The sequence below is a fragment of the Streptomyces gamaensis genome, assembly GCF_042656465.1.
Taxonomy (GTDB): Bacteria; Actinomycetota; Actinomycetes; order Streptomycetales; family Streptomycetaceae; genus Streptomyces; species Streptomyces gamaensis.
Genome location: NZ_JBHSPB010000018.1, coordinates 1 through 56,901, shown reverse-complemented (window position 1 = coordinate 56,901; position 56,901 = coordinate 1). Strand labels below are relative to the sequence as shown.

The following is a 56,901-nucleotide window of genomic DNA, read 5'->3' as shown; positions in this document are numbered from 1 at the left end:
CGGGTACATCGGGATGTGGCTCGCGGTGCGCAGCAACGTCCGGGTCGCCGCGGCCGCGCGCGAGGCGACGCCCGCGGCGGGGGAGAGCACGGCCGATTCCCGGACCGTCTCCCACCGGGCCATGAGGATCGCGTTCCGTACGGGCGGCGTCGTCGGCATGTTCACGGTCGGTCTCGGCCTGCTCGGCGCCTCCTGCGTCGTGCTCGTCTACGCGGCCGACGCGCCCAAGGTGCTGGAGGGCTTCGGTTTCGGCGCCGCGCTGCTCGCGATGTTCATGCGGGTCGGCGGCGGCATCTTCACCAAGGCCGCCGACGTCGGCGCCGACCTCGTCGGCAAGGTCGAGCAGGGCATTCCCGAGGACGATCCGCGCAACGCCGCGACCATCGCGGACAACGTGGGCGACAACGTCGGCGACTGCGCGGGCATGGCCGCCGACCTCTTCGAGTCCTACGCCGTCACGCTCGTCGCCGCGCTGATCCTGGGCAAGGCCGCCTTCGGCGACTCCGGTCTCGCCTTCCCGCTGCTCGTGCCCGCCATCGGTGTGGTCACCGCGATGATCGGCATCTTCGCGGTCGCGCCGCGGCGGGGCGACCGCAGCGGTATGACGGCGATCAACCGCGGCTTCTTCGTCTCGGCGGTGATCTCGCTGGCCCTGGTGGCCGCGGCGGCGTTCACGTATCTGCCCTCCTCCTACGCCGGTTTGAAGGGGCTCGGCGACGCGGAGATCGCCGGCCGCGGCGGCGACCCGCGGGTGCTCGCGCTCGTCGCGGTGGCCATCGGCATCGTCCTCGCGGCGCTCATCCAGCAGCTCACCGGCTATTTCACCGAGACCTCGCGGCGGCCCGTGCGCGATCTGGGCCGGACCTCGCTGACCGGGCCCGCGACCGTCGTGCTCGCCGGGGTCTCCATCGGCCTGGAGTCGGCGGTGTACTCGGCGGTGCTGATCGCGCTGAGCGTCTACGGGGCGTTCCTGCTCGGCGGCACCTCGATCATGCTGGCGCTGTTCGCCGTCGCGCTGGCCGGCACGGGTCTGCTGACGACCGTCGGCGTCATCGTCGCGATGGACACCTTCGGCCCGGTCTCCGACAACGCCCAGGGCATCGCGGAGATGTCCGGCGACGTCGAGGGCGCGGGCGCGCGGGTGCTCACGGAACTCGACGCCGTGGGCAACACCACCAAGGCGATCACCAAGGGCATCGCGATCGCGACGGCGGTGCTGGCCGCGTCGGCGCTGTTCGGCTCGTACCGCGACGCGATCGACACGGCGGTGCGGGACGTGCACGCCAACGCCCGGGCGCTCGGGCTGCAGCTGAACATCTCGCAGCCCAACAACCTCGTCGGGCTCGTGCTCGGCGCCGCGGTCGTCTTCCTCTTCTCGGGGCTGGCCATCAACGCGGTCTCGCGCTCGGCCGGTTCGGTGGTCTACGAGGTGCGCCGGCAGTTCCGCGAGCATCCGGGGATCATGGACCACAGTGAGAAGCCGGAGTACGGGCGGGTCGTCGACATCTGCACCAAGGACGCGCTGCGCGAGCTGGCCACGCCCGGGCTGCTCGCCGTCATGGCGCCCATCGCCGTCGGCTTCGCGCTCGGCGTCGGCGCGCTCGGCTCGTACCTCGCGGGGGCGATCGGCACGGGCACGCTCATGGCCGTCTTCCTGGCCAACTCCGGCGGCGCGTGGGACAACGCCAAGAAGCTCGTCGAGGACGGGCACCACGGCGGCAAGGGCAGCGACGCGCACGCCGCGACCGTCATCGGTGACACGGTGGGCGACCCGTTCAAGGACACGGCGGGCCCCGCGATCAACCCGCTGCTGAAGGTGATGAACCTGGTGGCGCTGCTGATCGCCCCCGCCGTCGTGAAGTTCTCCTACGGGGTGGACGCCAGCAAGGGGCTGCGGTTCGGCGTCGCGGCACTGGCAGTCGTCGTCATCATCGGCGCGGTGTACGTCTCCAAGCGGCGCGCCGTGACCGTCGACGGCGGTGACAGCGGGGTGCCGGCGAAGTCCACGGACGCGGCGGTGGTGTCCTGACGGCGGTGCGCCGGCAGGGCGTGCGGCGGCCCTCGGCAGTACGGGCGGACGGCGTGCGCGGCGCGCGGCCCGCCCGTACGCGCGCGCGTACGCCTGCCCGTACGCGCCGCTGTGTTCCCCGTTCCGGAGGATGCGGGGAATGCCACTCCCCGCTTGGTGCAAATGGCTTCAAAACCGGATCAAGGGGATGCCCGGCTCTCGGCCGCTCCCAGGCGGACGTGTAAGTTCCGGGGCCGAGAGCCATCGAAGGGACCGATCCGGTGAACAAGAAGCTCGTGGCAGCCCTGTCCGGCGGTGCGGCGCTCGTGCTGGCGCTGACCGGCTGCGGGGGCGAAAGCGGCAACAAGAAGCTCGACAACTGGGCCAAGAAGATCTGCGACCAGATGCCGCCCCAGGTCAAGCGGATCCAGGACGCCAACCACCAGATCGCCGGCGTCCAGACCGACGAGGACTCCAAGAAGGTCCAGGAGACCGACTCGGCGGCCTTCCAGACCAACGTGGACGCCTACAAGTCCCTTGCCGCGGTGGTGCAGAACGCGGGCGCGCCCCCCGTCAAGGGCGGCGAGGCCAACCAGAAGGACGCCGTCAAGGCACTTGAGGACCTCTCCGGCTCCTACGCCGAACTCAAGAAGCGCATCGACGCACTCGACGTGAACAACAAGTCCCAGTTCGGCGAGAGCCTCAAGGGCATCGCCGCCGACATCGGCAAGCTGGGCGGCAAGAGCGACGACGCGCTCAAGAAGCTGCAGTCCGGCGACGTCGGCAAGGCGATGGCCAAGCACCCCGGCTGCCAGAAGACCCCGGCCACGCCCTCCGCGAAGTAGCCGCCGCCCGGCGGCCGTTGACCCGGCCCGGTGCCGCACCCGGCACCGGGCCGCGGCGTGTCCGCGCCCCGCCCGGCCCCGCGCCGGGATGCGGCTTTCGGCTTTTGCCGGTGCCGCCCGCGACAATGGCCGGGTGAGTACGCACCTCCCCACCGCCGACCCCACGCGCACCCCGCGCCTGCGCGACGCCCTGCTCGCCGCCGCCTTCACCGCCGACGGCCTGCTCGACCTGCTGGGCGCCCCCGCCTACGCCGCCCTCGCCCGCAGCGAGACCGTCCCCGCGCTGCGCGCCACCCGCGGCGACAGCCCGCTTCAGACCCTGGTGCGGCTGTTCCTGCTGCAGCGTCCCGTCGACCGCGCCCGGGCGGCCGCCGCGCTGCCCGTCGACGACTGCCTCGCCGACGGCTGGCTCGTACGGGACGGGGACCAGGTGCGCGCGAGTGTCGACGTGCGCCCGTACGGCGGCCCCGAGGGGCAGGACTGGTGGATCGTCTCCGACCTGGGCTGCGCCGTCGGCGGGGCCGGCGGCATCGCCGGGGGCGGCGGGCCCGCCGGCGTCGACCGCTCCGAGCTCGTCCTCGGTGTCGGCGGCGCCTCCACGACCCTCGCCGGGATCACCGTCCGTACGCCCGTCGCGAGCGCCCTCGACCTCGGCACGGGCTCCGGCATCCAGGCCCTGCACGCCGCCCAGCACGCGGCCCGCGTCACCGCCACCGACCTCAACCCGCGCGCCCTGCGCATCGCGGGCCTGACTCTCGCGCTGTCCGGCGCGCCCGAGGCCGACCTGCGCGAGGGCTCGCTCTTCGAGCCGGCCGGCCGGGACACCTTCGACCTGATCGTCTCCAACCCGCCGTTCGTGATCTCGCCGGGCGCCCGGCTGACGTACCGGGACGGCGGCATGGGCGGCGACGAGCTGTGCCGCACCCTCGTGCGGCAGTCGGCGGACCGCCTCAACGACGGCGGCTACTGCCAGCTGCTGGCCAACTGGCAGCACGTCGAGGGCGAGGACTGGCGGGAGCGGCTGTCCTCCTGGGTGCCGCGCGGCTGCGACGCGTGGATCGTCCAGCGCGAGGTGCAGGACGTCGCCCAGTACGCCGAGCTGTGGCTGCGCGACGCCGGTGACCACCGCACCTCCCCCGAGGAGTACGCGGCCCGTTACGACGCGTGGCTGGAGGAGTTCGCCGCCCGCCGGACGAAGGCCGTCGGATTTGGCTGGATCACGCTGCGTAAGTCCGGCGCCGAGCGCCCCTCCGTCATCGCCGAGGAGTGGCCGCACCCGGTCGAGCAGCCCCTCGGCGAGGCCGTCCGCGGCCACTTCGAGCGCCAGGACTTCCTGCGCTCGCACGACGACGCGGCCCTCCTCGCGTCCCGCTTCACCCTCGCCGCGGAGGTCGTCCAGGAGCAGGTCGGGCTGCCCGGCGCGGAGGACCCCGAGCACGTGGTGCTGCGGCAGAACCGCGGTATGCGCAGGGCGACGAAGGTCGACACCGTGGGCGCGGGCTTCGCGGGCGTGTGTGACGGGACTCTCACCGCGGGCCGCATCCTCGACGCCATCGCGAGCCTCGTGGGCGAGGACCCGGTGCGCCTGCGCGACCGTACGCCGGAGGCGATCCGGCTGCTCGTCGAGCAGGGCTTCCTGGAGCCGCTCGACAGCTGACGGCCCGGCGGGCCCCGACGCATGACAGGGCCCGAAGGAGGGGTCGGGTTCGCGTCAAGTTCGCGCGTACGTCGTACGGGGGTGCCGCGCGCTCCCGTACGGACGCCGGCCGGCCGCGCCCGGCCCCGGCCCGCGAGCCCCAGGACACCGCGGACACCCCACCGGCGCACAGGGGACACCACGCGAAACCCCTGCATACTGCCGTCACAGGGCCCGTGAGCTGCCGCGCAGCCGCCCCGGAGCGACCTTCACCCCGCCGGTGCGGTGGTCCGGGCGGCAGGCAGGCCGCTTGTCGGGTTACCGTTCGAGTGGCGTTGCGGGCTTTTTCCGTTTGACACGGGGGCGGGATGTACCGTCACACTCCGCAGCGTCACCGCAGCGCCCATACCGAGTGCCGACCGGAAGAAGAGCGAAGTTGTCCCCGACCAGCGAGACCGCACAGGGCGGCCGCCGACTCGTCATCGTCGAGTCGCCTGCCAAGGCGAAGACGATCAAGGGCTACCTCGGCCCCGGATACGTCGTCGAGGCCAGCGTCGGGCACATCCGCGACCTGCCGAACGGGGCCGCCGAGGTCCCGGCCAAGTACAAGGGCGAGTCCTGGGCCCGGCTCGGCGTGAACGTCGAGGCCGACTTCCAGCCCATCTACGTCGTCAACCACGACAAGAAGGACCAGGTCAAGAAGCTCAAGGAGCTGCTGGCCGAGTCCGACGAGCTCTTCCTCGCCACCGATGAGGACCGCGAGGGCGAGGCCATCGCCTGGCATCTGCAGGAGGTCCTCAAGCCCAAGGTCCCCGTCCGCCGCATGGTCTTCCACGAGATCACCAAGGACGCGATCCGTGAGGCCGTCGCCAACCCGCGCGAGCTGAACCAGAAGCTCGTCGACGCCCAGGAGACCCGCCGCATCCTCGACCGCCTCTACGGCTACGAGGTCTCGCCGGTGCTGTGGAAGAAGGTCATGCCGCGGCTCTCGGCCGGCCGTGTGCAGTCCGTCGCCACCCGCCTCGTCGTCGAGCGCGAGCGCGAGCGCATCGCCTTCAGCTCCGCCGAGTACTGGGACCTGACCGGGACCTTCTCCACGGGCAGAAGCAGCGACGCGAGCGACCCCGGTTCCTTCACCGCGCGGCTGTCGAGCGTCGACGGCCGCCGCGTCGCCCAGGGCCGCGACTTCGGCCCGAACGGCCGGCTGAAGGAAGGCGCCCAGGTCCTGCACCTGGACGAGGCCAACGCCCGCGCGCTCGCCGACGCCCTCGCGCAGTCCTCGTTCTCGGTGCGCTCGGTCGAGTCCAAGCCCTACCGGCGCTCCCCGTACGCCCCGTTCCGTACGACCACGCTCCAGCAGGAGGCCTCGCGCAAGCTCGGCATGGGCGCCAAGGCCACGATGCAGGTGGCGCAGAAGCTGTACGAGAACGGCTTCATCACCTATATGCGTACGGACTCCACCACGCTCTCGGAGACGGCGATCGCCGCCGCCCGCGCGCAGGTGACGCAGCTCTACGGCGCGGGCTATCTGCCGGACAAGCCGCGCGTCTACGCGGGCAAGGTCAAGAACGCGCAGGAGGCCCACGAGGCCATCCGGCCTTCGGGTGATCGTTTCCGCACGCCCGCGGAGACCGGCCTGACCGGCGAGCAGTTCCGTCTGTACGAGCTGATCTGGAAGCGCACCGTCGCCTCCCAGATGAAGGACGCGACCGGGGACTCCGTCACGGTCCGCATCGCCGGGCGCGCGAGCGACGGCCGGGACGCCGAGTTCAGCGCCTCCGGCAAGACCATCACCTTCCACGGCTTCCTCAAGGCCTACGTCGAGGGCGCCGACGACCCCAACGCCGAGCTCGACGACCGCGAGCGGCGGCTGCCGCAGGTCGCCGAGGGCGAGGCGCTGACCGCCGAGGAGATCTCCGCCGACGGGCACGCCACCAAGCCCCCGGCCCGCTACACCGAGGCCACACTCGTCAAGGAGCTGGAGGAGCGGGAGATCGGCCGCCCCTCGACCTACGCGTCGATCATCGGCACCATCCTCGACCGCGGCTACGTCTTCAAGAAGGGCACGGCCCTCGTCCCGTCCTTCCTGTCCTTCGCGGTCGTGAACCTGCTGGAGAAGCACTTCGGCCGGCTCGTCGACTACGACTTCACCGCCGCCATGGAGGAGGACCTCGACCGCATCGCGCGCGGCGAGGCCCAGGCCGTGCCGTGGCTGCGCCGCTTCTACTTCGGCGAGGGCGCCGAGGGCCTCGCGGGCGGGGCCGCCGACGCCGGCAACGGCGACGGCGACCACCTGGGCGGTCTGAAGGAGCTCGTCACCGACCTGGGCGCGATCGACGCCCGCGAGGTGTCCTCCTTCCCCGTCGGCAGCGGCATCGTGCTGCGCGTCGGCCGCTACGGGCCCTACGTGGAGCGCGGCGAGAAGGACGCCGAGGACCACCAGCGCGCCGACGTCCCCGAGGACCTCGCCCCCGACGAGCTGACCGTCGAGTACGCCGAGGAGCTGCTGGCCAAGCCGAGCGGCGACTTCGAGCTGGGCCACGACCCGCGGACGGGCCACCTGATCGTCGCCAAGGACGGCCGCTACGGCCCGTACGTCACCGAGGTGCTGCCCGAGGGCACCCCGAAGACCGGCAAGAACGCCGTGAAGGCGCGCACCGCCTCGCTGTTCAAGTCCATGTCGCTCGACACGGTCACGCTGGACGACGCCCTGCGGCTGATGTCGCTGCCGCGCGTCGTCGGCACCGACCCCGAAGGCGTGGAGATCACCGCGCAGAACGGCCGCTACGGCCCGTACCTGAAGAAGGGCACCGACTCGCGCTCGCTGGAGAGCGAGGACCAGATCTTCAGCATCACGCTGGAGGAGGCCCTCGCCATCTACGCGCAGCCCAAGCAGCGCGGGCGCGCCGCCGCCAAGCCGCCGCTGAAGGAGCTCGGCACCGACCCGGTCAGCGGGCGCCCCGTCGTCGTCAAGGACGGCCGCTTCGGCCCGTACGTGACGGACGGCGAGACGAACGCGACCCTGCGCCGCGACGACGACGTCGAGACGGTCACGCCGGAGCGCGGCTACGAGCTGCTGGCGGAGAAGCGCGCCAAGGGCCCGGCGAAGAAGACCGCCAAGAAGGCCACCGCCAAGAAGACGACGGCGAAGAAGACGGCCGCCAAGAAGACCGCGGCCAAGAAGACGGCCGCCAAGAAGACGACGGCCACGAAGACGACGGCGGCGAAGACCGCCGCGAAGAAGGCGACGGCGAAGAAGACGGCTGCGGCGGTCAAGACGAACGACGAGTGAAGGGGGAGGGGCCGGTGTCCTGCCGCGTCACGTACACCGTCGAGGCGAAGGCCACGGCGGACGCCATGACGCCGGAGCGCCGCGCCCTCCTCGAACGCGGGCTGAGCAAGCTGGCCCAGGACCCGTACCACAAGGCCAGCACGCATGTGGGCACGCACGAGGACGACCGCAGGGCGCAGGTGGCACCGGGCCTGCTCGTCGAGTACGTGGTCGCGCACGGCCTGCTCGTCGTCGTCCTGATCGACGTCTTCGACGAAGCGCTGATCATGGACGGCTGAGTCCGGCACCGCCGGGTGTCGGCCGGTCCGGATAGGCTGGCAGGATGACGCGAGCCGAGCAGCCAACAGTGCAAACCCCCGTATCCGGGGCACTGGCCGCGGACTCCCGCGAGCGTGCCGTACGGGCCCTGCTGCGCTGCCCGCCGCTGCGGCGGCTGTGGAGCGCCCAGTTCGCGGGCGGGGTCGGCGACTGCCTCGGCCTGCTCGTCCTCGTCCTGCTCGCGCTGCAGGCCGTCGACGTCGCCGGGGCCTTCGGCGGCGGCTACCGGGGCGCCGCCCTCGCCGTCGCCGCGGTGTTCGCCGCCCGGCTGCTCGCGACGCTGCTCTTCGGCGCCGTCCTGCTCGGCCAGGTCTCCGGGCTGATCGCCCCGGCCGGGCCGCTCGACCGCCGCTGGACCATGATCGGCGCGGACGGGGCGCGGTTCGCGCTGCTGGCCGTCGCCCCGCTGTGGATCGGCTGGACCGAGACCAGGGCCCTTCCGCTGCTGCTGGTCACCGCCTTCGCCGTGGGCGTCGCCGAGCGCGTGTGGACCGTCGCCAAGGACGGGGCCGCCCCCGCGCTGCTGCCCGCGCCGCCCGCCGAGGGCGCCGCCGTCAGACCGCTGCCCGACCACCTCGGCGCCCTGCGCAGGCTGTCGCTGCGCACGAGCTTCGTCTCCCTGCCGCTGGCGGCGGCCGGGCTCGTCGCCGTCACGCTGGTCGGCAATCTGCTGGGTTCCGGTATCGCCTGGTTCCACGAGCACCAGGCGGCCCTCGGCGCGTATCTGGCGGGCGCCCTGTTCGCCGCGTCCGCCACGGTCCTGTACCGCCTCGAACTGCCCGGCGCGAGCTCTCCGCGCGTGCGCTCCCCCCTCGAAGGGCTGCGCCGCCCCCGCACCGGCCAGGGCCCCGACCGGGGCCGCACCGGCGCGATCCCCGTCCTCGTCCTGGCCTGCGCCGCCGCCGCGGCCGCGATCGCCGCGGCCGTCGGCGTCGCCGCGCTGCAGGCGTACGACCTGGGCGGCGGGCCGGTGGCCTTCGGGCTGCTCGTCCTCGCGCTCACCGGCGGCCCCGTCCTCGGCATCCGGGGCGCCCGCAGGGTGCTGCCCGGTTTCTCGCGCCGCCGCCTGCTCAGCCTCGCCCTCGCCGTGACCGGGCTCGCGCTGCTGCTGGCGGGCCTGGTGCCCGACCCGACGACGGTGCTGCTGCTCGTCCTGCTCGCCGGCGGCTGCGCGGGCATCGTCGCGAACACCGGCCACGACCTGCTCGACCAGGAGACCGAGGAGGCCCGCCGGGCCCGGACCACCGAGCACCTGCACGCCGTCGTCCGCGTCACCACCGCACTCGCCGCCGTCGCCGCGGCCTGCCTCGCCGCCGTCATCGGGCCGCACCGGCTGGAGCGCGGCCACTTCGTCTTCGCGCACGGCGGGGCCGCGTTCACGCTGATGCTCGTCGGCGCGCTGCTGCTGCCCGTCGCCGCGATCGTGCTCGGCCGCACCGACGACCGGCACGGCGTACCGTTCCGGCGCGACCTCGCCGACGTGCTGCGCGGCGGCGACCCCGCCCAGGCGCCCTCCCCGACCGGCTTCTTCATCGCCTTCGAGGGCGGCGACGGCGCGGGCAAGTCCACGCAGGTCCAGGCGATCGCCGAGTGGATCCGCGGCAAGGGCCACGAGGTCGTCGTCACCCGCGAGCCCGGCGCGACCGCCATCGGCAAGCGGCTGCGGGCGATCCTGCTCGACGTCGGTTCCGCCGGCCTGTCCGACCGGGCCGAGGCCCTGCTGTACGCCGCCGACCGCGCCGAGCACGTCGCCTCGGTCGTCCGGCCCGCGCTGGAGCGCGGCGCCGTCGTCATCTCCGACCGCTACATCGACTCCTCGGTCGCCTACCAGGGCGCCGGCCGCGACCTGTCGCCCACCGAGATCGCCCGGATCTCGCGCTGGGCCACCGACGGGCTCGTCCCGAACCTGACGGTGCTCCTCGACGTCTCGCCCGAGACCGCGCGCGAGCGCTTCACCGAGGCACCGGACCGGCTGGAGTCCGAGCCGGCCGAGTTCCACCAGCGGGTGCGGACCGGCTTCCTCACCCTGGCCGCCGCCGACCCCGCGCGCTACCTCGTCGTCGACGCCGGGCAGGAGCCCGAGGCCGTCACCACCGCCGTACGGCACCGCCTCGACGCGCTCCTGCCGCTGTCCGCGACCGAGGTCGAGGCCCGCGAGGAGGCCCGCAAGGCCGCCGAGGAGGAGGCCCGCCGCAAGGCCGAGGAAGAGGCCGCCCGCAAGGCGGAGGAGGAACGCCGCGAGCGCGAGCGCCAGGAGCAGCTCGCCCGGCTGCGCGCCGAGGAGGAGGAGCGCAAGCGCCGCGAGGCGGAGGAGGCCCGGGTCCGCGAGGAGGCCCGGCTGGCCGAGGAGGCCCGCGAGCGCGCGGAGGAGGCCCGCCGCCTCGCCGAGGAGGAGCGCAGGCGCCGGGAGGCCGAGGAGCGCACCCGCGCCGCCGAACAGGAGCGGCTGCGCAAGCAGGCCCAGGAGGAGGCGCGACTGCGCGCCGAGGCCGAGGAGCGGCGCCGCGAGAAGCAGCGCAAGGCGGAGGAGGCCCTGCTCGCCGCGGAGCGGGCGCGGCTCGCGGAGGAGGAGGCGGCGGCTGCCAGTGCCGCTGCTTCCGGCGTGGCTGCCGGTTCCGAGGCGCCGACGGTCGAGCGGCCCTCGCTCGTGAAGAAGCCCGCGTCCGGGCCGGCCGCCGGTTCCCCCTCTACGGAAGAGGCCGACGAGGCGGACACGGTCGTCTCTCCGGTCGTGCACCGGCCCGACCCGCGCGTCGACCCGGTCGGCGCCGGCGACGAGACGGCGGTGCTGCCGCCGGTGCCGGTTCTGCGGCCGGAGGCGCAGCGCATCACGTGGGGGATGGAGAGCGGGAAGGGCGCTTCCGGCGCTGCGGGCACTCCGGGTGCGCGGGCCGGGTCCGGCGCGGATGCCGACGAGACGGCGGTCCTGCCGCAGACCGGCGACCGGTCGGCACAGGCCGTGCCGCCGGGCGATTCCGACGAGACGGCCGTGCTGCCGCCCGTACGGTCCGGGCGGCCCGCGCCCGTCGACCGCCCGGAGAACCCGGCGGACCGGGTGCCGGACTGGCTGTTCCGGCCCGAGGACCAGGGCCGCGCCCGGCCGGCCTCCGGCGACCCGGACAGCGAGCGCACCCGCGAACTGCCGCGCACGGGCGACGAGCCCACCGTCGTGAGCCATCGCCAGCGCCGCCGCCCCGGCTGGGCGGAGCGCGACGACGCCCCGACGCTCGCCGACGAACTCCTCGGCTCCCACGACGCGGCCCGTGACGAGCCGCGCCCGGACGAGTCCGCCAAGGGCCGGAGGCGGGAGCGTTCCCGGGAGGGCCGGGACCAGACGGAGGAGCGCGGCCGGCGGCGCGGCCGTCGCTGAGTGCCGGGAGGTACGGGCCGTACGGCCGTGGGGGGCGCTCACAAGAGGGCGCGGCGACGCGGGCGCGCCCCGCAGCGGGCACCGCGCTCCGGCAGGGCTCCGCGCCGGCCGGCTCTGTCGGTGCCGTGCTCCACAATGGGTGACCGTCAGGACAACGCGCTCGGAGGACAGCCATGGCGGTGTGGGACGACCTGGTCGGCCAGGACCGGGTGACGCAGCAGCTCGCCGCTGCCGCGCGGGACGCGGATGCCCTGGTCACGGCCGAGGCCGCTGGCGGGGCGTCCGCCGGGGCGGCGGCCGGTCCCGGTGGTTCGATGACGCACGCGTGGCTGTTCACCGGCCCGCCCGGCTCCGGCCGGGCCACCGCCGCCCGCGCGTTCGCCGCCGCCCTGCAGTGCACGAGCCCCGACCGCGCCGGGAGCGCCGGCCCGGGCTGCGGTTTCTGCGACGGCTGCCACACCACCCTCGTCGGCACGCACGCGGACGTCGAGGTCGTCCGCACCGACCAGCTGTCCATCGGTGTCAAGGAGACCCGCGACCTCGTCCGCCGCGCCCAGCTCTCCCCGGCCGGCGGCCGCTGGCAGGTGATCGTCCTGGAGGACGCCGACCGGCTCACCGAGGGCGCCGGCAACGTCCTCCTCAAGGCCGTCGAGGAGCCCGCCCCGCGCACCGTGTGGCTGCTGTGCGCGCCCTCCCTGGAGGACGTGCTGCCGACCATCCGCTCCCGCTGCCGGCTGCTGACCCTGCGCACGCCGTCCGTCGCCGCCGTCGCCCAGATGCTCGCGGCCCGTGACGGCGTCGAGCCCGAGCTCGCCGCCCGCTCCGCCCGCGCCACCCAGGGGCACATCGGCCGGGCCCGCCGCCTCGCCACCGACGAGCGCGCCCGGGACCGTCGCGCGGCCGTCCTGAAGCTGCCGCTCCGCGTCGACGACGTGGGCGGCTGCCTCAAGGCCGCCCAGGAGCTGATCGACGCGGCGGCCGAGGACGCCAAACAGGTCGCCGAGGAGATCGACGCGAAGGAGACCGAGGAACTGCGCGCCGCCCTCGGCGCCTCCGGGAGCGGCAGCCGGCTCCCGCGCGGCACGGCGGGCGCGATGAAGGAGTTGCAGGACCGGCAGAAGCGCCGCAGCACGCGGACGCAGCGGGACAGTCTCGACCTCGCGCTCGTCGAGCTGACCGGCTTCTACCGCGACGTGCTCGCGATACAGCTCGGCTCCCGCGTCGAACTCGCCAACACCGACGCGCGCGACGCACTGCAGCGCATCGCCTCCGCCTCGCGCCCGGAGCGCACGCTGCGCCGCATCGAGGCGATCATCGAGTGCCGGCGCGCCCTCGACCGGAACGTGGCCCCGCTGCTCGCGGTCGAGGCGATGACGATGGCCCTGCGGACGGGCTGAGCCGGGGCCTGCCGGGGGTTCGTCGGGGCGTGACCGGTGGCCGCGCGGGTACGACCGCGATGCGCGCGGGTGCGGGCTGTCCCGCCCGTAGCGGAACGTCCGCCACCTGGGCTTGACCCGACCGGCGCCGGGCGCGACCGGGCGATGCGCGCGGGTGCGGGCCGTCCCGCCCGTACCGGGACGTCCGCCGCCCGGCTCGACCCGACCGGCGCCGGGGCGTGACCGCCCCCCGACCGGCGCGCAGTCGGCCGCGTCCGCGGTTACGCGCTTTCCCCCGTACTCACTCGTACGGGATCATCACGGGCCCGGACCACCGAAGGCCCGGTATCTGTCCGGATACGCTCCGTTTGGCCGTCGTCATCCAGCGCGCAGAGGGGCCCACCCGATGGACACCAGCCGCCTGCTCCGTACCACCGGAACCACTGTCGCGACCGCGGCGCTGCTGATCTCGGGCTCCGTCTTCGCCGGCGCGGCACCGAGGAGCACCGCCGCGGGGAGAGCGGGCGCCGGGGACGCGGACGGCGGGCCGGCGAGCCGGCTCTGGGCAGGCCTCGGGGGCGGGTCGCAGAGCACGTACGCCCCTTCCGCTGCCGGCAGCGGCCTGGAGCTGAAGCCGCTGCCGCCCGGCATGCCGTCCGAACTGCGCCCGTACTACGCCCAGAAGCTCACCTGGCGGCCCTGCCCGGCAGCCGGCTACGAGTGCGCCACTCTCACGGCGCCCCTCGACTACGGCAGCCCGCGCGCCGGCCGGGACATCCACCTCGCCGTCTCCCGCAAGCGCGCCACCGGCCCCGCCCGGCAGCACCTCGGCTCGCTCATGGTCAACCCGGGCGGGCCCGGCGGTTCGGCCATCGGCTATCTGCAGAAGTACGCGGGCACCGGCTATCCGGCCGCCGTCCGCGCCCGCTACGACATCGTCGCCATGGACCCGCGCGGCGTGGCCGGCAGCGAGCCCGTCACCTGCCTGTCGGACCCGGAGATGGATGCCTACACCCGGGTCGACCAGACCCCCGACGACCCCGCCGAGGTCGCCGAACTCGTCGACGCCTACCGGAAGTTCGCCGACGGCTGCGCGAGCCGGTCCGGCCGGGTCCTGGGCCATGTCTCCACCGTCGAGGCCGCCCGCGACATGGACATCCTGCGCGCGGCCCTCGGCGACGGGAAGCTCTCCTACGTGGGCGCCTCCTACGGCACGTTCCTCGGCGCGACCTACGCGGGGCTCTTCCCCGGCCGCGTCGGCCGGCTCGTCCTCGACGGCGCCCTCGACCCGACCCTCGACTCCCGGCAGATCAACCGGGACCAGACGGCCGGTTTCCAGACCGCCTTCACCTCGTTCGCGCAGGACTGCGCCCGGCACCGCGACTGCCCGCTGGGCGGCAGCGCCGCCGACGCCGGATCCCGTCTGACGGAGTTCTTCCGGCAGGCCGACGGCCACCCGGTGCCCACCGGCACCCCCCGCTCCCTCACCGAGAGCCTCGCCACCACGGGTGTGATCTCCGCCATGTACGACCACGCCGCCTGGGGGCTGCTCCGCCTCGCCCTGGGGCGCGCGCTGCGCGGCGACGGCGGCCTGCTGCTGAGGCTCTCCGACGCCTACTACGAGCGCGACGACCACGGCAGGTACGCCAACCTCATGTACGCGAACGCCGCCGTGAACTGCCTCGACCTCCCCGCCGCCTTCCACAGCCCACACGAGGTCCGCCGCGCCCTGACGGAGTTCCGCAACGCCTCCCCGGTCTTCGGTACGGGCCTCGCCTGGTCCGCGTTGACCTGCGGATACTGGCCCGTCCCGGCCACCGGCCGCCCGCACCGCATCCCCGCCCCCGGCGCCGCCCCCATCCTCGTCGTCGGCACCACCCGCGACCCCGCCACCCCCTACCGCTGGGCCCGCTCCCTGGCCTCCCAGCTCTCCTCCGGCCGCCTGCTGACCTACGACGGCGACGGCCACACCGCCTACACCCGCGGCAGCGCCTGCGTCGACGCCGCCGTCAACTCCTACCTCCTCACCACCACCCCGCCCCCCGCCTCCCGCAACTGCACCTGACCTGCGCTTCCACCCTCCCGGCCACCGTGTACGGAGCACCCTCGGAAACTGTGTAGACTTGGCCGCGCTGCTGAAGCCGCTCCGACGGCTGCTGCGGCGAGGCCGCCTTAGCTCAGTTGGCCAGAGCAACGCACTCGTAATGCGTAGGTCTCGGGTTCGAATCCCGAAGGCGGCTCCGGTGAAGCCCAGGTCAGAGTTGCTCTGACCTGGGCTTTCTGCGTCAGCGGACGCGCCGACGGCGCCGGTCCCGTGCTTCCTTGCGGCTCGCGGTCTCAGTTCTGGTCTCAGACTGCGGCCAGAAGGCATCCCCCATGCGTCGCATCGCGTCCTTGGTGAGCAAGTCCGCGCCCTTGACGTATCGCCGAGTCTGGCTGATCTGGGTGTGCCGCAGAATCTCCATGATCGTACGCATGTCCACGCCCAGCAGGTGCAGGAGCGTACCTGCGGTATGGCGGCTGCCGTCGTAGAGGCGGCGGTCACTGATGCCCGCCTCGGCCAACAGCTCCTTGAACTCCTCCCAGTCGTCGTGAGGGTCGATCGGACGCCCGTCCGGCCGCGCGAACACCACGTCGTGGTCCTGCCACAGCTCCCCGGCGGCGGCCCGCTGCTCTTCCTGCCAAGACTTGTGGCCCAACAGATACGGGATGAATGGCGGTGGGATCGGTACAGGCTCCTGACTCTTCTTTGTCTTGGGGCGGGTGAAGACCAGCCCCCCGCCCTTCCGGTCTGGGCACGCGCTGGCATGCCGGGTGCACATCTTCGTGCACGGCTTGGGGCACCCGCGCTTGTACTCCGCGTGCGTGGCGCAGCTGGGCGGGCAGGGATCGAAGCGGTGCAGCCGGGCCCCGCAGGCATGCGGATCGGTGCAGCCGTGGCGCCAAGTGAGGCGCTGGAGCTGCCAAGCGGGGTGGAAGAACCCGGTTTCCAGGTTGACGTACGACCACCGCAACCCGAGGGTTTCGCCCGGCCGAAGACCGACCCCGACGCCGATCGCCCAGCGCATGAAGTTCGGCCGCTTGGCGGCAGCCTCCAGGAATGACTCGGCCTGCTCCTTCGTGAACGGGTTCGCCTCCGTCTCCTCCGCCGATGGCGGGTCCACCAGCGTCGCCACGTTTTCGCCGACCATCCGGCGCCGATGCGCGATCTTCAGGGCACGGGACAGGATGCGGTGAACCTTGAGCACATGGGACGCGGCGTGCCCCTCGGCGAGCATGGCCGCGTAAAGCGTCTCCAGGTGCTCCGGCGCTAGCTTGTCCAGCCGATGCTGACCGATACCCGGGATAATGTCGTTCCGGGTCTTCGACCAGTAGTCGTCCAGGGAGCGGGGCCTGAGTCTCAGGGACGCGATCGTGGTCAGGTACGTCTCCATCCACTGTGCGACGGTGGGCTTACGGCCGGCCGCCGGGGCGCGCTTCTCGTCCCGGAGCTTCTCCAACTCCCGGACTTTGCGGCGGACTTCGGGCTCCGTCTTTGCGGTCCGGTGGCGTCGATCGGGGCTGCCATCGGACTTGACGCCCATGGTGACGCGGCCGTGCCACCGACCGTCGCGGCCCAGGTAGATGGACGATTCCAAGTTCGGCTTACGAGCGGTCAATTGCCCTCCTTGAGGGCCGGGGCGCACGGAGGTATGCGTCCGCCCCGGCATGGTGCGTGACTGGTCAGCGAGCGTTGGACTCACGCTTGAGGAGTTCGATGTACTCGTCGATGTACTCGGTCGGGATGAGCCGGAGACCGCCGACCTTGACGCTGCGGAGGCGGCCACGGCGGATCTCTTCGAACGCGGTGCTGCGCTTGAAGCCGAGTACTTCGGCGGCGTCCTTGACTCGTAGGAGACGGCGGGGTGCGACAGGGGCCATGGGCATGGGCGTTGACTCCTTGGCACGCACGGAGGGGACGCAGCTTGTCCCCTCGGCTGAGATCCGCTACATGCGCTATGCCGCTACAGAGCAGGTCAGCGGCAGGTTTTCCGTAGCGGCGGGTTGGGGTGTAGCGGCCACGGTCGCCGTGGCACTGCACTCGCACGGTGCGGGCGAGATCCGACGGGTTCGGTGTTGCAGCCGCTACACCGTGGGTTGCCGCTACGCGGCCGTGTCCGCTGAGCTGGGCTGTAGCGGCGGCAGCGCCTGTAGCGGGCTTTGCGGAGGGGGTGGGCAGTAGCGCTGCCACGCGTCGTGGAGATCTGCGCTGTAGTAGCCCTTGAGGACTCCGCCCGAGGTGCGGATATTGCGGGAGGTGATGGGCTCGTTGTCGCTGGTCACGTACCCGTGGAGCATCACCGCGAGGCGCCGGGCATCCAGGGGCTTGCCCTGTAGATCGCCCCACGGGGCGTCGTCAAGGGCGTTCAGCCGGTCGAGGACGGCGATGGTGGGCAAGCGGTCGATGCCCACCATGACGTGGTCGCGCAGGTCGGTCAGCAGCCGCACTCCCAAGCTGTTCTTGTCGTCTGCTTGGGAGGCTCTGACCAGGGTCACACATGCCTCCCGGGCGCGGCCGGGCCAGTCGCCTCCGGCTGCATCGGCGACCGCTAGCAGAGGCTCCCACACGTCGGCGGGACGGTCCGTGACCTCCTCCGGCAACTCCGGCCAAGCGTCCATGACTTGGCTGCCGATCTGCTCGGCCCACCTGGCGAGCCGGTCGCGCAGTGCGTTGCCCGCCTTCTCGTGGATCCGCGCTCGGAAGGGCTCAACCTTCTCGTTCCTGGCGCGGCGGCGCATGCGGATGACGATCGAGCGGGTCAGGATCGTGTCCGGCAGCGAGCCGAGCCCAGCGACCGCAACGGCAGTGTAGGAGGGGAAGGGCTGCACGGTCTGGTTGCCGCCATCGCCGATGCACCGGTAGGTGACGCCCGAGCGACGGTGGCCGGCGTTGAGGAATCCCCGTAGCTCTTCGTTGTCCCCGGCCTTCGGGCCAAAGACGGTGTCGATCTCATCGAAGAGGATGGTCGGCCGCCCGTCAGGACCACTGACAGATCGGAACAGGGCGGCAGCGGAGGCGTTGACCGCCACCATGGGGCGTGGCACGAGAGTCTCCACGATTTCCAGCGCGCGGGACTTGCCGGACCCTGGTTCCGGGGAGAGGAAGGCGAGCCGGGGCGTGGAGTCGAAGCTGTCGAGCAGGTGCGTGTGGGCGTCCCACAACGCGACCGCTACGTACGCGGCTTCGGTCGGGAAGATGTTGAAGCGGCGGTGGAAGCGCTCGATCTCGTCCAGGAGTTGAGCGCCGTCCTCGTTGGGCTGGGTAGCGGTCATGCGGCGTTCTCCCTCGCGTTCGAGGCGTGGTGGGGGCAGTGCCCGATGTGAACGCGGGTGGTCAGAGCTGAAAGGACGGCCTGACGGCCGACGACCCTTGAGCCGCACTCGGTGGGCGTCTGCTGGGCCGCGTTGGCGTCGGCAGCGGCATGGGGCCACGCTGTGCTCTTAGTTGGGGGGCGTGGGGAGCTGGTCATGCCGCTCCCCTGCCGCTGTTGTGTGCGATGGACCAGTTCAGCGCGCTGGTGATGGTGGAGCGGCACTCGTAGTCGCGCAGTCCGGCCGTCTGCCCTGCGCGCCTAAGAGCCGTTTCCACCGCGCTCCTGCTGAGGTCGCCCGATGCGACCAGCCGCCCGAGGGCGCGGGCGGCCCGCAAGAGTGTGGCGTTGCGGCAGCCTACTGGGGCGTTGCGGACGTTCTCCTCTTCGTTGCACAGCGCGGCCCGCGCGTAGGCGGGTGCGTTGCGGAGCGCAGCCGCTGCGCGGGCCCGCACTACCGGATGGGGCGGGATGAGCAGGAACTGCAGCCACCCGGGGAGGGGGTGGACCAGGGCGGGCCCCACCGTCTCGTACGGCAACCCGCCGATGACGCTTCCCGCCGCAACGACATAGCCGCCCCATGCGCGGGTGTCGACCAGCGGAGCGAGCTTCCCGGCGGTGTTGTGCAGTCGGCAGGACGCGGGGGCGGTGAAGTACAGGTGGGTGCCGCCTCCCGCCGTCCGCACCGTGCGTGTGGTGGGTACCGGCTGGCCGTGGCGCTCGCAGAGCGCCCGGAAGTTCGCCGCGCCGTCAGGCGCGTCCGTGTTGTCTTTGGGCACGTCCAGGTCGATCACGAGCAGCCCCGCCGGGCCCGTGGCCAGCCCGATGTTGAAGGCGCCGGCTGACCAAGCGCGGCGGACGCGGTCGGGGTCGGTGGTGGCCCGCTCCTCCCACTTGCGGTGCCCGTCTGCGCAGGGCCCGGTACGGGGGCAGGACGCCTCCCCGTGCAGTGCGGGCCGCTTGCCCCCGGGGCGGAGCGGGAAGACGGGCCAGCGCCGCCCAGCGATGAACAGTGCTGCGGCCATGAGGTGTTCGCGGTAGTCGGATGGTTGGGTCATGCTGGAGTTCTCCTGCTCTGTGTGGGGCTGGAGGACCGGGGCGGCCGCAGTCTTTGGCGAGAGGGCGGCTGCCCCGGCGTTCTCAGGTGTGAGGCTGGAGTTCCTGGCCGGTGATGGCTTCGGTGACCATGGCGATCAGGTCGCGGGCGGCCGGGGGTGTGACGGCGTTGCCGAGCATCAGGACGCGGGTGCGTTTGTCCCGGGCGAGGAGTTTGTAGTGGTCGGGGAAGGCCATGGCGGCGGCGTACTCGTGGGGTTCGAGCATCCGGAACCGGCATTCGTCGACGGATGCGACGGTGCCGCCGTAGAGGGCGCCGTGGCGGTCGATGGTGGTCACGGTCGGCAGGGGCTGTGCGAGGGGGCGGGCGGTGCCGTTGCCGTAGTACGGCACGACCAGCCGGGGAGCGGTGACGAGTGCGTGGTGGTTGCCGCCGGCGGTGACGGTGGCCAAGGGTGCGGTGATGCTGCGGTGGGAGGAGCCGCCGCCGCGCAGCTCGACCATGTACGGCGGCAGGGCGAGCCCGGTTTCGTTGCGGGTGGTCACCGTGCGCAGGGGCGTGGAGGCCGGAGCGGCCCTTTTGCCGTCGCGGCCTTCCACCGGTACCGCGAGGGGTTCGGCGTAGGCGGCGAACCCGGCACGGATGCGCCGCATCGTGTCCGCGGCGAGCGGGCGTTTGCGCTCGCCGATGCGGGCGGCGGGAAGGGCCCAGTCGATGACGTCGGCGGCCGGGCGCACGGCGGGTTCCACCACGGTGTTGCGGCAGGTGGTGTGGGGGCAGCGCCACACGTACTGTGCGCGCTTCCCGTAGCGTCCCCACCGGCGGTCGGGACGCTTGAAGGCCTGCATGGCCCGTACCCGGCCGTGCTGGGGGCAGTGGGCGTGGGGGCGGGTCCACTTGTCGAAGTCCGGTGCGCGCTCGCCGGTGCGCCACAGGACGACGTACATGCGGTCGCGGGACTGCGGGGCCGGGGGCCCGAAGGCGGCGGAGTGCATGGAGTTCATCCACACGATCCGGTGCTCGTACCCCCACGCGTGGAGTGTGGACAGCCATGCCTGGAAGGCGGCGCCGGGGGCCTGTTCGGGGCCCCACCAGTAGGCATCCACCACGTTCTCCACGATGATCGCCCGGTAGCGGTGGGCTTCGGCGAAGCGCGGCACGTCGTGCATGGTGGCGCGGGACCGGATCGCGGTCTCGTCCACGCCGCTCTCGGCGAACAGCCCGTCCGTGTGCCCGCCGTGGCCGCGCCTGCGGCCTTTGGCGATGGAGTGGTTGGTGCACTCCGGCGATGCCCACAGGATGTCGGTGGCCGGGTAGCGGCGCGGCTCGACCTGGGAGAGGTCCGCGCAGTCGTGATCGGCCCCGGGGTGATTGGCCTGGTGGGTGTCGACCGCGTGCCGGGCGTGGTTCGCGGCCATCCGCACGCACACGCCGGGAACGGCGACGGCGCCGGTGGACGAACCCCCGGCGCCGCAGAACAGATCGGTCAGGGTCAGCAAGGTGTTCTCCTGCTCTGTGTGGGGCTGGAGGACCGGGGCGGCCGCAGTCTTTGGCGAGAGGGCGGCTGCCCCGGGCGGATCTAGAACGGCGGTTCGTTGCCCGGTTCCGCAGGGTTGTCTGCGGTGTTCCACGGGTTGTCAGGCGGGGTGGTGCCGTTGGTGCGCTTGCCGTTGATCTGGACGGTGGTGAAGCGCAGGGAGGCGCCGATGTCGTCGACCTCGACGGCGAGCATGGAGCGGTTCTCTCCCTCCGGGGTCTGCCAGTCGTGCTGACGGATGCGCCCGGAGAGCACGACGCGGGAACCCTTGACCAGACTTTCGGCGACGTGCTCGGCCAGGGAGCGCCAAGCGGTGCAGCGGAAGAACGTCGAGTTGCCGTCGCGCCACTGCCCGGTGTCCTTGTCGAAGGTGCGTGGGGTGGAAGCGACGGTGAACTTCGCCAGTGCCTGCCCGGTCTTGGTGAACGACAGATCCGGATCGGCGGTCAGGTTGCCGACGATGGTGATGGGGGTTTCTCCCAGAGCCATGGGTGCCTCCTTGAGGGTTTCCGTGCTGACGGCTGGTAGGGCTGCCGCGCTGGGCCTAGAACGGGGGTTCGTTGCTGGCCTGCGGGTCGCGGCTCGCGCGGCGCCGGGGCAGGGGCAGCAGGACCCAGCACCGGTCTTCGTTCCAGCAGGTGCACGGGTCCCAGTCGGTGCCCGCGTACTCGCCGGTTTCGGGGTCGCCGTAGTGGTAGTTGGCACCGCCTTCGCCGTCGCACTTGCGGCAGTCGGGGCGGGGGGTGTCGGTCAGGATCAGTGCGCGGCGAGGCACTTCGGTGTATCGGATACGCAGTCGGAGCATGGGCGTTGGTGTCCTCTCAGCCGTGGAAGTGGTTGCGCTTGAAGATGGCCTTGCGGATGGTGACCGTCGTCCCCGCGCTGGGGCGGCTCGCGCTGAAGACCTGCGCGGCGACCCAGCCGCCGAAGACGACGGCGGCAAGGATGATGAGCTGTTGGATGAGTGCGGCGAGTGCGGCGATGAACGAGGTCAGCAGGAGCAATCCGCCACAGACGGCCGCGAAGCCGACCCCGCCAAGCGCGAGATTCACCGCCGTACGTGAGACGGCCGGCGTGGCGGCGGGCGGCTCGGGCTTGGCCGGTGCGACGGCGTAGCCGGTCACGACGCGGCCATCGGGCAGGACCACGCTCGCCACGGTCGGGATGGTGGCGGGCTGGGCGGGAACGAGCGGCACGGGCGCGGGAACGATCGGTGGCAGCGGTGCGGTGCGGTGGATGTCCACGGCCCGCTCGTCGGGTGCAGGGACGACGGGTTCGTAGTGCATGCGGAATGCCTTCCGGCTGTGGGTCAGGGAGGCTGCGTGACCCCCTTCCGGGGTGCGCGTGGAGGGGGTTTCCAGGGTGCTGACCTGCACCCCTCCCTGCCTCCCTGACAGGCCATTCGTGCTGGTCATGTCCAGGGACATGGGTCAGGGAGGTAGGAAGGGAGTTCTCCCTGCCTCCCTGACCCGCAAGGGGTCCGCCTCCCTCTACGCGGAGGTGGAAGCGGAATCGTCGTCGGGGCGGTTGGCGAGTGCGCGGTGGACGCGGTCGCGAGCGACGACCATGCGGCCATCGGACTTGTACGGCTCGGCGCCGGTGCCGTCGAGCACGCGCTTGAGGTCGATGAACGACCAGCCGCCGTAGGCGTCTTCGTTCAGCGTGGCGAGCCGCTTGAGCACGTCCTGCGTGAGCACACGCGGGGCATCACCGATGACGCCCGCGATGTCGGCGAGCGGGTCACGGTCCTCGTCACCGGAGTCGATGGTGTGCAGGATCGTCACCCCGTCGCGCAACGCCTTGGCGCGCTCGGCAACTTCGGCGGCCTCGTCGGTGTCGATGTAGTGCGTGCGCACGGTGATGGACGCCTGACCGGCGGGGATCTGGATGCCGTCGCTGGCAACGACGAGGGTCCCCTTGTCCAGGCCCTGCCGGAGCAGGTGCGGGGCAGCGCCACCGTTGACGGCCTTGTCGCCCAGCGCCATCCGGGACTGCGACTCGGTGCCCACCACGAGCGAGGCGCGCGTGTGGGCACCCTCGCGAACCAGCTTGGGAAGGTTCTGATCGGTGGGGTCCTGCGTGCCCTCCCATAGGATTACGTTCACGGCTCGGCCCTGGTTGTGGATCTTGCGGACGGCCATGAAGTACCGAGAGGTGGCCTTGCTGCCGCCGTAAGGCCGCCTGTCCTCGTCGGTCGCCGGGCACATGAACGCCACCTGTGCCTCGTCCACGATGATGATCAGGGGCGGGAACTCGGTCCCGGGCGGGGCCTGGAGGCGCCGGTTCATCTCCTTCACCCCGTCCTCCACCATCTCTGTCACCTGGATGACGTGCTCATCCGTCGGTCCCTGGATCAACACAGTGGCCAGCCCCTCGAACATGGCCCAGTCACCCACGCCCTTGAGGTCACCAAGCCAGAATTCGACGGTGCGGTCCAGTGCCAGCCACAGGGCGAGCGCGCGCAGGGCGGCGGTCTTGCCCTGGTTGGACAGACCGGTGATCAGCACGTGCCGTTGGTACAGGCTGATCAGGGCCGCATCCCCGCGCAGGTCCTGGCCCCACGGCGCCCGGCCCGTCTTGTAGTTGGCAGTCAGGGTCTCGTCGGTGACCAGCGGGGACGGGCCGATGGGTTCGTCCAGGGCGCCGGAATCGGCAATCCACAGTCGCACGGTGCGGGCGGCTTCGGGGATGGTGATGAACACCTCGTGCTCGTGCCGGGTCAGGTTCTCCGCAAGCTTCTTGCGCCGGTTCTGCACCTCGTTCGTCGACACCCCGGACGGCAGGGTCACGTCGACTTCCACGCCGCACCCGGCGATACGGATAGGGCTGAGCATCGCGGCGCCGGCGTCGCCCATCTCCTTGATGGCGTTGCGCAGCGGTGCAATGCCCAGGTCCCGCAGAGCGGTGACCACGACGGACGGGGTGATGGGAGCGCCCGCGTCCTGCCCACGGTCCGGGAGCGTCCACTGGGGCGCGGCCTGCTGATGCCTACCCACGCCCCACAGCGCCAGCAGCAGGGCGAACGGGCCGAAGGTGACCAGCGGGCCCCAGACCACCGAGGCGACGAACACCGCCCAGCGAATCAACGTGATCAACGCCATCGTGGGGGCGGCGAGATCCGCGATGTTCCTATTCGCGACGGCTAGGACGATGCCCAGCAGGAGCAGACCGCCCACCGTCAGCCCGAGCCCTGCGGCAGCACTCTTGGCGAGCTTCACCGGGGCGGTCAGCAGGTCCATGCGACGCCGGTGCCTTGCCTCACGGAAGCGCTGCCCGCGCTCCTCCCACTCCTGCGCCAAGTCGAGCTGCCCAGCCGCCTCGGCGGCGCGCAGCAGACGTTCGTAGCGGGCGGCTGTGCGGCCCTCCCACGCCCGGCGGGTCACGATCCTCGTGCCGCCGACCACGTACATGCCGTGCCGGACTGCGGCTCGGCCGGCGGTACGGGTGCGCTCGTGGGTCGCTGCTGTGCGCACGGCCCGACTGCAGCGCACCCACAGCCGCTCGGGAGGCGCCTCCTGTGCCGGGGGCAGGTCGGCCGCAGCGACTCCGGGCGGCTCCTCCGGGCTGCTGGGCGGGTCCTTGAAGAGCCGAACGACGTTGCTCATGGTGGGAACTCCCGTCGTGCCGAAGAGGGTTGACAGAGCCGGGGCGGCCCGATTCCGTGGCCGGTACGGCCGCCCCGGGTGAAGGGTGACGGCGGCCCTCAGGCCGCAGCGTCGGCGAGGAGCTGTTCAGCGAGGAATTCGGTGGCGTACGCCTCGGCTTCCTCCTGGCGCACGTGCCGCTCATGGGCGTGGTTGCGGAGCCAGGACTGCGGCTCGATGTCGAACGCGTCGCGCAGGTATGCCGTGTGCCGTTCCAGCACGCCCCTGCGGCTGAACTGCATGGCGTGGGTCAGCTCGTGTACGAGCGTCACGGCTACGTCTTCGCTGCTGTGGTGCCTGCCAGCGTTGAGCAGGACCAGCGCGGTCCCCTCAGAGGCGAGGACGGCGATGCCGTCTGCCTTCCGGCACTCCCCGGTGTGCCAGCGGCGCCGACGGTTGTGCATGCGCTCGTCGTTGGCCCCGGCGAGGTCGAACTCCGCGTCGGTGGCCAGTTCGGCCATGCCGCGCGCGTTGCTGACGATGATGTGGACGCGGGGCATGCGACCCGGCACGGATCGGCCCACGAGCTTCATGGCGGCCGGGGCGAGGTGTTTGACCTCGTGCAGGAGGTCACGGTGACCGAAGAGCTTGTGTGTGGTGACGATGGGCTTCACGGATTCTCCGTCCAACTCCGCAGTTCAGGCAGCGGGTTCGGTGTCGGGGTAGGTGCAGGAGACGCAGGCGCCGAGCGAAGTGGGGATGACGTATCCGGCATCCCGTCGGCACTCGGGGCACGTGCGGCGGGCACACATCGCTTTCGCGAGAGCGGCCCGCTTGGCGGGGGTCATCGCACGCACCGGCTTCGCACGGTCGATCCGGTACAGGTAGGCGACCAGCGGACCGCGCCGGTACCGCGGCCGCAGCACCTGCGCCGCTATCGGCTGACCGCCCGGCCGTAAGCCACGCGCCCGGAGTTGGCGCCGCGTGGCCAGTCCGTCCGGGGCGCAGCGCCACGGATACGTGGGCAGGCCGTGGACAGCACCGGTCGGATCGATGCAGGTGCTGAACCCTGCCATCAGGCAACCTTGTTGGCTCGCTCTGCACGCAACGCGTCGCGCAGAGCCCGGGCGTTCTTCGGTGAGGTCCGTACCGCGAGCCGGATACCCTCTGCCGTCAGCTTCGCGTCCGACCAGTCCGCCGTTGCTGTACGGGCCTGGTCGAGCAGTTCATTCGCCGTACGCTTCGGCCGGGGCGATCGGGCAACGGCCGGGACCTGACCGGTTGCCCGACGCGGCGATCGGGGCGACTGGTCGGCCGCTGGATGCTGCCCGACCGCCGGGGCGGTGGTCGGGGCCGACTTGAGTGGGAGGGCCGACTTCACGAAGTCAACCGGCACCGGCAGCGCCTTCAGGGTCGGCGTCCCGGGCACCTGCTCGGAAGTCGATTCCACGAGGTCAGCTATAGACTGATTCACCCGAGTCTCAGTCGATTTCTCCGCATTCGTGACCGGGGTGGGGTGATGGTGGAGCACCTTGGCCACCAGGTCGGAGCCGAAGTAGATCGACCCGACCGGCAACGACGTGGCGAGCAGCACCAGCGCCCAGTTCGCCGGACTCCAGTCGGCGAGCCGACCCCAGTCGACCGCCGACCGGTGCAGTGCCGGCACCAGCCCGTGTACGTAGTTCAGGACCAGCGAGGCGACTGTGTAGGCCCCCAGGACCCGCAGCGCAACGCCCTTGTCCCGCTTGTCCGTCAGGACCAGCGCCGCAATCAGAGCCAGCGCCATCAGTCCGTCGACGACGAACGGGTAGAGCGTGGCGGCGGTGGAGTCCGCGCCGATCGCCCGGGCCACGTCCCGCAGCGCGTTCCACGACACCCGGAACGCCATCGCGACCACCGCGATCAGCGCCACGACAAGGAGCGGCTTCCCTTTCCGGTTCATCCGGCGCCCCAGGTCAGCTTCCGCACCTTGATTGCCGCGATCAGCACGACCGGAGACGAGGGGTCGTAGGTTGCGGTGTCTTCGATCCACGACCACTCGGCCCCGCGCACGGGCTCGTAGCCCAAGAGGGCCAGAGCTTCGCGCCGCTCGGCGATCGTGGGCACCGGTCCGGGCCGCTCCCACTGGAAGTCCGGCCAGTGCGACACGCCCATCAGCACGACGTACAGCCGCCACGGCCCGCCGCTACTGGAGAGATGCGCCGTCACGGTCCTCATGCCGCCTCCCCCGAGTCCGGCCGGTCCGCCAGGGCCCGGCGAGCGGCCAGCAGCCGACGGCGAGCGCGGCGGATGCGCCGCCTGTCCAGCTCCGACGGGACGCGGTCCAGGCAGATGATGCGCGCGTCCAACAGGTCCACCTCCGCGAGGATCACGGGCATCTCGCGGTCGATCTCGTCCAGTTCCTGCTTCGACGGCTCGCCGTCGAAGCCGACGCCGGTAACGGCGTCCTGATCAGTACCGATGTCCTGCATTGGGTCAGGTCCCTTCACGAGGAACGGCCCATGCGGCCCCGGGGCACCACCCGGGGCCGCGCCGTAGAGTCGGCAACTCCGGCTCCCCTCGGCGCTGCTCGTACGAGACGAGCAGCGGAGGCAACCGGCGCAGCGATAGCTACTGCGATGCGGTTGGAGCGTGACCGGCCTGTTCGCTGCCGGGCGTTCAGCTCACGAACGAAGTGCTGAACGGCGCCGCTGTGCCGGTCGACCACAGCGACGCCCATCGGTGTCGTCTCACCGGAACTCCCTCTGACGAAGCGACTGGACTTTGCACTGCAAGGGGGACCACGTCCCCACTCTCCGGCCGTTGCTCGCGGTCACCGGGCCACCTCGCCAGTACGGGCCGAAACCCTGTTCCACCTGGCCTTTAGCGGACTTGCAGCGTCCTCCGCTCCGTGCAGTGCCGACGCATGTCGGCGCAAGGGTGCACACTCATAGGTGCTGCACCTCTTGCTCAACTTGTTGGTACAAGCTGATGCAGTGATGGTGCACCCACGGACGGTGAGTCGTCAAGCGATTCGGAGCCCACATGTACCGACAAGTTGAGCGAGTGCGTCATGATGAGGGCATGAGCAGGCAACCGAAGTACCGACAGGTGGCTGATGCGCTGCGCCGTGAGATCGACGGGGGGAAGTACCCGCCCGGGGCACGCCTCCCATCGGAGAGCGAGCTGTCCGCTCGGTTCGACGCCTCACGCAACACGGTCCGCTCGGGCCTCTCGCTGCTGGTCAGCGAGGGTCTGGTCGCGTCCAGCCAGGGACTCGGCTACGAGGTGCGGTCACATGAGGTCTTCGAGCTGAACGCCAGCCGGTTCGAGAACCTGACCTTTCCGCAGAACGGGGACGCGTACAACACGGACGTGACCAACGCGGGCAGGCGTCCTCACCAGACGTTCCGCGTGGAGCTCAAGCCGGCACCTGAGGACGTGGCGAAGCGGCTCGCCATCGAGCCCGGCTCCACTACGGTGCTCCGGTTCTGCCACCGCTACGTGGACGACGTTCCGTGGTCGACGCAGGCCACGTACTACCCGGGTTGGCTCATCGAGAAGGCGTCGCGCCTGACCACCCCCGGGGACATCCCCGAGGGCACGACTCGCTACCTGGCCGGAGTCGGGATCGAGCAGGTGGGCTACTTCGACGAGATCGCGACCCGTATGCCGACCCCGGACGAAGGGCGGCTCTTGGAAGTGGGCGCCGGCGTACCCGTGCTCCTCTGGACGCGTACGGGGTACTCGGACGAGAGGCCCATCCGGTGCACCATCACGACGTTCCGTGGAGACCTGAATCGGATGAACTACGAGATAGGCGACCTGGGCGCCCGGGAAGTGAACCTGTGATCATCACCCCTGCCGAACCGCGCGATCTGTCCAAGCTGCTGGACTTCAGAGAAGAGGCCGCCGCTTGGCTGCGTGAGCTGGGCTCCGACCAGTGGAGCAGGCCGTACCCGGCTGACAGGCTGCTCGCGACGATTCACAGCGGGACGGTCTTCATGCTCCGCGACGGGCAGGCCACGGTCGGCACCGTCACGCTCACCCCCGAGGCTGAAGAGGGTCTGTGGAGCGAGCGCGAGTTGGCTGAACCCTCCATGTTCATCAACAAGCTGACCGTTGCCCGGGAGTACGCCGGACAGAACGTGGGGGGCCGCCTGCTCGACTGGGCTGGAGATCGGGCGTACCGCGCAGGAGCCCGATGGCTGCGCCTGGACGCGTGGACGACGAACGAGGCACTCCAGAAGTACTACCTCCAGCAGGGCTTCACGCACGTCCGCACAGTCCGTGAGGGCTCTGCTGTGAACGGCGGCCCCCGCGTCTCTGGCTGGCTGGCCCAGCGGCCGACGGGCCCGGCGGCGCACGGGTTCAGCGACCGGACGCCGCCGCCCCGGAGGCTGTGCTTCGCAGCCTGACGGGCGCGATCGCGGTCTCAGTTCTGGTCTCAGTCGCCCGCGAATCCGTAGGTGTTCAGGAACGTCCAGACGCGTCCAGCGCACGGGGAACGTGCTCGTGAGGCCGGCTGTCGTGGACAGTCCCGGACGGGCACGGACGGTAACGACTCAAACTCGTAATGCGTAGGTCTCGGGTTCGAATCCCGAAGGCGGCTCCGTTGAAGCCCAGGTCAGATCCTTTCTGGCCTGGGCTTTTTCTTGTGCGTGCGCCGTGCGGGGACGGAACGCGATGATCTTCGCACCCCCCTGCGTGCCCATTGCGTGCCCATCCTGTTTTGCAGTCGCACCGGCGGTCGGCCCGGTAAGGCGATCGAGGGCCATCCGTGCGACTTGTTCGACCGTGCGGCCGTCCTGCCCGGCGGCCTCCACGATCTGCGCGACGAGATGATCGATGGCCATCTGCCCTGCCTGTTCGTGGCGTGGGTCGGCAGACGGTTCAGCGGGCGCCTGACTGAGGCGACGAGCATGGCGGCGGTGGCCTCAGCGGCGTCACGGGCTGCCTTCGGCATGACCGACTGGTAGATGTCCCGCGTGATCCGGGTGTCCGAGTGCCCGAGCGTCTCGGACACAATCTTGATGTCGACGCCGGCGGCGAGCATGAGCGAGGCCGCGACGTGCCGGAGATCGTGCAGCCGGATCGGCGGCAGGCCGCTCGTCTCAACGAGCCGTTCGAAGTGGTCGGTCAGCCACCCGGGATGAATCAAGGCCCCGTCTTCCTGGGTGAAAAGCCGGCCGGTGTCCTGCCATGCCTCGCCCCACTTGGCCCGCTCGGCGTCCTGCCTGCGTTGCTGTTCGTCGAGCACCTCGTTGGTGTACTCGTCGAGGGTGACGACGCGGTCGCCACTGTCTGTCTTGGGGGCGGACTCCACGATCTCCCAGCCGTCCTGTACGAGCTGGGTGGCAATGGTGAGAGTTTTCTGCGTGTGGCTCCGGTCCGCTCGGCGGACGCCGCACGCCTCCCCGCGGCGCAGCCCCCGGAAGGTGATCAGGTGGTAGAGCCCGTAGAGGCGCTCTTTCCTGGCGGCGAGGAAGTCGAGGAACTCGCCGGCCTGTTCCGGAGTCCACACCATGACCGGGGACGGCTTGACGCCAGTCCGCAGCCACTCGGCGACGCGCTCGTCGGTCCATACGAGGGTCTTGGGGCGTTTGGCCGAAGCGAGTTCGACATGCGCGGCCGCGTTGAACACGATCGATCCGCGCGCGATGGCGACGTTCAGCGCGGCCCGCAGTGTCGCTTTGATGTGATGCTGCGTCGAGACGCCCGTGATCCGCCGGAACGGCGGCATGGCATCAATGCTCTCTTTGAGCGCCTTGCGGCGGCGACGGTTTTCAAGCCCCTTCCACGGGATCAGCTTGAGCTCGTCGAACGCGGCTCTGCGCAAAGCGTTCGCGTCGGAGATCTCAATGTTCGTCTCGGCGATGCCGGCGAACATTTCGTCGAGGTGCGGGACAGTGAGTCTGTCGAGACGTATGTGCCCGATCCGAGGAATGAGGTGCATGCGGATGTCGACCTCGTACCGGTCTTTGCCGCTCTTGCGGAGCGCCTTCTTTCCCGCGAGCCAGAGTTCGAGCCATTCGGCGACAGTCGTGTGCTGTGTGAGCGACTGTCCCGTCGCGAACTTACGTTTGGTGTCGTCATGGTCGGGGATGGGTTCCTTGCTCGCACCGACGGTTTCGAGCATGTCGCCGAGGCGGCGCCGGCCTTCCTTGTCCTCCTTGTCGGCGATGTTGAGCAGCGCGCGAACCTTGTCGAGGTCGTTCCGTACGTCGGTCTCGGTGTCGCAGCCAGTGCGGAAGAGGTACCACTATCTGGTGAAGAAGCTGTGGCTGCTCAGCTCTTCACCGCCGCCCAGAAATTGCCGATCTGTGGGTCCTCAGACTTCTCATCAAGGATGTTGGCGGGGCCAAATTGAAGTCGGAGTTTTACTTTCCGAGAGCCCTTTGCTGAGAATTTCTCCAGTCGTGCAAGTTCAGTCTTTGTCAGGCTGTCGACGAAGGGTTTCCACTCGCCGGGATACGCCTGCGTCCACTTCAGCCGCTGGTCATCCGGTTGGTGATTGTCCTTCAGGATCAGCGTTGAGGAGGCATATTCCACGAGGTTCTTCAGGTAGTGCCGAACCGCTTCTACCCGTACCGGCACTTCGGCACTGGAAGGCTCTGGTGCGTCGATGACCTCGGCGCCTCGCGTGTGCAGTGCTTGGAGGATGTCGGGTCGGCGGTCGTAGTAGTTGCTGGGGCGGAAGAGGAGTTCCACCAGGTCCCTATGGCGTACCCCGCGCAGACCCGTGAGGTCTGTCTGCTCGGCACTGGCCGTGACCTTCTTGACGCTCGTTCCTTCAAGCCTGAGCTGCCAGCCGGAGCCGGCAGGAAGAGTCAGCGATTCCAAGCGGCAGTTGATCAGGGTGGCATCGCCCACCTTGGTGCGACTGAGATCGAGCGGGTCGGTGAACGCCGCATCGGCGATCGGTCCATTGGGCATCTCAGCAGCGGTCCGGATGACCTCTGCCCAGATAGCGCCCAGATTGGTGGCGATAGTGTCGCGGGGGGCGGAAGTCGACTGAATGTCAGTGAGCCGAAAACCGATTAGTGAATCGATAAGGAGGCCAGTGTCCACCGCTGCGACCACGCCGCTCACTGTTGCCGCACGCCATTCCGACCTGCTCATGAGCCGCTGGAAGGCTGCGACACGCCCGGCTTGGAGGTGGCGTACAACGATGCCGGCCAGGAAGTTGTCGAAGAACACCTCGTGCTGGAACCTGAATCTGGTCGGTCCGCGCGTTCCCGAATCCGTGGCTAAACCACAGAGGACCTGGAGGCGCTCCCTCAGACCTTCGCGATCGTCCAGATTGTTGACGTCGGCCATGCCCAGCGCCATCGCGGCGGCGAACTCCAGGTCGCTGGAGTCGATCTCCCTCTCACGGCCGTCCACCATGATCTCCGCGACATACTCGAAGGTGTGCCGCAGTTCCTCTCGGTTCAAGAGTCCCGAGTTGCTGTCTGCTGCGTAGGCGAGCTTACGTTCCTCCCGCGCGAGGTAGTGATTCAGGAGGCGATCGGTGAACGATGGGGTGCCCGTCTCGGACTCCTTGTAGGCCCCCGAGCGGCACATCTCAGCGAAAGCCCGGGCGAAGAACGGAAGGCCGAGAAGTTTCCGGTCTCCATCCGGCAGACGCTCGAAACGGTAAGTCGGCACTCCGTAGTCACTCAAGAAGGATGTGATCTCGACGGGAGTCCAGCGCAGAACCTCGGCGATGCTGTGGCGGACCGATGCGTTTCCGGCCTTGCTGGCCCTCTGCACGCTCGAACGGTACTGGTTCATGTAGTAGGAGGAGCGTGCCGAGATAACCAACACCCCGCGTCCACCCAGAGCATTGAGCCAGCCCTGCAGCGAGTCGATCGCATGGCTGTAAGCAGCCCCCCCAAGAAGTTCGTCAAAACCGTCGATGAGGAGAGCTATCAGACCTTTCCTGCACAGGGTCTTGACTCGTTCCTCAGTAAGGATTTGAGTGTGAGCCACGGCGTTGTTGACCGCCGCATCCAGGTCGTCCAGGACACGCCCCGTGGATCTCACGTAGAGGAAGAGAGGCAGGGTGCCCCGCTCGCTACCGCAGTACTGCTCGACCTCCCGCGCCCGGTTCCTCGCGGCCTTGACCATCGCTCGCGTCTTACCGATTCCCGCCTCGCCGTTGACGAAGAAAACCTGGGTTTGTCCCGTCTCGACGCCGAGGTCCGCGTCGACATCGTCGATCAGCTGAGAGAACGATTTCTTCCGCGGGTTGCCCCCGTCGTACTCGGTCACTCGGACGTGGGCTTCCCGGTGAGTGCTGACGTCCGGTCCCCAGCCAAGCTGCTTGGTTTCCTCTTCGGCGAACTGCCGCTCGATCTCTTCCAGCTTGTGGCGCAGACGGCTGGCGACGATTGGCCAGTTGGTCAGTTTACGTAGATATGCCCGGTATGGTACCCAGCCTTGCTCATCCTGCCACTCGGGACCATCGGGGCCAAGGCGGAAATAGTCTCTGCGAGGCTGGGTACCCTCGCTGACGGACTTGCCCCACTCATAACCGAACCCGTGACAGTGGTCAAAGTGCTGCGGAGGTGCGCAGGCGACATCGGCGAAAGCCATGAGGTCGTTCTCCACTTCCGCCCGAAAAGTTTCCAGGGGGTCCTGTGGCGCTCGCTTTGGCTTCAACAGCATGCGCAGCGAATCGATGAGCGCCTCGTTGCTCGGGTTGGATCGGTAGTTCGGCGTTCCGAAGGTGAGGTAGTCGGGACTATTTCCGGTGAATCTGGCGTATATATGCCAGCTGCCGTCCGGCTTCACATACATGAAGGGCCACAGGCACACGTCGGTGTCGCCCCAAGTGAACACCGGGCGTTGCTCTTGGCTTCCGTCGTCTATGAGGGAAAGCTCGGCATCCGACAGGCAGTCTGCGATGATGCCGGAGATCGCTCGTACCAGGGTGTCCACGACAGGAGACAGCCCGTCAGGGATCGCGCCTCCGTGACTCACGTGATCACGAAGGTTCTTGGTTGCCCGGAGCTCGGGTGGCGCCCCTGGGATTCCTTGGTCATAGTGGGCCAGCGCCTCATTCAGTGCCTGTGCCACGCGGTGGCCCGTGGTGTCGGGATCGGCATTGCCCAGGCGCGTGCGCAGGTCGCGGAGCAGTGAGATCCACTCTCCCAGTCCCGGCGACCTGCCGATGGTGACGCCCGGGAGGCCGGCCGAGTTCAGAGTGGACAGCGCCAGGAGAGCCAGGAAGCGTGCCTCGAAGTCAAGGGCGGAGAAGCTCTCCTGCACGCTCCTGGGTATGTCTTCCGAAACCGGGGCATAGAACCCTTCTATGTGGCGGAAGGCTGCGACGGCCGAGTTGGTCACCGATCACTCCAAGTGTGGTTTGCGACAGGGTCGTCCATTTATCCCCGACGGGATGTGAGGCAAACTAGCACCAACATCCCGTGCTCCAGGGGCCGTTACCTCTGCCCGGCACCTTCGCGCTCACCAACCGATGGAGGAGCGAGTAGCCGTACCTCCCGGGGAGTCGAGCGTGCGGCGCACCCGGCGGGCGTCACGGCAGGATCTCCAGCTGGACGGCGCTCTCGTAGCTTCGGGGACCGCAGCCTGTGGGGGCGATGGTCACTGTTCGGCGCACGTGGTGTCCCTTGCCGCGTCCTTCGGTGACGTGGCCCGTTTGCAGGAGGATCAGGGCGCCTGCGGCGCGGGTCGTGGTGATGCCGGTGAGGTCGATCTCGGACCGTCGGCCGTCGGCGTACCGGACGGTTTCCGTGCCGTGCCCGTTGGACAGTGAGACGCAGGATGCCGGGGTGGGGTCCAAGTCGAAGGAGCCGGAGGCCGGGAGGGTGCGGCCGGGGGTGACGGTGCACGTGTACCGTACGTCCGCGTGGTTGCGGGTCTGCCGGGGCAGGAGGGCTAGCGGTGGGTCGTAGCGGCTCTCGGCGTGGCCCGTGCAGGTGACGGCCTCGCTCGTGTGGGCCTGACTGGCCGGCGCCCACAGTGACGACGCGACGACGAGTGCCAGGGATCCCAGCGTCACCGTCGTGCCACGCATTCCGAACACGCACCCTCCAAATGTCCGCGCCGCTACCGCCTCTTGGCTGCCCCCTGAGCGCAGCTGTCATCCCGGCGCCCCGAAGCGCGCCGCCCGCGCGCATTCGCCCGCCTGTGCACCCCAACTGACCTTCACTCCAGCAGGAGTCCGCCCGTCGCAGCACGCGCATGAAGCGCGCAGCTCGCCGGGTAGGAAGGCGCGGGACGAGTCCTCGTCGAGCCGGAGCGAGCAGGAGGAAACCGAGTGGACCGCACGACCACCGCCAGCACCGCCACTACCCCCACTACCCCCACTACCCCCACCACCGCTACCCCCACCACCCCCACGCGGCGCGTCTTCGCCATGATGGACCGGGATGGGGACGGCGTCATCTCGGCGGACGACTACCTCTCCCGCATCGATCGGGTGGTCAAGGCGACGGGGCGCACGGAGGACGACCCGCTTGTCGCCACCGCCCGCGCGAAAGGGCTCAAGGCATGGGGCGTGATGGACGCGAACGCGGACGGTCGGCTCACTTTCGAGGAGTACGACGCGTGGGTGGACGGCGAGAAGTTCGACACCATCTGCCAGTACGCACTCGGCTCGCTGTTCGACCTCGTCGACGCTGACGGGGACGGTGCCCTGGACCGGGCCGAGTTCACCACGCTGCGCACCGCGCTGAACAATCCGCCCGGCAATGCCGAGGCCGCCTTCGGCGCGCTGGACACCGACGGCGACGGCCGGGTCGCCCGCGGCGCGTACCTGGCGGCGATCCGCGCCTATGTCGTCGGCGACAGCTCTCCGATGGGTGAGGTCCTGTACTGACCCGTGACCTGAGTGATCCGCGTGACCTGTAGGGGCGGCGGCCCGGCAGGTCCGGGCCGCCCCGGAGACCGCACCAGCGCCCCTGTACCTCCCGTCGAGTGCCCCCGCCTACCGTCCTGCCCGAGCACCCTCACGACTGCCGGGAGGAGAGTCGCGCATGGCGAAGGGCGTGGTGGCGCCGGACGGGGCCGGGGCCGGGGGCGAGGTGACGGCCGGGCCGTTGTTGCAGATGGCGGCCGAGTTCTACAAGTGGCGGACGGTGTTGTTCGCCGTCGAACTGGATCTGTTCACCGGCTTGCTCGACGAGGCGCTGGGGCGGGAGGAGATCCGGGACCGGTTCGGGATCAGTGAGCGGGCCGTGGGGGACTTTCTGGACGCGCTGGTCGCGGTGGGGCTGCTGGAGAGGGAGGCGGGCGGGGCGTATCGGAGTGCTCCGCTCGCGGCGCGGTTTCTCGATTCCGGGCAACCCGCTTATCTGGGGCGGTTCCTGGAGCAGGCGGACGAGCGCTGGGGGCGGCTGGGGGAGGGGCTGATCAGCGGGGAGCCGCAGAACGGGGCGCGGGCCGGGGCGGGGATGTTCGTCCGGCAGCACCGTAGTACGCGGGAGTGGCGCGCGTACTACGGGGGGATGGACGCGCTGAACGGGCCCAGCGGTGCCGCGTTGGTGGACGCCTTCGACTGGGGTTCCGTCAAGCGGGTCACGGACGCCGGCGGGGCGCGGGGGAATCTGCTTGCCCGGCTCGTACGGGCTCATCCGCATCTGGAGGCGACCGTCTTCGATCTCCCCGCCGTGCGGGGCGTGTTCGACGAGCACATGGCGGAGCGGGAGCTGACCGGGCGGGTGGCGTTCCGGGGCGGGGACTTCTTCCGTGATCCGCTGCCGGAGTCGGACGTGGTCGTCTTCGGGCACGTGCTGCACGACTGGGGTGTGGAGGAGCGCAAGCGGCTCGCGCGGCGCGCCTTCGAGGCGCTCTCGCCCGGCGGGTACGCGCTCGTGTACGACACCATGATCGACGAGGGGCGGCGGGCGGCCGCCAACCCCCTCCTCATCTCGCTCAACATGATGCTGTGCACGCCGGGGGGCGGGGAGTACACGGCGCGCGAGGGTGCCCGGTGGTTCCTCGACGCTGGCTTCGCGGAAGTGACCCACCGCCATCTCGTCGCCGATGACACCCTGTTGATCGCCCGCCGGGGGGTGTGACAGTGCCGGACCACCCGGGAGTGATCGATCCGCTGATCCAGCGCGCTCAACAGGCCTACACCCCCGCCCGGTTGGCGGTGTACGACGCCCTCGTCCTCGGCCTGTTCTGCTCGCTCGTGTGGCGCTGCCCGCGCCGCTCCATGGTGCGGCTGTACGAGCGCGCCGCGGGCGCGGCGCACCTGGACATCGGGCCGGGCACCGGCTACTTCCTCGACCGGTGCCGTTTCCCGGTGCCGGATCCGCGGATCACGCTGCTGGACCTGAGCGCGGAGTGCCTCCAGGCGTCCGCGCGCCGGCTGGCCCGGTACCGGCCCCGGACCTGCCGGGCCAATCTGCTGGAGCCGTTGCCGCTGCCGTCGGGGCACTTCGACTCGGTGGCCATGAATCTGGTGCTGCACACCGTGCCGGGCGGCTGGGACGCCAAGGGCGTGGTCTTCGGCGAGGTCGCCAGGGTGCTGCGGCCCGGCGGGACGCTGTTCGGGACGACGGTGCTCGCCGAGGGGGTGCGTATGAACGCGCTGACCCGCCGTCTGCTGGCCGAGCAGCACCGGCGTGGCAACTTCCAGAACCAGGGCGACGGTCCGGACGGGCTCGCGCGCGCCCTGCGCGAGCACTTCCCCGTCTCCCGGGTGGTGGTACGGGGCAGCGTGGCCGTCTTCCGGGCGACGGCCTGAAGCAGGGCGCGGCCGAAGTGCGCCGGGCAGCGGGGCGGTTGCGCCACGCTGCCCGGCGCACGGGCAGCACAGTCGGTACGGGGGCGTACGGACGTACAAGCGCTACAGGCAGTACGGGCGCCGCTCAGCGCCCTCCCGCCGTGTGGATGATCTCGCCGTTGATGTTGCCGTTGGCGGCGGAGCCGAGGAAGACGATCAGTTTCGCGATGTCCTCCGGTTCGCTGATGCGGCCGCTCGGTGTCTTCTCGATCTCCTTGTCCACCAGTTCCCGGGTGGCGGGGTCCTCCAGCAACTGCTCCATGAACTCCGTACGGGTCGCGCCCGGCGCGACGACATTGGCCAGGACGCCGTGGCGTTCCCACATCAGGCCCTTGGCGAAGCCGTGCAGGGCCGCCTTGGAGCCGCTGTATATCTCGGAGCGCTCCATGCCGTAGTGGGCCGTGATCGACGACAGCAGGACGATGCGGCCCCAGCCGTTCTCCCGCATGCCGCCCAGTACGCGCTGCGCGGTGAGCATGTGCCCCTCGGTGTTGGCCCGGAAGCGGGCCGTCCACTTGGCCGGGTCGAGGTCCTGGAAGGCGTCGTCCTCGCCGGGGTCGCCCCAGGTGAACCACAGGGCGTTGGCCACCAGGACGTCGACGCCGCCGAACGCCTCCCGCACCCGGTCGACCGCGGCGGTGATCGACTCCGGGTCGCGCAGCTCGTAGGGGACGGCCAACGCCCGGCCGGGGCCGCCCAGTTCGCCCACCAGCTTCTCGGCGGCCTCGGCCGAGGAGTTGTAGGTGATCGCCACGCGGGCGCCCTCCCGGGCGAAGAGCAGGGCGGCGGCGCGCCCGATGCCCCTGGTGCCGCCCGTGATCAGTACGCGCTTGTCCTTGAGTCCGAGATCCATTCGGCAACTCCTCGGCGAATCGGCGCCGTTGCGCCGATGACGAAGGCGGGCCGCGGTTCACCCGCCGGAAAGATAGTCGCCAGACTACTAGTCAGCCCGGCGACCATCAAGGCATGTCGTCCCGGACGGTGCCTGCGGCCGCCCAACCCCCGCCACCTGCGGCGACTTGGGCAAAACATCTTCCCCCATAAATTCTCGATCAAATTTCTGCGGGGCTTCCAACGAGTTTCGAGCGAAATTCGATCTGATGCGGATACACCAATTCCGCACCTTCCAGCAGATCTCCACCGGGGGACAAGTGCGCCGTGCGGCCCCTTCCGGGCCTTTCCGGGCGCGCAGGCTCAAGGCTCGACCGTCGGTTCCCGTGAAGTCCTGGGTATCACGATCTTTCGTGAATCGGTATTCATCATCGGACGGAACAGCAAGGGGGAGTTCGCATGCATGTCAGAGTGCTCGGGGAGTTCGCAGTCACCCGCTCCGGGGTCGAGATGACCCCCTCCGCCCCCAAACTGCGGCAAGTATTCGCCCTGCTCGCCGTCGAGATGAACCGTGCGGTGCGCACGGATCAGCTCATCGAGGAACTGTGGGAGGACCGCCCGCCGTTGAGTGCTGTCACCACCCTGCAGACCTACATCTATCAGTTGCGCAAGCTGCTTTGCTGGTCGGAGGCGGCCGTCGGGCCCGCGGCCGCCGCCTGCGACGGGGTCGCGCTGCGGACCACGCCGGGGGGTTACGTACTCCGGCTGCCGGAAGACGCCCTGGACTCCGTACGGTTCGAGCGAGGGGTGAGCGCCGGCCGGGAACAACTCGCCGCCGGGCGTTTCGAGCAGGCGGCCGGCACCTTGCGTCAGGCACTGGAACTGTGGACGGGCCGGGCGTTCGGAGCGGTCAGCCCGGGCCCCCTGTTGCACGCCCAACTCGTGCGCCTGGAGGAAATGCGCAAACTGGCGCTGGACCACCGGATCGAGGCCGACCTCCGGCTCGGCCGGCACATCGACCTTATTGGGGAACTCACCACTTTGGTCGCCCAGCAGCCGACCCACGAGGGCTTCCAGGCGAAACTCATGCTCGGTTTGTACCGGGCGGGCCGGCGCGCGGAGGCACTCCAGGCGTATCAGCGGGCCCGGACCGCGCTTTCGGACGAGCTGGGGCTGGAGCCCTCCGCGGAGCTGCGGCGGCTGCACCAGGCCATGCTCGCCGCCGACCCCTCCCTGGACGCCCCGCCGCAGGTCCCCGGCACCGTACGGCCGGCGGCCCGGCACCGCCGGCCGCCGAACCAACTGCCGATGGTCGCCGGTCAGTTGCTGGGCCGGGAGCGGCAGCTCGACGACGTGTGCCGGGCCCTGGCCGGGCACGGCCGGGCCACGCCTGCCGTGGCCCTGGCCGTCGGCGCGCCCGGCTCGGGCAAGTCCGCGTTCGCCGTGCACGTCGCCCACCGGGTACGGGCCTGTTATCCGGACGGGGTGCTCTTCGCCGCGCTGCAGCGGCCGGACGGCTCCGTCGTCCCGGCGGCCGAGGTCCTCGGCGGGTTCCTGCGCGCGCTCGGCCTGAGCCACGGCAGGGAGGGGGCCTGCCCGGAAGAGGCACAGGCGGCCTTCCGGGCCTGGACGGCACACCGCAGGCTCCTGGTGGTGCTCGACGACGTCGTCGACGCGCAGCAGATCAGCGCCCTGCTGCCCGGCCCGGGTTCGGCCGTGGTCGCCGTCGGACGCCGCATGCTGTGGCACCCGGCGGTCGTGGTCACCGCCCGGACCGGCCCGCTGGGGGAGGAGGCCTGCCACGGCATGCTGGCCGGCGCGCTGGGCGCCGACCGGCTCGCGGCGGACGGCGACCGGCTCGGCGAACTGGTCACGCTGTCCGGCGGACTGCCGATGCCCCTGCAGACCGCCGCCAACCTGCTCCAGCTGCGCCCCCATTGGCCCGTGGCCAAGCTCCTGGCGGCCGCGAGCGGCGACGTGCGCCGCATCCCCCCGGCCGCCGTCGGCGCCCCCGGCCTCGCCGACAGCGTGGCCCGTTCCGTCCGGCTGCTGCCGGGCGCGGGCCAGGCCGCCTTCCGTACCGTCGCGGGCGCCGCCGAGCCCTTCGTGTCGGTCGCCCGCGCCGCCCAGCTGCTGGAGGTGGACGAGGCGCAGGCGGAACTGCTGCTGGAGGACCTGGTGGAGTACCAGCTGGCGGAGGCCGAGGACGTGGGCGGGGTGCTGCGCTACTCCGTGCGCCCGCCCATACGCGGCATCGCCGCCTCCCTCGCCGCCCCCGCGGCGGGCGTGCCCCTCCGCCGGCGGCTGCCCGTGGCGCCCTCCGGCGACGGGAGCGCCCCCCTGGAACTGGCGCCCACGGCCGCCGGCTGGGCCTGACGGCCGGGCAGTCGGCAGCACGGTCCCGATCCCCGCCGAAGCCGGAACCGGCCGACTGCCCACCAGCCGCCCCACGAGCGCCCTTCCAGCCCTCTTCGAAGCACACCTGCAACGTTCGAGGCGGACGCACACCGCCCGTGGAAGGGGAGACACATGCGCGCTGCCACCCAGGTACTGGTCATCGGGGGAGGCCCCGCGGGTGCCACGGCCGCGGGGCTGCTCGCGCGCCAGGGCGTACGGGTCACACTCCTGGAGCGGGAGACCTTCCCGCGCTACCACATCGGGGAGTCCATCCTGCCGTCCTGCCGCCCGATCTTCGAACTCCTCGGCGTGTGGGACAAGGTGGCGGCCCACGGCTTCCGGGCCAAGGGCGGCGCCTACTTCAGCTGGGGCCCGGAGGAGTGGGAGGTCCGCTTCACCGAACTGGGCCAGGACGGCAGCAACGCCTGGCAGGTCGTGCGCGGCGACTTCGACAAGCTCCTCCTCGACCACGCCCGGGACCTCGGCGTCGAGGTGCACGAGGGCGTGAACGTCAAGGAGGTCGAGTTCGACGGCGACCGACCGGTCGCCGCGCACTGGGAGAACGGCCCGGCAAGCGGCCGCATCACCTTCGACCATCTCGTCGACGCCTCCGGGCGGCGCGGCGTCCTGGCGAGCCGGCAGCTGCGCACCCGCAGGTTCCACAGCGTCTTCCGCAACGTCGCCACCTGGTCGTACTGGAAGGACGTCCAGCCACTCGGCAAGGGACCGGACGGCGCCATCGTCGTGGCCTCCGTGCCCGAGGGCTGGTTCTGGGCGATCCCGCTGCACGACGGCACCACCAGCGTGGGCCTGGTGACCGGACGCGACACCTTCAACCGGCGGCGCGCCGAACTCGGCGGCATCGAGGAGGTCTACCACGAGGCCCTCGCCCGCTGCCCCGCCGTCGCCGGAATGCTCACGGACGCCGAACGCACCACCGGTATGCGCACCGAACAGGACTACTCCTACACCAGCGACGTCTTCAGCGGCCCCGGCTACTTCCTGTGCGGGGACGCCGCCTGCTTCCTCGACCCCCTGCTGTCCACCGGCGTGCACCTGGCCACCTACAGTGCCATGCTCGCCGCCGCCGCCATCGGCTCCGTGCTGCGCGGCGAGGTCACCGAGAGCGAGGCGCGGTCCTTCTTCGACGGCGTCTACCGCGGCGCCTACGAGCGGCTGCTGGTGCTCGTCTCGGTCTTCTACGAGAGCTACCGCGGCAAGGAGTACCACTTCTACAACGCGCAGCGGCTGTCCGCCGAGGACCGGGACGCCCTCGACCTCCAGGCCTCCTTCGACCGCATCGTCACCGGCATCGCCGACCTCAAGGACGCCGAGGACGTCTACCGCCGGGTCCGGCAGCACCTCGGCGGCGCCGACAGCGGCGACCCCAACCCGCTCGCCAACCTCAACAAGGAACACGAACTCAAGGCCGCCCCGACCGGCCCCGACCGCGCCGTCGAGGGCCTCTATCTCGCCTACGCACCGCAGTTGGGGCTGCGCCGCGCCTGACGACCCCGCCCCGCGCGCCCGTCCTGCGCGCCCACCGACCGTGCCCGAGGAGGAACCGGCACCCATGGAGCAGAACCTGTCCGGCAAACGCGTGCTGATCACCGGGGGCACCCGGGGCATCGGCCGCTGCACGGCGCTCGCCTTCGCCCGCGCCGGCGCCCGCGTCATCACCTGCCATCGCAGCCCCGGCGAGGAAGCCGCGGGCCTGGAGAAGGAGTTGACGCAGTACGGTGCAGCGCACCGCGTCGTGCGCTGCGACGTCACCAGCGAGAAGGACGTCACCCGGCTCGCCGCCGGCTGCCGCGAGCTGTACGGCGGGCTCGACGTGCTCGTCAACAACGTCGGCTGCGACGGACCGGTCCCCTTCGGCGACCTCGAACAGCCCGAGTGGCGGCGGATGTTCGACACCAACGTGACCACGGCGTACCTGGTGACACGCGCCGCCCTCCCGCTGCTCGCCGACGGGGCCTCCGTGATCAACGTCGGCTCCTCGGCGGCGCTGCGCGGCCGCGCGGGCGGCGTGCACTACACCGCGTCGAAAGCCGCGCTGATCGGCTTCACCCGGGCCCTGTGCAAGGAACTCGGCCCGCGCGGCATCCGCGTCAACACCGTCTCCCCGGGCCTGACCGAGACCGAGCCGGGCGCCGGGCTCCCCCCTGCGGCGGTCGAGCACATCACCGGCATGACCGCGCTCGGCCGCATCGCACAGCCCGAGGACATCGCCGGCGCGGTGCTGTTCCTCGCCGGGGACACCTCCCGCTACGTCACCGGCACGACCCTCAACGTCGACGGAGGCATCTGATGCCGTACGCGGCCATCACCTACCGGGTCCGGCCCGGACACGAGGACGAGATCGCCGGGATCTTCGCCGGGTTCCGGCGCGTGGACACCCCCGAATTCCGCGGCGAGGACGGCGGGATCGCGGGTCGGCTGCTGGGCACCGCCGTCTTCCTCAAGGACGACGTCCTGGTCCGCGTCATCCACTACGAGGGTGACTACAGCGCCATCGCCCGGCACATGGCAGCACAGAAAGGCGTCCACGTCCTGGAGGAGAAACTCGCGCCCTTCCTTGCCGAACCGCGCGAGACCGCCACCCCTGAGGGCTTCGCCGCTTACTTCCGCAACGCCACGATGCGCCGGATCGCCGAACTCACCGTCGACACCCACCCCGAGGGGGAGCCCGCCGCATGACGAAACAGGTGAGCGTGATCGGCCTCGGCGGCATGGGAGCGGGCATGGCCCGCGCCCTCCTCGCGGCCGGATACGACGTGACTGTCTTCAACCGCACCCGGAAGCGGGCCGACGCCCTCGTCGCGGCGGGCGCGACAGCCGCGCCGTCGGCGGCCGAGGCCGGCGAACGGGCCGACGCCGTCGTCCTCAGCCTCGCCGACGAACCGGCCGTCGACGAGGTCCTGTTCGGGGAACTCGTGTGGCGGCTGCGGCCCGGCACGGTGCTCCTCGACACCACCACCGTCTCGCCGTCCTACGCGCGGGGTACCGCCACCCGGCTCGCGGCCTCCGGCGTCCGCCGCCTGGAGACCTGCGTCCTGGGCAACCCCGACATGGCCGCCGCCGGGAAGCTGCGCCTGTTCGTCTCCGGCGAGCAGGCCGCGTACGACGACGCCCACGACGTGCTGGCCGCCCTCGGACAGGAAGTGCGCCACCTGGGGGCGGCGGGCCGCGCCAGCGCCCTCAAACTCTCCCTCAACCTGCTCCTGGGGATCCAGACCGCCGGCCTGGCCGAGGCCACCGCCTTCGCCGAGGCGGCCGGACTCGACCGCGAGCTGATGCTGGAGATCCTCCTCGGCAGCGGCTGGCGCTCCCCGGTACTCGGCTTCCGCGCCGAGTACATGCGACGGCGCGTCTACCGGCCGGCGGCCTTCCGCACCGCCCTGATGCGCAAGGACCTCGAACTAGCCCTGGAACAAGCCGAAGCCCACGGCCTGCCTCTGCCACTGTGCCGACAGGCGGCGGAACGCTACGCGACGGCGGTCGCGGCGGGACGGGCAGACGACGACGCGGCGGTGGTCGCCGACGTCCCCCACGAGGCGGGGGAGGACCACTCGTGACGACACGAGGCGCCCGACAGGGGCGGGCGGCGGTTTGTGCCGTGGCCGCGGCTGCGCCGGGGCTGGGCGCTGATGTCCCGTACGGGACCGGTGCGTTGCACGGCGGCCGTGCCCCGGTCCGTGGCCCGGCCGCCGTGTCCCCGCCGGCGGCGGACCGTCTCCCGGACGCGCCCACAGTCCGGCGGACCCGTGACGGCGCCGCCGTCGCCGCCGACCTCCCCCACGACACCCAGGAGCCGCCCCGATGACCGCACCGCGCGCCGCCACCCCGTCCCCCGGCGACATCGACCGCCTCGGCCTCGGCTTCGCCACCGCGAAGATCCTGCTGACCGCTCTGCGTCTGGGGCTGTTCACCGCGCTCGCCGGCGGGCCCCGTACCCCGCGGAAGCTGCGGGACGAACTCGGCCTGCACGGACGGGGCATCGAGGACTTCCTGCACGCCCTCACCGCCCTCGGCCTGCTGGAGCGCACCCCCGACGGCTACCGCAACGCCCCCGTCGCGCGGGAGCGCCTGGTGCGCGGCCCCGGCTACGCGGGCGGCTTCCTGGAGGGGGCCGACGCCGTGCTCTACCCGGCGTGGGCGGGGCTGGAGCAGGCGCTGCGCACCGGGGCCCCGCAGAACACCGGTGGCATCGAGGACATGCTCGCCGACCCGCACCGGCGCCAGGGCTACCTGGGGATGATGGACGCCCTCAGCGCCCCCCTCGCCCCGTACGTGGCCGCAGCCCTCGACTGGCGGGCGCACACCGTGGTCGCCGACGTCGGCGGCGCACGCGGCAATCTGCTGTCGCTCCTGCTGCGCGAGCACCCGCACCTGCGCGGCATCGTCTTCGACCGCCCGCAGAACGCCCCGGCCTGCGCCGAGCACACCCGCGGGCTCGGCACCGGCGATCGGATCGCCTTCACCGGCGGGGACTTCTTCACCGACGCCCTGCCCGCCTGCGACGCGATGGTCGTCGGGCACGTCCTCGCGGACTTCTCCGAGGACGAGCGGCGGGCCCTGGTGCGTTCCGCGTACAAGGCCCTGGCGCCCGGCGGCGCCCTGCTGGTCTACGACCCGATGCCGGACCCGGCGCACCCGGACCTGTCGGCCGCCGTCGGCAGCCTGCACATGCTGGTGATGTCCCCGGCCGGCGCCGGCTACCCGCCGCACAACTGCGCGCAATGGCTCGCCGAGGCGGGCTTCACCGGCGTGCGTACGCTGCCCGCGGGCCCCGGCAACACCGTCGTCACCGGGCACAAGCCGAAAGCCGCAGCGGCCTCCGGCAACGGCCACTGAACGGGGGCGGGTTGTGGATCTCTCCATAGGGCTGCCGACGACCGTACCCGGCCTCCGCGGCCCGGACCTGCTGGAGTTCGCCCGCCGCGCCGACCGGGCCGGCTTCACGAGCCTGTGCGCGGTCGACCGGCTCGTCCACGACGGATACGAACCCCTCACCGCACTGACCGCTGCCGCCGCCGTCACCGAGCGGATCCGCCTCGCCAGCACCGTGCTGCTCGCCGCCTGCCGGGGCAGCACCGCCCAGCTCGCCAAGCAGCTCGCCACCCTCGACCGGCTCAGCGGCGGCAGGCTCACGGTGGGGCTGGCCGTCGGCGACCGGGAGGACGACTTCACGGCGGCCGGACTGCCGTTCGCCGGACGCGGCCGCCGCATGGACACGCTCGTCACGCAACTGCGCGCGGTGTGGGCGGGGCAGGGACCGGTGCCCGGCATCGGACCGGCGCCCGTCCAACAGGGCGGCCCGCCCCTGCTGTTCGGCGGGCACTCCCCGGCCGCCCTGCGCCGGGCCGCCCGCCACGGCTCCGGCTGGATCTCCGGCGGCGGCTCGGGCACCGCCTTCCGGGAACTGGCCGCCCGGGCCCGTACGGCCTGGGCCGAGGCGGGCCGTACGGACCGGCCGCGCGTGGTGTGCCTGGGCTACGTCTCGCTCGGCCCGGACGGGCGGCGCACAGCGGAGGACTACCTGCACGCCTACTACGCCGCCTTCCCGGCCAAGGGCCGGGCGGCGGCCGCCCGCGCCGTCACCGGCCGGGCACAACTCGCCGACCTGCTGGCCGAGTACACCGAGGCCGGCTGCGACGAACTCGTCCTGTTCCCGTGCTCGCCCGGCCCCGAGCAGGCCGAGCTGCTCGCGGAGGCCCTGCCGTGAGCGGCCTCGCCGTCCTCGCCGCCGCCGTGGGCGTCACCAGCGGGATGGTGGCGGGGGTGCTGTTCGCGGTGGCGCTGAGCGTGCTGCCCGCGCTGCGGGCCATGCCGCCCGAACGCTACGTGTACGCCCACCAGTTGCTCGGCCGCAACTGGGACCCCGTCATGCCGCTGATCGTCCTCGGCTCCTGCGCCGCCGACACCGCCCTCGCCGCCCTCGACGACGGGCCGGGCCGGCCGCTGTTCACCGCCGGTGCCGTGCTGCTGCTGGCGGTCTCCGTGGTCTCGCACTTCGGCAACGTGCCCATCAACCGCCGGGTGAAGGGCGCCGACCCGGCGGCACTCCCGCCCGACTGGCGGGACCCGCGCCCGCTGTGGCACCGCTGGCACCTGCTGCGCACCGTCCTGGCCGTCGCCGCCGCCATCGTCAACGCCCTGGCGGCCGCCCTGCTGTGAACCTCTTTAAGAAGCACCTCTTGAAGCACCTCTTAAAGAACTTAAAAGGGGCTGTCCGCCCGGGAGTTCCCGGCGGACAGCCCCTCGTGCTGCGCGCGGCGGTCAGCCGGCCTTGCGGGCCGTCACCAGCGTCACGTCCCGGCCGAGGGAAGCATGGCCCACCTCCGCGAAACCGGCGTCCCGCAGCATCGCGGCGAGCGCGTCCACGCGGTAGCTCGTGCCGTGCGGCGTCATCAGCTGGAAGTTCAGACTGCGCACGAGATTGCGCAGACAGCTCTCGTCGCCGGGGACCACCATCGGGTCCCACACCAGGAACGTGCCACCGGGCCGTACCGCCGGGAAGACCCGGGCGATCAGGGCGCGGCGCTGCTTGTCGGTCCAGTCGACCAGACAGTGCCCGATCATCACGGTCTGCGCCTCGGGCAGCGGGTCGGTGAAGAAGTCGGCGCCGTGGAAGCCGATCCGGCCCGCGGTGCCCAGCTCCTTCATCCGGGCGTCGAACTCGGGCCGCAGCGCGGGCAGATCGAGGACGGTCGCCCTCAGCCGCGGGTACGCCGCCACCAGGGCCGCCAGGACGCTGCCCCGGCATCCGCCCAGTTCCAGCACGTCCGTGCACGAGCCCCAGTCGAAGGCCCGCAGCAGGGCCGGGACGAGCGGCCGGCTCGCGTCCTCCGCCATGCCCACGAACGCCGACCGTTTGCCGTCGTCGCCGTACAGCTGCCCGAACATGTCGGTGCCGGAGTACGTACCGGCCTGCGGCGCCCCGGTGCGCAGGGCCTCGGCCAGCCGGCCCCACGCCGGATACATGACCTGGTCGGCCACGCGCAGGAAGCCGCCCAGGTACTCCTGGCCGCCCCGTACGAGCGTCCGCGCCGCCTCCTCGCTGTTGCGGTAGCCGCGCCCGTCGTGGACCAGGACCCCGGCCGCCGCGAGCGCGGCGAGGAAGTCCCCGGTGCCGCGCGGGTGCAGGCCCAGCCGCGCGCGGACCGTCTCCTCGTCGGCGGGCCCCTCGGCCAGCAGCTCGAACAGGCCCAGCTCCAGTCCGGCCAGGAGGAGTTTGGCCCGCTGGAAGGCCATCGCCGTCTCCAGCAGGGAGCCCGGCCCCGGCCGCGCGCTCACCGCGCGACCCCGGCCGGCGCGCTGTGCCCGGCGGCCCGGGCCAGGGCCGCACCCACGGCCGCCTCCGGGTCGGCCACGGCCCCCGGCTCCCGCCAGGCCACGAACGCGTCCGGGCGGACGAGCACCGCCCCGTCCTCGCCGACCCCGTACGCCTCCGCCCAGTCCCGGTCCACCGGCGCCAACTCCCCTCCGGCGGCCACGACATGGGTACACAGCGGTATGCCGAGGCGCCGTGCCGCGCGGGCGGCGGCCCGCGCCCAGTCGCCGCCGCGCGCCCCGCACAGCAGCACGTAACTGTCCCAGAACAGGTCGATCGTGGAGATCCGCCGGCCGCCGCGGTCGAGCCACACGTGCGGCGCCCTGGTGCCCGGCCGGCCGGTCAGGTCCAGCCGGGGGGAGAGCACGGGCGCGTCCGCGTCCCCGCCGGGGATCGCCGAGGAGCGGTAGCGGTAGCCGAGGGTGATGATGATGTCGTCGACCATCGCGGAGCGGGTGGCGTCGTCGGCGTAGCCGTGCCGGATCCGGTTGCGGATCATGGCCTGTTCGGCCATCGCCTCACCGACCCGGCGCCGCTCGGCGTCATAGGTGTCCAGCAGCTCCGGGCCCGCCCAGCCCCGCAGCACGGCGGCCAGCTTCCACGCCAGGTTGTGCGCGTCGTGGATACCGGTGTTGGCCCCGAACCCGCCGGCCGGCGGGTGGACGTGCGCTGCGTCACCGGCGAGGAACACCCGCCCGGCGCGGAAGCGTTCGGCCACCAGCTGCGCGCCCTGCCACGGCACCTTCCACACGACCTCCACGTCGAGGTCCGGCAGGCCCGAAGCGGTACGGATGATCTCCACGCACCGCTCGTCGGTGAAGTCCTCCGGCTTCTCGCCCCGGTCGGGAAAGTACAGCGGGGTCGCGAGCCAGGGGTCGCAGCCGTGCAGCCGGGACAGACTCATCAGGGTGCCCCGGGCCGCCGTGGCGTAGCACAGGATGAACTTCCGGCCCTTCAGGGCGCCTTCGAGCTGCGGCGCGCGGAAGTAGATGCTCAGCGCGTTGAAGACCGTGCCCCGCCCGTACCGTTCGATGCCCAGGGAACGGCGGACGAAGCTGCTGGCCCCGTCGGCCGCCACCACGTACCGCGCGCGCAGCGTGCTGTCCGTACCGTCCGGTCCGCGCACGACGGCCGTGACCCCGTCGGCGTCCTGGGACAGCCCGAGGAGCCGGGTGCCGAAACGGACCTCGCCGCCCGCCTCACGGGCCTTGGCGACCAGCACCTTCTCGTAGCGGTCCTGCCCGCAGCCCATCACCCGCTCCGGGCTGACCAGCGGCCCGTCCAGCGAGGGCGCCTCCAGGGTGACCGCCTCGTCGATCCGCGCGAAGGTGGACGTACGGATGATGCCGCCCTCGAAGTACGGGTGCGAGTCGTCCTTCTCCAGCGCCCGTACGTCCGCGACGCAGCCCGCCGCGCGGAACAGCTCCATCGTCCGCGCCTGGAGACCCGGCGCCCGGGGCAGCAGCGAGGTGTCCTCGCGCTTCTCGACGAGCACGGCGGGAACGCCGTGACGGCCGAGGAACATCGCGGTGGACAGGCCGACGGGACCACCGCCCACGACCAGCACCGGGACTGTCGCCTGATCCGCCCGATCCGTCCGATCCCTCTGATCCGTTTGATCGGTCCGACCCGCCTGATCCATGCTGTACCTCGCGTCTTCCCTCGCGTCGGTGTGCTGCCGGATGCGCCCGTATCCAAACCCACCGCTCTCGGCGCGCACTTGAGGATCGGCCGACGGGCCGCGCGCCGCCCTCCAACGGCCTTCGAGCCGCCTTCCACAGCCCGCTGTCAGCGTCGGGGCGATGCGGCACGGCGAGAAGGCCGGGCCGCGGTGGGAAGGGAGTGAGGCGGATGACGGGCATCGACGACCGTACGGGGGCAGGCGTGGCCGGCCCGGATGTCTCCACACCGGCCGGCATCCTGCGGCTGGCCAACGCCTTCTGCGACGCGAAAGCCCTGCTGAGCGCCGTGGAACTGGACCTGTTCGGCAGCCTGCGGCGCACCGGCCCCCGCACGCGCGAGCAACTGCGCGCCGACCTCGCGCTGCACGGCCGGGGCCTGGCGGACTGGCTGCAACTCCTGCTCGCCCTCGGCCTGCTGGAGCGCGACGGCGAGCACTACCGCAACGCGCCCGGCGCCGACCGGCACCTCGTGCCCGGCGAGCCCCTGTACGTCGGCGGCTTCCTGCAACGCTCCAACCACAACCTCTACCCCGCGTGGGGCCGGCTCACCGAAGCCCTGCGCACCGGCAAACCGCAGGCCGACGGCGACTTCCACACCATGATCAACGAGCCGAGGCTGCTCGGCCAGTTCGCCGACATGATGGACGCGCTCACCCACGTACTGGGCCCGCAGCTCCTGGCCGCCTGGGACGGCTGGGACGGCTACCGCTCCGTCCTCGACGTCGGCGGCTGCCGCGGCAACATGGCCGCCCAGATCGTCACCGCCCACCCCCGACTCGCCGGGCACGTCTTCGACCTGCCGCAGCTCGCCCCGCTCTTCGACGCGCGCATGGCCGAACTCGGCACGACGGACCGGGTCACCTTCCACGCCGGGGACTTCTTCACCGACCCGCTCCCGCAGGCCGACATCGTCGTCCTCGGCCACGCCCTGCACGACTGGGACGGAGAACGACGCCGTCTGCTCTTGCACAAGGCGTACGACAGTGTGATGCCCGGCGGAGTCCTGCTGGTGTACGACCGCATGCTGGAGACGGACTCCCGTCACGTGGAGAACCTCGTCATCAGCCTCGACATGCTGCTGGTCACCGACGGCGGCAGCGAGTACACGGCCGCCGAACTGCGCGCACACGCCGAGTCGGCCGGCTTCACCGACATCACCCGGCACCCGCTCGGCGACTACGACACCCTCGTGGTGTGCCACCGGCCGAAGTAGCCGGGGGGAGTGACAGCCATCATGCGCGAGTTGGACCTCATGGACGCCCGGGCGTTCGCCGGCGGAGTCCCCCACGACTACTTCCGCGAACTGCGCGCCCGCCCCGGCCTCCACCGGGCGTACGACGCCGACGGCTTCCCCTTCTGGTACCTGGTACGGCACGCCGACGTCGTACGCGCCTCACGGGACAACGACACCTTCCGCTCCGCGCCGAGCACCATGACCTCGGTGCGGCAGGACTCCACCGGGCTGCCCCTGATCTCCTTCCTGGACGCCCCCGAGCACACCCGGCTGCGCCGCCTCGCCTTCAAGGGCTTCACCCCCGCCCGGCTGGCCGCGCTGGAGAAGCCCGTCGCACGTATCGTCCGGCGGATCCTCGACGACGTCGCGGCGGCCGGCGAGTTCGACCTGGCCGAGGACGTGGCCCTGCGGCTGCCGCTGGAGGTACTCGCCGAACTCGTCGGCGTACCCGAGGCCGAACGGCCGCAGGTCATCGAGTGGACCCGCCACACCGTCAACCTCGGCGACCCCGACTACCACCACAGCACCCCCGAACGGGCCTCCGCCGCCTTCGTCCATCTCATGGCGTACTTCGAGGAGTTGGTACTCCGTCGCCGTACCGACCCCGGCGACGACCTGTTCTCCGTCCTGCTCGCGGCCGGCTCCGAGGAGACCGGCAGACTCCAGGCGGAAGAGATCGCCCTGCTGGCCACCACGCTCATGGGCGCGGGCAGCGAGACCACCTACTGCTCCATCACCGGCGGCACCCTCGCCCTGCTGCAACACCCCGAACAGCTCGCCGCGTTGCGCGCCGACCGGGAACTCGTGCCGACCGCCGTCGAGGAGATCGTCCGCTGGGTGACACCCGCCACGCACTTCGCCCGCCAGGTGCACCAGGACACCGAGATCGCCGGGCAGCCGCTCGCCGCCGGCGAACGCGTCGTCCTGTGGTACAGCTCCGCCAACCGCGACGAGGCCGCCTTCACCCACCCCGAACGCTTCGACGTCGCCCGCCGTCCCAACCCGCACGTCTCCTTCGGCGGCGGCGGCCCGCACGTGTGCATCGGACGCGGGCTCGCCGCCCTCGAACTGCGGCTGTTCCTGGCCGCGTTCCTCGACCGGCTGCCCCGGCTGGAGCTCACGGAGGAGCCCGTGCGGACCGCGACCAACTTCATGAACAGCTACCGGCGGATGCGGGTGCGCTTCCGCTGATGCCTTGCATTGGGGAGAGACATTGAGCACCGCCGCACACGAGTCGTCCACATCGGCCGGAATCCTCGACTGGTTCCCCGCCGAACTGCCGCCCGCGCAACGGGTGATCGGCCTGTTCGCCGCCAAGTGGACCATCGGCGCCCTGCGCCCCCTGGTCCAGCTGGGAGTCCCCGACCTGCTGGCCGACGGCCCCGTTACTGCTGCCGACCTAGCCGCCCGCACGGGCGCCGACGCCGACGTACTGCACCGCCTGCTGCGTGCCGTCGCCACCGCCGGCATCCTGCGCGAGGACCCCACGACAGGCGCCTACGCCCTCACCGAGGCCGCCGAGGGACTGCGCGCCGGCGTGGCGGGCGGGATACGGGAGATGTTCCTGTTCGCCAGCGACCCCATGATGTGGCGCCCCTACGAGAACCTCCTGCACACCACCCGCACCGGCGAGCCCTCCTTCGAGCACGCCTTCGGCGAGACCTTCTTCTCCTACCTGCGGCGGCACCCCGACAGCGCGGAACTCTTCGACCGGGCCATGACCCAGAACCGCTACCCCGGAACCGACCGCATCTTCACCGAGTTCGACTTCTCGCGCTTCGCGCGTATTGCCGATGTCGGCGGCGGGCGTGGGCAGTTCCTCGCCGAGGTGCTCGCCCGGCACCCCGGGTGCACGGGGGCTGTGTGTGACCGGCCGGAAGTTGTCGCGGGGGCGGAGGAGGAGTTCGCGGCCCGGGGCGTGTCCGGGCGGGCCACGGCCATCGGCATCGACTTCTTCACGGAGGTGCCGGGCGGTTTCGACGCGTACTTCATCAAACACACGCTGCACAACTGGGGCGACAAGGACGCGGTACGGATCCTGCGGCGAGTGCGGGAGGCGATGGGAGCGGACCGGGACGCCCGGCTGCTGATCGTCGACATGCTGCTGGCCGGGCCGGGCCGCTTCGACCTCGGGAAACTCACGGATGTGGAAATGCTGGCGGTACTCGGGGGGCGGGAGCGGGATCGTTCGGGGTGGAATGCGGTGGCGGGAGCGGCGGGCTTTGTCCCGGCGAATGAGCCGGAGGGGGGTGGGTTGGCGTTGCTGGAGTATCGGGTGGGGTGAGCGTGCGGCTGCGGTCCGGAGGCTGCCGGCCGTGCCCACCCGCCCGCCCGGCGGAGGTGACCGTGGTGACCTCCGCGGTCGCGTCATCGGCTGGCGAGCAGGAGAGCCAGGGGCCCGGCCGGGAGGAGGAACCGGCCGTCTTCGGCGGCGGCGATGGCATCTGCCATGGGCCACCATGACAGTTTGAAGTCTGCCTCGGTCGGGGTGAGTTGCTGGGGTCCGAGCGTCAGGCCGCGAGCTTCGTACAGGTGCACGCGGGCGGTGGACTCCAGGGTGATGGCGTAGGAGCCGAGGAAGCCCCACCGCGTGGCGGTGATCCCGGCTTCCTCCATCAGCTCGCGCCGGGCGCATTCTTCCGGTGTCTCGCCTGTGCCTGATGGGCGGGGGTAGGTGTTCGTACGGCTCGGCCCCACTGGTTGAGCAGCCGGTTCGTGAAGTGGCACGAGAGGCCGGACGCACTGATCGGGGCCACGGCGAGGTGCCGCAGCCCCGATCACATCCCGTTGGGGACGGCCTTTCAGATGTGTGCGACCTGAGCGGAGGTGCGCGCCTCACGGGCCTCCGAACCTCGCTTGGCCGTCATGGCCGTGGCAACGGCGACCGAAGCGAGGAACGGGGTGCTGGAGGCCAGGACGTCGCTGAGAGCGGTCCCGCCGCACAGAGCCACACCCGGCACCGCCAGGGTTGCCACGGCCAGCAGCCAGACGGCTCCCAGAGACTTGCCCACATTACCGTTTCGCATTTTCTCTCCTCACGTCAGCTGTCCGAAGACAACGGCAATGACCAGGGCCAGAACGACCGCGATCAAGACCAAGAAGTACCACTTGGGCAGCTGCTTTTGCGACTTGCTGAGTCGCATTCCGGCCAGCGGTACCAGGATCGCGAGAATTGCGAGAACAGTAATGAGGGCGCGCATGATTTCCGTTCAGATCAGGGGCAGGCTCAGCAAATGTACTGCGAGACCAGGGCAGAGACTCCGGATCCCGCCGAAAGCGCCACCGACAGTGCCTGCGCGGCGTCGGCCGAGATGGCGATGCCGATGACCTCGATGCCGCCGACAGCGGCGGCCGCGGCGAACGCCGCCGCGCCGATGCCGTACACCGCGGCCATGGCGGCGGTGTGGCAGAAGCCGCGCGGCTGGTTCATGCCGCCCTTGCTGGTCGGGGAGACGACGGCCCGCAACGTGGTCTTGCCGCCGGCCTTGCCCAGGCTCAGCGCGTACTCGCCGTTGTCGTAGACGAACTTGCTCTGGCCCTCGGACAGCGAGCCCCGGGCAGCGTTGATGTTGTCGACGATCTTCTGGACCACCGCCGTGTCGACCGGCGTTCCGGTCTCCGCCGCGACCGCGGCGGCCGCCTGGGCGACGGTGGGGGACTGGACCGGCGCAGCTGACGCTGTCGAAGCGGTGACCGTCATGATGGCGCCGGCGGTCACCACCGCAACGCCTGCCATGGACAACCGCTTGAAGATTCTCTCACCGATCGTTGCGGAGCTCATGATTCTCCCGTTGTCGTTGCGAAACCTTGACGGAGCGGCGATGAATGCCGTTCCGAGCGGTGCACGTGGAGATCATGGCATGTCGTAAGGGGCGCTTAAAGTGGATTTTTATACATGGCCAAATGCGGGTCGTTGAATACACAAACGCAGAGTGCGGATGGCAATAGAGTGTGGCGATTGCGGTGTATTGGTTGGTGTGGCCCAAAGGTCTCGTGATCACTCAAATCGACCCTGCGTAATCGTGCGAATGGTCCGACTCGGGCAGCGTGGTTGTTCACCCGACGGCAACATGCTCGTCACGCAACGTCCGCCACGCCAAGATCGCGCCATCTTGCTGTCGGCGTACCGTCAGGTGCCCGCACCCGGGTCAGCGTCGCTCGCGCCAGGTGTTCCAGGCCTCGATTCAGCGCGGCAGCAGGATGTCCGTGAGGTGGGCCGGCTCTGCTTGTCGAGCATCCGGGGTGGCGTCGGATCGGTTTGGGTGAGCGCGCCAGTACTGATCCCAGGCCCGTTGAGCCGCGTGACTCGGCACGTCCATACGGCCGCCGGCGACATCAGGCTGTGGACGCGGTGCTGCGGAGTGCTCTACGGCTTCCGTCATGCGCTGCAGCAGGGTGCTGCGCCCCTGCAGGAACGGATCGAGGTCCTGGACCTGCCCCACCTCGACAGACCCGGGTTCGACTCCTCTGCCGACTGTGACGAGTCGTTGGCTGTCCAGGTCGAGTACGAGCGCCCACAGGGCACCGCGTCGTCCCAGAGCGGCGGTTGCCGACGCGGGGTCACAGTGGATACGTGCCTCGGAGATGTCGACAGGGCCGGAAGCGGCCGGGTGCTGCTCATCGTTGAGAGAGGCGTACCGCTCCTCTTCCAGCTCGACGGCCGCCGTCAAGGCGCTGCGGGGGTCGGCTCGGGCCGACCGGTTGTCCGGTGCGAGGGTGGTGACGGCCACGAACGGCCCTGCAGGGCTGTCCCATTGGCCGTACGCCAGGGTCACCGATGTCCAGCGCCCGCCGACCCGGTGGGCCTCGGCGAGGGCTGCAGGGGTCACGGTCGGCTCACGCAAGCCGTGGACGGGGAAGGGCGGGTGCGCGACCAGGGCTCGTAACGCGGAGTCGGGGTCGTGGCCCGGGTGTTGGCCGCTGGTGTGCCGCATGGGCCGGAGTGTCGCAGCGGGGTGATACCCGGCGGAAGGGTGCGGAGCAACGTCAAGAACGGCGCCGCTCCGCACTGGCCGGGTCAGCCCGGGTTCACAGGTACTGGAAGTCGATGGGACCGGCCGAGCTGCACACGCCGACGGTCGTGACGGCCCAGGACTGAGTGTCGAGGTGAGCTTCCCAGTTTCCGCGCGGCCCGTCTTCGTTCCGGCGAATGAGCCGGAGGCGGGTGGGTTGGCGCTGCTGGAGTATTGGGCGGGGTGCGGTTGGGGGGTGCGGGCTGGTGGGCGACTGCGGTGGTTACAGCCCCGTCTCGGGGATGCCGCGGTGGTCCGTCCATGCCTGAGCCGCTGCCACCATGGCTGTGAGCCACGACGCCTCGGGGTTCCGGTCGGCGAACCGACGGTTCATACGCAGGTTGGCCGCAGCGAAGGCGTCGATCGCTCCCGGGTCCGCGTTCACCCACGCCGTGCACCCGGCGGCCCAGTCCTCGGCGGACCGCGGGCTGTGGCCTGCGGCGATCAGTTGCACAACGAGACGGGCAGGGTCGATGAACCCGGCGCCGCGCGTGGGCCAGGCCCAGTCGACCGCCCAGGCGTCACGGTCTCCGATCAGCAGATTGCCCGGGTTGATATCGGTGTAGAGCAAGGCGTCGCCCCGAAAGAGTGCGGTGTCGGCTTCATTCGCGACGAATCGGTCCCAACGGGTCTCGTCCCAGTCCTGGGCCACCTCGGGCAGCTTCAGGCCGCCGATCCGGTTCAGGAGGCCGACGACCGTGGGGAGGTCGGGAGAGCCCGGGGCGAACTCGGACGGTCGCCCCTCGACGAACTCGAAGCCGAGCACGATCCACTCGTCGCTTTCCGTATGCCACCGCAGGGCTGGGGAAACGGGGCGGACGGCCTCGTTGATCAGCTGTTCCCGGGTGATGGAGTCACGGCGGCCCCCGGGCCGGTTGGGGACCGCCTTGACGAAGAACCGCCCCTTCGCGCACTCGACCAGGGCCGTGACGTCCGAGCTGTGCCCGCCCGGGACGGGGCGGGCGTGGGTCAGGTCTCCTGTGTGCGGGTGGACCAGGGCCCAGAAGTCCGAACGGGAAGGGGGCGCCTCATGTGTGGTCACGTGAGCGCGGCCCGGATGCGGTCGCGGGTCTGAGCCGCAACCGTGGCGGTGGTCGCCGCGAGTTCGCTGTCGAGTTCGCGGAGCCGGTCGGTGACCCGCGTCGAGGTCACCCGCCCGAGCAGGTCGAGCGCTGTGGCGGTGGTGCGGTCGGCTGCTTCGAGCTCACCGGCTTGGACTTGGGCGCGGGCGAGCGCGATGTGGTCGAAGGCGCGGGAGCGGACCCGCTCGACGGGGCGCTGTGCCGTCCCCGTGGTGATCAGCTCGATGGCCCG

Annotated in this window: 48 protein-coding genes, 1 tRNA gene and 3 pseudogenes (1 of these 52 only partly in view); 25 read left to right on the top strand and 27 right to left on the bottom strand. The window is 71.1% G+C overall.

Annotated elements, in window-relative coordinates; genetic code table 11:
* The 9 genes from ACFP1Z_RS25505 to ACFP1Z_RS25465 all read left to right on the top strand — a co-directional run.
* Nucleotides 1-2,029: the 3' portion of a sodium-translocating pyrophosphatase gene (locus tag ACFP1Z_RS25505; protein ID WP_390319804.1), read on the top strand. It extends 359 nt beyond the left edge of the window; the window shows 2,029 of its 2,388 coding nt (coding positions 360-2,388); its start codon lies beyond the left edge, outside the window; its stop codon occupies nucleotides 2,027-2,029.
* Between the two features lie 260 nt (nucleotides 2,030-2,289).
* Entirely contained in the window at nucleotides 2,290-2,853 is a 564-nt protein-coding gene (locus ACFP1Z_RS25500; protein ID WP_390319803.1) for a small secreted protein, read from the top strand.
* 133 nt (nucleotides 2,854-2,986) lie between these two features.
* Nucleotides 2,987-4,510: a DUF7059 domain-containing protein gene (locus tag ACFP1Z_RS25495; protein ID WP_390319802.1), complete on the top strand. Its 1,524-nt coding sequence runs from the start codon at nucleotides 2,987-2,989 to the stop codon at nucleotides 4,508-4,510.
* 415 nt (nucleotides 4,511-4,925) lie between these two features.
* Nucleotides 4,926-7,781 (top strand): type I DNA topoisomerase, encoded by a 2,856-nt coding sequence (gene topA, locus ACFP1Z_RS25490; protein ID WP_390319800.1) that lies wholly within the window; start codon nucleotides 4,926-4,928, stop codon nucleotides 7,779-7,781.
* Nucleotides 7,782-7,795: 14 nt separating this feature from the next.
* The gene (locus tag ACFP1Z_RS25485; RefSeq protein ID WP_390319798.1) at nucleotides 7,796-8,059 is read left to right on the top strand and encodes a hypothetical protein; all 264 of its coding nucleotides are present in this window, start codon (nucleotides 7,796-7,798) and stop codon (nucleotides 8,057-8,059) included.
* Nucleotides 8,060-8,103: 44 nt separating this feature from the next.
* The gene (tmk, locus tag ACFP1Z_RS25480) at nucleotides 8,104-11,469 is read left to right on the top strand and encodes a dTMP kinase (RefSeq protein ID WP_390319797.1); all 3,366 of its coding nucleotides are present in this window, start codon (nucleotides 8,104-8,106) and stop codon (nucleotides 11,467-11,469) included.
* Between the two features lie 173 nt (nucleotides 11,470-11,642).
* Nucleotides 11,643-12,866: a DNA polymerase III subunit delta' gene (locus ACFP1Z_RS25475; RefSeq protein WP_390319795.1), complete on the top strand. Its 1,224-nt coding sequence runs from the start codon at nucleotides 11,643-11,645 to the stop codon at nucleotides 12,864-12,866.
* Nucleotides 12,867-13,251: 385 nt separating this feature from the next.
* Complete coding sequence (locus ACFP1Z_RS25470; RefSeq protein WP_390319794.1) at nucleotides 13,252-14,910, top strand: alpha/beta hydrolase; 1,659 nt, start codon at nucleotides 13,252-13,254, stop codon at nucleotides 14,908-14,910.
* A gap of 101 nt (nucleotides 14,911-15,011) precedes the next feature.
* Nucleotides 15,012-15,085 (top strand) — tRNA-Thr (locus ACFP1Z_RS25465).
* A gap of 45 nt (nucleotides 15,086-15,130) precedes the next feature.
* On the opposite strand, the gene ACFP1Z_RS25460 is transcribed toward ACFP1Z_RS25465, so the two are convergent.
* The 14 genes from ACFP1Z_RS25460 to ACFP1Z_RS25395 form a co-directional block, all read right to left on the bottom strand.
* Complete coding sequence (locus ACFP1Z_RS25460) at nucleotides 15,131-16,504, bottom strand: tyrosine-type recombinase/integrase (protein WP_390319793.1); 1,374 nt, start codon at nucleotides 16,502-16,504, stop codon at nucleotides 15,131-15,133.
* Nucleotides 16,505-16,568: 64 nt separating this feature from the next.
* Nucleotides 16,569-16,772 carry a helix-turn-helix domain-containing protein gene (locus tag ACFP1Z_RS25455; RefSeq protein WP_390319792.1) on the bottom strand — a complete coding sequence of 68 codons (204 nt, stop codon included), beginning with the start codon at nucleotides 16,770-16,772 and terminating at the stop codon, nucleotides 16,569-16,571.
* Between the two features lie 216 nt (nucleotides 16,773-16,988).
* Nucleotides 16,989-18,158, bottom strand: coding sequence for a DUF3631 domain-containing protein (locus ACFP1Z_RS25450; RefSeq protein ID WP_390319791.1), 1,170 nt, complete (start codon nucleotides 18,156-18,158; stop codon nucleotides 16,989-16,991).
* Nucleotides 18,159-18,351: 193 nt separating this feature from the next.
* Nucleotides 18,352-19,254, bottom strand: coding sequence for a bifunctional DNA primase/polymerase (locus tag ACFP1Z_RS25445; RefSeq protein ID WP_390319790.1), 903 nt, complete (start codon nucleotides 19,252-19,254; stop codon nucleotides 18,352-18,354).
* Nucleotides 19,255-19,336: 82 nt separating this feature from the next.
* Nucleotides 19,337-20,752 carry a DNA cytosine methyltransferase gene (locus tag ACFP1Z_RS25440; RefSeq protein WP_390319788.1) on the bottom strand — a complete coding sequence of 472 codons (1,416 nt, stop codon included), beginning with the start codon at nucleotides 20,750-20,752 and terminating at the stop codon, nucleotides 19,337-19,339.
* 80 nt (nucleotides 20,753-20,832) lie between these two features.
* Complete coding sequence (ssb, locus tag ACFP1Z_RS25435; RefSeq protein WP_390319786.1) at nucleotides 20,833-21,279, bottom strand: single-stranded DNA-binding protein; 447 nt, start codon at nucleotides 21,277-21,279, stop codon at nucleotides 20,833-20,835.
* Nucleotides 21,280-21,334: 55 nt separating this feature from the next.
* Nucleotides 21,335-21,595, bottom strand: coding sequence for a hypothetical protein (locus ACFP1Z_RS25430; protein WP_390319784.1), 261 nt, complete (start codon nucleotides 21,593-21,595; stop codon nucleotides 21,335-21,337).
* Nucleotides 21,596-21,611: 16 nt separating this feature from the next.
* Nucleotides 21,612-22,076: a hypothetical protein gene (locus ACFP1Z_RS25425; protein ID WP_390319781.1), complete on the bottom strand. Its 465-nt coding sequence runs from the start codon at nucleotides 22,074-22,076 to the stop codon at nucleotides 21,612-21,614.
* A gap of 204 nt (nucleotides 22,077-22,280) precedes the next feature.
* Nucleotides 22,281-24,395, bottom strand: coding sequence for an ATP-binding protein (locus ACFP1Z_RS25420; protein WP_390319779.1), 2,115 nt, complete (start codon nucleotides 24,393-24,395; stop codon nucleotides 22,281-22,283).
* A 98-nt stretch (nucleotides 24,396-24,493) separates the two neighbouring features.
* Nucleotides 24,494-25,048 carry a hypothetical protein gene (locus tag ACFP1Z_RS25415; protein ID WP_390319777.1) on the bottom strand — a complete coding sequence of 185 codons (555 nt, stop codon included), beginning with the start codon at nucleotides 25,046-25,048 and terminating at the stop codon, nucleotides 24,494-24,496.
* Nucleotides 25,049-25,072: 24 nt separating this feature from the next.
* Complete coding sequence (locus tag ACFP1Z_RS25410) at nucleotides 25,073-25,450, bottom strand: RRQRL motif-containing zinc-binding protein (protein ID WP_390319775.1); 378 nt, start codon at nucleotides 25,448-25,450, stop codon at nucleotides 25,073-25,075.
* Nucleotides 25,450-26,316 carry a DUF2637 domain-containing protein gene (locus ACFP1Z_RS25405; RefSeq protein WP_390319774.1) on the bottom strand — a complete coding sequence of 289 codons (867 nt, stop codon included), beginning with the start codon at nucleotides 26,314-26,316 and terminating at the stop codon, nucleotides 25,450-25,452. Before ACFP1Z_RS25405 ends, ACFP1Z_RS25410 begins: the two co-directional genes overlap by 1 nt.
* Entirely contained in the window at nucleotides 26,313-26,591 is a 279-nt protein-coding gene (locus ACFP1Z_RS25400) for a DUF6303 family protein (RefSeq protein WP_390319773.1), read from the bottom strand. The genes ACFP1Z_RS25405 and ACFP1Z_RS25400 overlap by 4 nt, the downstream gene beginning before the upstream one ends.
* Nucleotides 26,588-26,845: a DUF6284 family protein gene (locus ACFP1Z_RS25395; RefSeq protein WP_390319771.1), complete on the bottom strand. Its 258-nt coding sequence runs from the start codon at nucleotides 26,843-26,845 to the stop codon at nucleotides 26,588-26,590. Before ACFP1Z_RS25395 ends, ACFP1Z_RS25400 begins: the two co-directional genes overlap by 4 nt.
* A 592-nt stretch (nucleotides 26,846-27,437) precedes the next feature.
* Between ACFP1Z_RS25395 and ACFP1Z_RS25390 the strand changes: the two genes are divergently transcribed.
* Together ACFP1Z_RS25390 and ACFP1Z_RS25385 are read left to right on the top strand one after the other, a co-directional pair.
* The gene (locus ACFP1Z_RS25390) at nucleotides 27,438-28,205 is read left to right on the top strand and encodes a GntR family transcriptional regulator (RefSeq protein ID WP_390319770.1); all 768 of its coding nucleotides are present in this window, start codon (nucleotides 27,438-27,440) and stop codon (nucleotides 28,203-28,205) included.
* Nucleotides 28,202-28,771, top strand: coding sequence for a GNAT family N-acetyltransferase (locus tag ACFP1Z_RS25385; protein WP_390319767.1), 570 nt, complete (start codon nucleotides 28,202-28,204; stop codon nucleotides 28,769-28,771). The genes ACFP1Z_RS25390 and ACFP1Z_RS25385 overlap by 4 nt, the downstream gene beginning before the upstream one ends.
* Before the next feature lie 500 nt (nucleotides 28,772-29,271).
* On the opposite strand, the pseudogene ACFP1Z_RS25380 reads toward ACFP1Z_RS25385, so the two are convergent.
* The 3 genes and pseudogenes from ACFP1Z_RS25380 to ACFP1Z_RS25370 all read right to left on the bottom strand — a co-directional run.
* Nucleotides 29,272-30,603 (bottom strand): annotated as a pseudogene (locus tag ACFP1Z_RS25380) (tyrosine-type recombinase/integrase); the annotation flags it as partial.
* A 38-nt stretch (nucleotides 30,604-30,641) separates the two neighbouring features.
* Nucleotides 30,642-33,686 carry an NACHT domain-containing protein gene (locus tag ACFP1Z_RS25375; RefSeq protein WP_390319764.1) on the bottom strand — a complete coding sequence of 1,015 codons (3,045 nt, stop codon included), beginning with the start codon at nucleotides 33,684-33,686 and terminating at the stop codon, nucleotides 30,642-30,644.
* Nucleotides 33,687-33,876: 190 nt separating this feature from the next.
* Complete coding sequence (locus ACFP1Z_RS25370; RefSeq protein WP_390319762.1) at nucleotides 33,877-34,377, bottom strand: hypothetical protein; 501 nt, start codon at nucleotides 34,375-34,377, stop codon at nucleotides 33,877-33,879.
* Between the two features lie 243 nt (nucleotides 34,378-34,620).
* Between ACFP1Z_RS25370 and ACFP1Z_RS25365 the strand changes: the two genes are divergently transcribed.
* The 3 genes from ACFP1Z_RS25365 (at nucleotide 34,621) to ACFP1Z_RS25355 (ending at nucleotide 37,056) form a co-directional block, all read left to right on the top strand.
* Nucleotides 34,621-35,181: an EF-hand domain-containing protein gene (locus ACFP1Z_RS25365; RefSeq protein WP_390319759.1), complete on the top strand. Its 561-nt coding sequence runs from the start codon at nucleotides 34,621-34,623 to the stop codon at nucleotides 35,179-35,181.
* 157 nt (nucleotides 35,182-35,338) lie between these two features.
* Complete coding sequence (locus ACFP1Z_RS25360; protein ID WP_390319757.1) at nucleotides 35,339-36,382, top strand: methyltransferase; 1,044 nt, start codon at nucleotides 35,339-35,341, stop codon at nucleotides 36,380-36,382.
* A gap of 2 nt (nucleotides 36,383-36,384) precedes the next feature.
* Nucleotides 36,385-37,056, top strand: a complete 672-nt coding sequence (locus tag ACFP1Z_RS25355; protein WP_390319755.1) for a class I SAM-dependent methyltransferase — start codon at nucleotides 36,385-36,387, stop codon at nucleotides 37,054-37,056.
* Between the two features lie 124 nt (nucleotides 37,057-37,180).
* On the opposite strand, the gene ACFP1Z_RS25350 is transcribed toward ACFP1Z_RS25355, so the two are convergent.
* The gene (locus tag ACFP1Z_RS25350; protein ID WP_390319753.1) at nucleotides 37,181-37,948 is read right to left on the bottom strand and encodes an SDR family NAD(P)-dependent oxidoreductase; all 768 of its coding nucleotides are present in this window, start codon (nucleotides 37,946-37,948) and stop codon (nucleotides 37,181-37,183) included.
* A gap of 437 nt (nucleotides 37,949-38,385) precedes the next feature.
* On the opposite strand from ACFP1Z_RS25350, the gene ACFP1Z_RS25345 reads away from it, so the two are divergent.
* The 8 genes from ACFP1Z_RS25345 to ACFP1Z_RS25310 all read left to right on the top strand — a co-directional run bounded on the left by ACFP1Z_RS25345 (nucleotide 38,386) and on the right by ACFP1Z_RS25310 (nucleotide 46,503).
* Complete coding sequence (locus ACFP1Z_RS25345; protein WP_390319751.1) at nucleotides 38,386-40,302, top strand: BTAD domain-containing putative transcriptional regulator; 1,917 nt, start codon at nucleotides 38,386-38,388, stop codon at nucleotides 40,300-40,302.
* 153 nt (nucleotides 40,303-40,455) lie between these two features.
* Complete coding sequence (locus tag ACFP1Z_RS25340) at nucleotides 40,456-41,832, top strand: NAD(P)/FAD-dependent oxidoreductase (protein ID WP_390319749.1); 1,377 nt, start codon at nucleotides 40,456-40,458, stop codon at nucleotides 41,830-41,832.
* Between the two features lie 64 nt (nucleotides 41,833-41,896).
* Complete coding sequence (locus tag ACFP1Z_RS25335; RefSeq protein ID WP_390319747.1) at nucleotides 41,897-42,634, top strand: SDR family NAD(P)-dependent oxidoreductase; 738 nt, start codon at nucleotides 41,897-41,899, stop codon at nucleotides 42,632-42,634.
* Complete coding sequence (locus ACFP1Z_RS25330) at nucleotides 42,634-43,023, top strand: SchA/CurD-like domain-containing protein (RefSeq protein ID WP_390319746.1); 390 nt, start codon at nucleotides 42,634-42,636, stop codon at nucleotides 43,021-43,023. Before ACFP1Z_RS25335 ends, ACFP1Z_RS25330 begins: the two co-directional genes overlap by 1 nt.
* The gene (locus ACFP1Z_RS25325) at nucleotides 43,020-43,901 is read left to right on the top strand and encodes an NAD(P)-dependent oxidoreductase (protein ID WP_390319744.1); all 882 of its coding nucleotides are present in this window, start codon (nucleotides 43,020-43,022) and stop codon (nucleotides 43,899-43,901) included. Before ACFP1Z_RS25330 ends, ACFP1Z_RS25325 begins: the two co-directional genes overlap by 4 nt.
* A 244-nt stretch (nucleotides 43,902-44,145) precedes the next feature.
* Nucleotides 44,146-45,180: a methyltransferase gene (locus tag ACFP1Z_RS25320; protein ID WP_390319743.1), complete on the top strand. Its 1,035-nt coding sequence runs from the start codon at nucleotides 44,146-44,148 to the stop codon at nucleotides 45,178-45,180.
* Nucleotides 45,181-45,193: 13 nt separating this feature from the next.
* The gene (locus ACFP1Z_RS25315; RefSeq protein WP_390319742.1) at nucleotides 45,194-46,051 is read left to right on the top strand and encodes an LLM class flavin-dependent oxidoreductase; all 858 of its coding nucleotides are present in this window, start codon (nucleotides 45,194-45,196) and stop codon (nucleotides 46,049-46,051) included.
* A complete protein-coding gene (locus ACFP1Z_RS25310; protein ID WP_390319741.1) occupies nucleotides 46,048-46,503 on the top strand; it encodes an anthrone oxygenase family protein in 456 nt (151 codons plus the stop codon). Before ACFP1Z_RS25315 ends, ACFP1Z_RS25310 begins: the two co-directional genes overlap by 4 nt.
* A 102-nt stretch (nucleotides 46,504-46,605) precedes the next feature.
* Here the strand turns inward: ACFP1Z_RS25310 and ACFP1Z_RS25305 are convergent, their stop codons facing one another.
* Nucleotides 46,606-47,622, bottom strand: a complete 1,017-nt coding sequence (locus tag ACFP1Z_RS25305; protein WP_390319739.1) for a methyltransferase — start codon at nucleotides 47,620-47,622, stop codon at nucleotides 46,606-46,608.
* The gene (locus tag ACFP1Z_RS25300) at nucleotides 47,619-49,301 is read right to left on the bottom strand and encodes an FAD-dependent monooxygenase (protein WP_390319737.1); all 1,683 of its coding nucleotides are present in this window, start codon (nucleotides 49,299-49,301) and stop codon (nucleotides 47,619-47,621) included. Before ACFP1Z_RS25300 ends, ACFP1Z_RS25305 begins: the two co-directional genes overlap by 4 nt.
* Nucleotides 49,302-49,510: 209 nt before the next feature.
* Here ACFP1Z_RS25300 and ACFP1Z_RS25295 point away from each other — a divergent pair, with 209 nt between their 5' ends.
* The 3 genes from ACFP1Z_RS25295 to ACFP1Z_RS25285 are packed head-to-tail and all read left to right on the top strand — an operon-like array spanning nucleotide 49,511 to nucleotide 52,859.
* A complete protein-coding gene (locus ACFP1Z_RS25295) occupies nucleotides 49,511-50,554 on the top strand; it encodes a methyltransferase (protein ID WP_390319735.1) in 1,044 nt (347 codons plus the stop codon).
* Nucleotides 50,555-50,575: 21 nt separating this feature from the next.
* Nucleotides 50,576-51,766: a cytochrome P450 gene (locus ACFP1Z_RS25290; RefSeq protein ID WP_390319733.1), complete on the top strand. Its 1,191-nt coding sequence runs from the start codon at nucleotides 50,576-50,578 to the stop codon at nucleotides 51,764-51,766.
* A 22-nt stretch (nucleotides 51,767-51,788) separates the two neighbouring features.
* On the top strand, nucleotides 51,789-52,859 hold the full coding sequence (locus ACFP1Z_RS25285; protein ID WP_390319732.1) for a methyltransferase: 1,071 nt from the start codon (nucleotides 51,789-51,791) through the stop codon (nucleotides 52,857-52,859).
* Nucleotides 52,860-52,942: 83 nt separating this feature from the next.
* On the opposite strand, the pseudogene ACFP1Z_RS25280 reads toward ACFP1Z_RS25285, so the two are convergent.
* The 7 genes and pseudogenes from ACFP1Z_RS25280 to ACFP1Z_RS25250 all read right to left on the bottom strand — a co-directional run.
* Nucleotides 52,943-53,227, bottom strand: a pseudogene (locus tag ACFP1Z_RS25280) (NUDIX domain-containing protein); the annotation flags it as partial.
* Between the two features lie 149 nt (nucleotides 53,228-53,376).
* A complete protein-coding gene (locus tag ACFP1Z_RS25275) occupies nucleotides 53,377-53,601 on the bottom strand; it encodes a hypothetical protein (protein WP_390319730.1) in 225 nt (74 codons plus the stop codon).
* Nucleotides 53,602-53,610: 9 nt separating this feature from the next.
* Entirely contained in the window at nucleotides 53,611-53,775 is a 165-nt protein-coding gene (locus tag ACFP1Z_RS25270; RefSeq protein WP_390319728.1) for a hypothetical protein, read from the bottom strand.
* A 26-nt stretch (nucleotides 53,776-53,801) separates the two neighbouring features.
* Nucleotides 53,802-54,356, bottom strand: coding sequence for a hypothetical protein (locus ACFP1Z_RS25265; protein ID WP_390319727.1), 555 nt, complete (start codon nucleotides 54,354-54,356; stop codon nucleotides 53,802-53,804).
* A gap of 403 nt (nucleotides 54,357-54,759) precedes the next feature.
* The gene (locus ACFP1Z_RS25260; protein ID WP_390319725.1) at nucleotides 54,760-55,509 is read right to left on the bottom strand and encodes a hypothetical protein; all 750 of its coding nucleotides are present in this window, start codon (nucleotides 55,507-55,509) and stop codon (nucleotides 54,760-54,762) included.
* Between the two features lie 301 nt (nucleotides 55,510-55,810).
* Nucleotides 55,811-56,629, bottom strand: a complete 819-nt coding sequence (locus ACFP1Z_RS25255; protein ID WP_390319724.1) for a hypothetical protein — start codon at nucleotides 56,627-56,629, stop codon at nucleotides 55,811-55,813.
* Nucleotides 56,626-56,901 (bottom strand): annotated as a pseudogene (locus tag ACFP1Z_RS25250) (transcriptional regulator); the annotation flags it as partial. The pseudogene ACFP1Z_RS25250 and the gene ACFP1Z_RS25255, both read right to left, overlap by 4 nt.

Coding starts and splice junctions, on each gene's coding strand:
- ACFP1Z_RS25270 (WP_390319728.1), bottom strand. CDS start 53,775: ATGCGCGCCCTCATTACTGTTCTCGCAATTCTCGCGATCCTGGTACCG.
- ACFP1Z_RS25320 (WP_390319743.1), top strand. CDS start 44,146: ATGACCGCACCGCGCGCCGCCACCCCGTCCCCCGGCGACATCGACCGC.
- ACFP1Z_RS25295 (WP_390319735.1), top strand. CDS start 49,511: ATGACGGGCATCGACGACCGTACGGGGGCAGGCGTGGCCGGCCCGGAT.
- tmk (WP_390319797.1), top strand. CDS start 8,104: ATGACGCGAGCCGAGCAGCCAACAGTGCAAACCCCCGTATCCGGGGCA.
- ACFP1Z_RS25340 (WP_390319749.1), top strand. CDS start 40,456: ATGCGCGCTGCCACCCAGGTACTGGTCATCGGGGGAGGCCCCGCGGGT.
- ACFP1Z_RS25325 (WP_390319744.1), top strand. CDS start 43,020: ATGACGAAACAGGTGAGCGTGATCGGCCTCGGCGGCATGGGAGCGGGC.
- ACFP1Z_RS25470 (WP_390319794.1), top strand. CDS start 13,252: ATGGACACCAGCCGCCTGCTCCGTACCACCGGAACCACTGTCGCGACC.
- ACFP1Z_RS25390 (WP_390319770.1), top strand. CDS start 27,438: ATGAGCAGGCAACCGAAGTACCGACAGGTGGCTGATGCGCTGCGCCGT.
- ACFP1Z_RS25475 (WP_390319795.1), top strand. CDS start 11,643: ATGGCGGTGTGGGACGACCTGGTCGGCCAGGACCGGGTGACGCAGCAG.
- ACFP1Z_RS25275 (WP_390319730.1), bottom strand. CDS start 53,601: ATGCGAAACGGTAATGTGGGCAAGTCTCTGGGAGCCGTCTGGCTGCTG.
- ACFP1Z_RS25290 (WP_390319733.1), top strand. CDS start 50,576: ATGCGCGAGTTGGACCTCATGGACGCCCGGGCGTTCGCCGGCGGAGTC.
- ACFP1Z_RS25445 (WP_390319790.1), bottom strand. CDS start 19,254: ATGACCCAACCATCCGACTACCGCGAACACCTCATGGCCGCAGCACTG.
- ACFP1Z_RS25425 (WP_390319781.1), bottom strand. CDS start 22,076: ATGCACTACGAACCCGTCGTCCCTGCACCCGACGAGCGGGCCGTGGAC.
- ACFP1Z_RS25360 (WP_390319757.1), top strand. CDS start 35,339: ATGGCGAAGGGCGTGGTGGCGCCGGACGGGGCCGGGGCCGGGGGCGAG.
- ACFP1Z_RS25345 (WP_390319751.1), top strand. CDS start 38,386: ATGCATGTCAGAGTGCTCGGGGAGTTCGCAGTCACCCGCTCCGGGGTC.
- ACFP1Z_RS25330 (WP_390319746.1), top strand. CDS start 42,634: ATGCCGTACGCGGCCATCACCTACCGGGTCCGGCCCGGACACGAGGAC.
- ACFP1Z_RS25400 (WP_390319773.1), bottom strand. CDS start 26,591: ATGAGGACCGTGACGGCGCATCTCTCCAGTAGCGGCGGGCCGTGGCGG.
- ACFP1Z_RS25430 (WP_390319784.1), bottom strand. CDS start 21,595: ATGCTCCGACTGCGTATCCGATACACCGAAGTGCCTCGCCGCGCACTG.
- ACFP1Z_RS25370 (WP_390319762.1), bottom strand. CDS start 34,377: ATGCGTGGCACGACGGTGACGCTGGGATCCCTGGCACTCGTCGTCGCG.
- ACFP1Z_RS25455 (WP_390319792.1), bottom strand. CDS start 16,772: ATGCCCATGGCCCCTGTCGCACCCCGCCGTCTCCTACGAGTCAAGGAC.
- ACFP1Z_RS25350 (WP_390319753.1), bottom strand. CDS start 37,948: ATGGATCTCGGACTCAAGGACAAGCGCGTACTGATCACGGGCGGCACC.
- ACFP1Z_RS25265 (WP_390319727.1), bottom strand. CDS start 54,356: ATGAGCTCCGCAACGATCGGTGAGAGAATCTTCAAGCGGTTGTCCATG.
- ACFP1Z_RS25420 (WP_390319779.1), bottom strand. CDS start 24,395: ATGAGCAACGTCGTTCGGCTCTTCAAGGACCCGCCCAGCAGCCCGGAG.
- ACFP1Z_RS25410 (WP_390319775.1), bottom strand. CDS start 25,450: ATGGCAGGGTTCAGCACCTGCATCGATCCGACCGGTGCTGTCCACGGC.
- ACFP1Z_RS25300 (WP_390319737.1), bottom strand. CDS start 49,301: ATGGATCAGGCGGGTCGGACCGATCAAACGGATCAGAGGGATCGGACG.
- ACFP1Z_RS25450 (WP_390319791.1), bottom strand. CDS start 18,158: ATGACCGCTACCCAGCCCAACGAGGACGGCGCTCAACTCCTGGACGAG.
- ssb (WP_390319786.1), bottom strand. CDS start 21,279: ATGGCTCTGGGAGAAACCCCCATCACCATCGTCGGCAACCTGACCGCC.
- ACFP1Z_RS25405 (WP_390319774.1), bottom strand. CDS start 26,316: ATGAACCGGAAAGGGAAGCCGCTCCTTGTCGTGGCGCTGATCGCGGTG.
- ACFP1Z_RS25335 (WP_390319747.1), top strand. CDS start 41,897: ATGGAGCAGAACCTGTCCGGCAAACGCGTGCTGATCACCGGGGGCACC.
- ACFP1Z_RS25260 (WP_390319725.1), bottom strand. CDS start 55,509: ATGCGGCACACCAGCGGCCAACACCCGGGCCACGACCCCGACTCCGCG.
- ACFP1Z_RS25395 (WP_390319771.1), bottom strand. CDS start 26,845: ATGCAGGACATCGGTACTGATCAGGACGCCGTTACCGGCGTCGGCTTC.